A 57,025-nucleotide genomic window follows, 5' to 3' on the forward strand; every position below is an offset into this window, starting at 1 on the left:
GGTCCGCCGAGCGCCAGCTAACCCTCGATCTTGGCGTGCCGGAAGTGGATGAGTTTCACCGGCGCTGGGATCGCTCTGTCGAACAGGAGCGGCGCAACCGCACCCGTTTTGCCCAGCGGGCCCTCAAGCCTGAGGCAGTGCAGCGGGAGCTGGAGGCCACCGATGCCGTGCTAGGGGATCCCGAAGCTGTGCGCGAATTCTTCCTGGCTGCCGCCCAGCGCCTCAACCTAGCCATAACCCCAGGGAAGCGGTCGGGGGTCTACCAGGTTAGCGTCGGCTCCGAAGCCACTGCCACCTTGCCGGAAGCCATTCGCCTGGCCCTGCCCTCTCCCAAAGGCGGGCGTTGGCTAATCAGCTTCGACTCGCCCACGCCCGAAGGTGCCGAATACATTGGCCGCAACCACCGCGTCGTGGTTGCCCTGGCCCAGTTTTTGCTGGAGGAAGCCCTCGACAACCCAGAGAAAGGGGATGCTGTCGTCTCCCGCTGCGGCGCTCTACGCACCCGAGCGGTAGTTGATCTTACAACTCTACTGCTGCTGCGGGTGCGCTACCTGGTGGAGCAACCCCAGGGGCAGCCTCTCTTGGCGGAAGAGGTGCTGGTGCTAGGCGGTGTTGGCCTGGAGAGCGGCGAGGCCCGCTGGCTGGAGACGGGCGCAGCTCTCCAACTGCTGGCCACGGCCAAGCCGGATGAGAACCTACCGCTAGCGGAAAAGCGGGAGCTGGTTCAGCATCTCCTGGCCTGTCTCGGCCCGTGGCAGGAGACAGAGGAAAACTGGGGAAGGGATCACCGGCTGCAGCAGGCGGCGCGGGAGCGGATTTTGCAGCGTGCTGCTGAGCTGGAGGCTGCCCATAGGCGCATCCGCCAAGCCGTGTCCCTACAGGGGCGGGGGCTGAAGGTGAAGCCGCAGCTTCCCCCCGATCTTTTAGGACTCCTTGTTCTCCAACCGGTGGTTTGCCGATGAGCGAGTTTTCTGGGGTACGCATCGAAGGAGGCCTGTTGGGGCCCGATATTCTCGAAAAGCTGCTGGCAGGGGATCTGCCAGGACAGAAGCCAGAAGACTTCGGCTTTAACAGCAAGCGCAGCCCAGTCGAAGAGATTGCCGCGGTCTTTGCCGATTGTCGAAAGTACTGGGAGGCCTTCCAGAGCCGCCTGCAGCGCCTGCCCGAAAGCGATCTCGCCACCAGCATCACCCGCGATGCCTGGGCGATCCCCTTCTTCAGTTTGCTGGGGATCGAGGTGCGCTATCAACCGCGCGCCTGCGAGGTGGACGGAATGAACTTCCCCATCTCGCATCGCATGGGCGAGGCGGAAGACGCGCCACCGGTGCACATCGTCGGCGCACGCCAGGAGCTGGGCCGCGTGCCGGCTTCTGGCCGGCCTCGCCTGGCACCCCACTCGCTGCTGCAGGAGTATCTCAACCGCAGCGAGCACCTCTGGGGCATTGTTACCAACGGATTGACCCTGCGCCTCCTGCGGGACTCCACCTATGTGCGTCGGCAGGCCTATGTGGAGTTTGACCTGAAGCAGATCCTAGAGGAGCAGCGGTTTAACGACTTTGCCATCCTCTTTCGGCTGCTGCACCGCAGCCGCTTGCCCCAAACGGCAGAGCTAGCAGGGGATTGTCTGCTGGAAAAGTACTACCAACAGGCCCTGGAGCAGGGTGGCCGGGTACGGGAACGGCTGCGGGAGGGGGTTGAGGAGTGCATCAGGTTGCTGGCAAATGGGTTCCTGGCCCATCCCAAGAACCAGAGGCTGAGAGCGCGGCTCTTGTCGGATCCCAGGGAGCTCTACCGCCAACTGCTGCGCTTGGTCTACCGGTTCCTGTTCCTCTTGGTTTCCGAAGAGCGGGGGTTGATGAGCAGCGCGGCGCTCTATCGCGAGCACTACAGCGTGACGCGGCTGCGGCGGTTTTTGGATCGGCAAAGTGCCCAAGACGAACACGAGGATCTCTGGTGCAGCTTGCGGGTGCTCTGGAGGGTGCTTTCCCAAGAGGAGCTGGCGGAGCTGCTGGGGGCTGCTCCTCTCAACGGAGAGCTGTTTGCCCCTCTGGAGCTGGATGAGTGCAGCCTGAGCAACCGGGATCTGCTGCAAGCCTTTTCGCACCTAGCCTACTACCGAGAAAACCCCACCTCTCCCCTTCGGCGGGTCAACTACGCGGCACTGGATGTAGAAGAACTGGGATCCGTCTACGAAAGCTTGCTCGACTACCAGCCTCAGATTGTAACTGGGCAAGGGGCGCCTCGCTTTGAGTTGAGCTACGGCTCAGAGCGCAAGAGCACAGGCTCCTACTACACCCCGCCGGAGCTAGTGGCCGAACTCATCCGCTCGGCGCTGGAGCCAGTGATCGAAGAACGGCTGAAAGCCGCTCGCCCACCTGAGGAAAAAGAGCAAGCGATTTTGTCCATCCGTGTGTGTGATCCCGCCTGCGGATCCGGTCACTTCCTGCTTGCTGCCGCCCGCAGGTTGGGCAAGGAACTGGCAAAGATCCGCACCGGCGAAGAGGAACCCGCCCCCGAGCGTGTCCGCGAGGCCATCCGCGATGTGGTGGCGCACTGCATCTACGGCGTGGACAAAAACCCGCTGGCGGTGGAACTCTGCCGCGTGGCCCTGTGGCTGGAGGCCCACTGCGCCGGCAAGCCTCTAACCTTTTTGGATCACCACATCAAGTGCGGCGACTCGCTGGTGGGGGTGGTGGATCTCAAGGTTTTGGAAAGGGGCATCCCCCATGAAGCCTTCGATCCTGCAAGCGCCGACTCTAGGGAGGCTGCCCGCTCTCTGAAGAGGCGAAATCGCACAGAGTGCCAAAATTTGCAGACGGGGCAGCTTTCCCTTCCTCTTGGCACTGAGCAGGTGGTGGCCGAGCTTAGCCAAGAGCGACAGAAGCTAGAGGCCATTCAAGACGATTCCCCGGCAGATGTGCGCCGCAAACAGGAGCTCTATGGCCGCTACTGCCAAAACCAGGAACATCAAAGGCTGGTGGAAGCTTGCAACCTGTGGACGGCAGCCTTTTTCCAGCTCCTGACCTCTGACTTCTCCAGAGCCATTACCACCAAGGTGGTGGTTGATCGGCTGGAGAATAGAACCCACCCCCAGGCCCTCGCCACCGCCGCAGCCCTAGCCTTAGAGCATCGCTTTTTCCACTGGCCGCTGGAGTTGCCCGAAATCTTTGAGCGGGGCGGTTTCGACGTTATCCTGGGCAACCCGCCCTGGGAGCGCATCAAATTGCAGGAAGAAGAGTTCTTCGCCGTCCGCGACCCGCAAATTGCCCGCGCTGCCAACGCCGCTGCCCGCAAACGGCTGATCGCTGCCCTGCCGCAGACCAACCCCGCCCTCTGGCACGACTACCAGCGTGCCCTGCACGGCGCCGAAAGCACCAGCCGCTTTTTACGGGGCAGTGGTCAATATCCCCTCACCGGCCGCGGCGACATCAACACCTATTCCGTCTTTGCCGAGCGCGTGCGTAGCCTGCTCAATATCCGGGGGCGGGCGGGCATCATCGTCCCCACCGGCATCGCCACCGACGCGACCAACCAGTTCTTCTTCGCCGATCTGGCAGGCAAGGGACAACTGGCCAGTCTGTTCGATTTTGAGAACCGCCAGCGACTCTTTCCGGCAGTGGATAGCCGCATGAAGTTCTGCCTCCTCACCCTGGCAGGATCGTGGCAACCGACGCCAGCCGGCGTGCGCGAAGCAGCGCCGATGGTCTTCGCCTTCTTTGCCACCCATGCCGATCACCTGCGCGACCCGCGTCGCGTTTTCACCCTCACAGCGGACGACATTGCCCGCATCAACCCCAACACCCGCACCCTGCCGGTCTTCCGTACCCGGCAAGATGCCGACCTGACCCGCGCCATCTATCAGCGCGTGCCGGTACTGGTGAACGAACGCACGGGTGAAAACCCTTGGGACGTGCGCTTCATGGCGATGTTCCACATGTCCAACGACTCGCACCTCTTCCGCACCCGTGCAGAGCTGGAAAAGCAAGGTTACTGGCTGGTGGGGAATGTGTTTGTGCCCTCACCCCCTAGCCCCCTCTCCCACGCTGCGGGAGAGGGGGGAAGGATCGCAGCCCCCGACCTCTCTTCTCGCGCTGCGGGAGAAGGAGGGTACGAATTACCCAAGGCCAGCCAGGAACTGATTGCCAGGGCGCGGCAGTTGCGTCGCGAGGCGACGACCGCCGAAAGCCTGCTCTGGGAATTGTTGCGTGACCGTCGGCTGCTAGGCCGAAAATTCCGACGTCAACATCCGATTGGACAATTCATCGCCGACTTCTTCTGTGACGATGCCCGCCTGATCATTGAGATAGATGGCGCCGTGCACCGCGAACCCACTCAGCAGGAACGCGACCGTTTGCGGGAGGAAATCCTGCGCGAACATGGCTTTGCCATTCTGCGCTTTACCAATGACCAGATACTCGACCGCACAGAACAAGTCCTCCAAGAAATTGCTGCCTATGTCACTGCCCATTCCTACGAGCATCCTTCTCCCCTCTCCCAAAGCCTTGGGAGAGGGGCCGGGGGTGAGGGCTACCTCCCCCTCTACGAAGCCAAAATGATCTGGCACTATGACCACCGCTACGGCACCTATGAGGGCGTGCGCGACCGCTCCAGCACCCAACTGCCCACGCCTGATGAGCACCAGCACGCCGACCCGCACTTCGTCGTTCTGCCCTGGTACTGGGTGCCCGCTGAAGAAGTAACGAAGCGCCTGGGCGACTGGCAGCGTGGGTGGTTGGTGGGCTTCCGGGATGTGGCACGTTCTACGGATGAGCGCACCGCCATCTTCAGCCTGCTGCCCAGAGTTGGGGTAGGACATACGATGCCCATAGTCCTTACGGGTGAGATTTCGGCTATTCATCTCTCGTGTTTTCTAGCCAATCTAAATGTCCTGATTTTTGATTGGGCATTGCGCCAGAAAATTGGTGGGACGCATCTTACTTTCTTCATCCTCCGCCAACTCCCTATTTTTCCCCCCACTGCCTACACCCCCGCCGATCTCGCCTTCATTGTGCCGCGCGCACTGGAACTGACCTATACTGCCTGGGATCTCAAGCCCTTCGCCGACGATGTGTGGAACGAAGCTGATGACGGGCTGCGGGCAGCCATCCATGCTGCGTGGGATGCAAACCGTATTGCTGTCGGCAGGCATGAATGGCGCCTGCCATCCTGGATCAGCGCTTACCCGGAGATCGAAACCAACCCGCAGAAGGGCATCCCCTTTCCGCCCTTTCGCTGGGACGAAGACCGCCGCGCGGTGCTGCGTGCCGAACTCGATGCCTACTATGCCCGGCTCTACGGCCTGACGCGCAAGCAACTGCGCTACATCCTCGACCCGGCGGATTTGACCGAACGCGAACTTGCCGACATCCTCGACCCGCGGGAAGAGGTGGCAGACCCGCTCGACCCGGCTGGCTACGCTACCCGCGCTGCTGCTAGCACCTTCCCCGGCGAAACCTTTCGCGTGCTGAAGGAGAAGGAGATACGTCAATACGGCGAATACCGCACGCGGCGGCTGGTGCTGGAGGCGTGGGAGAAGCTGGCGCAGCACTCAATAAAAGCTTAGAATACACATAGATCTGCATTTCTATACACACAAGTGGCTCCTCATGCGCACCAACATCGTCCTGGATGACGACCTGATCGAGCGTGCCCGCCAGGTAACCGGCCTCAAGACCAAGCGCGAGGTGATTCACGAAGCGCTGCGTGTCCTGATTCGCCTACACGAGCAAGCTGAGATCCGCAACTTACGCGGCAAGTTGAAATGGGAGGGCAATTTGCAGCAGCAACGCCTGTCGTGCCTGCAGGACTGAGGATGATCCTGGTGGACAGCACCATCTGGATTGATTACTTCAACGGCATTTCATCGCTTCACACCGACTATCTGGATTGGGCCCTGGATCAAACTCTTATCCTGGTGGGCGACCTGATTTTGGCAGAAGTCTTGCAGGGCTTTCGCAAAGATGCCGATTTCGAGCAGGCTCGCTGTGCTCTGGTGAAATTGCATCAGGTGCAAATGGTTAACCCCTCCCTGGCGGTGAAAAGTGCGCAGAACTTTCGCTTGTTGCGTCGCAAAGGCGTGACGGTGCGCAAAACAATAGACAGTTTGATTGCCACTTGGTGCATTGAGAACAATGTTCCGCTCCTCCACCACGACAGTGACTTCGATGGCTACGAGGCGCATCTAGGATTGCGGGTTATTCGTCCATGAGGCAGAGGTGGCCTTCTGCAGACCAGTTTTCTCTTGACATACCCCCTGCCTAAAGGCAAGGGATTCTGGTTCCTGCGTTCGGAGAACGCTGCAGCCGTCGGCGGGTACTGGAGGTGTGGGGGAAGCCGGCGCATTGCCGATCCCACTTCGGAGATATCTTTTTGCCGTTCAGCGGGCCGTAGATCTTGGTGGGTGCGGTTTCAAACACCACTTGCGGCATCTTCAAGCTAGGCTTGAGCTAACCAAGCGGGCCTTAAGGGCAGATTCGATGTCCACCATCTTTGATCTCCACGCCACTGTTCTGGACGACTATCGCGATTTTGTCCGCTCCTTTTTTCTCATTGCCGATCCCCAAGCCCAGGCGTTTGTAGAGCAAGCTCTAGAGGAAGGGATCCACCTCTGGCCAGAACCCCTCCTCCAGCTCAGCCCTAGTTATGTATCTGGTCCAACCGTTGACGAGTTGGCCGAGGCGGGGCGCATTGCCCAAGAAACAGCCCGCATTTTCCGCTTTGAGGATGGCAGACCCTTCCGCCTCTACCGCCACCAGGAGGAAGCTGTTGCCAAGGCCCTAGCAGGCAAGAGTTTTGTCGTTACCAGCGGCACCGGCTCTGGCAAAAGCCTTTGCTACTTCTTGCCCATCATTGACAACTGGATCCGCCAGGGGGGATCCCGTCATCAGGTGGTGGCCATTGTGGTCTACCCCATGAATGCCTTGGTGAACTCTCAATACCAGTCTTTGCAAGCCCTGTGCGAGCGGTACGAGCGCAACTACCATCGCCCTTTTCCGCTGCGCTTTGCCAAGTACACCGGGGAAACTTCGGAAAACGAACGAGACCAGCTACGGCGGGATCCACCTCAAATTCTGCTCACCAACTATGTGATGGCAGAACTCCTCCTGGTTCGTCCTGAAGATCAGCGGTTTTTGAATCCCGAGATGGGAGGGCTGCGCTTTCTGGTCTTTGACGAGCTGCACACCTACCGGGGTCGGCAAGGGGCGGATGTGGCCATGCTGGTTCGCCGCCTAAAAGGACGCTGTGGGGCCAAGAACTTGGTGCATATTGGCACCAGCGCCACCATGATCTCCCGACCAGAAGCCGACGCCCAGGAGCGCCGCCAGACTGTAGCCGCCTTTGCCAGCCGCTTTTTCGGCCATCCCTTTGGGCCGGAGCACGTCATTGAGGAAACCCTGGCCCCCCTCACCGAGGGCGGCCCACCCACGGTGGCAGAGCTGAAGAGCGCCCTGGACTTGCCTTGGCCTACAAACCAGGCCGATCTGCGCCGCCATCCCCTAATGCGCTGGCTAGAGTATGAGCTGGGCCTGGAGCAAAGTCCCGATGGCAGCTTCAGGCGCCGCGTGCCCAGGGAGCTTTCCAAGGTAGCCGCCCAACTGGCAGAGCTGACCAGCACTACCCCTGAGAGCTGCACCGAGTCCCTACGCCAGTTTCTGGCCCACGCCAGCAGCCTGCGGGAGGGCTCTAGCCGCGGCCCGGCCTTGAAGTTACACCAGTTTATCTCCCAGGGCCGCACCCTCTATGCCACCCTGGAAAGTCGGGACAAGCGGCAGTTTTCCCTGGAAGGACAAGTGCAAGCAGGGGAAGGAAAGCTGTTTTTCCCCGTCAAGTTCTGCCGCCACTGTGGCCAGGACTACTACCACGTCCTCAGGTCAAAGACTCACTTCCTGCCCTATCCTCTGGGGGAAGAGGTTGAGGAAGGCGAAGACCAGCAGGCCGGTTACCTGAGCTTGGATCCTCTTGACAACGAGTGGTCGCTGGAGCAGATCCCCGAAGACTGGTACACCCCTGAGGGCAGACTCAGGCCCAACTGGGGAAAGCGCGTCCCCCAAGCCGTCTGGGTGCGCCCGGATGGCTCCTTTTCCGAGTACTCCCAGGCGGAGGCGCAGAAGATGTGGTGGCAGCCCCAGCCCTTTTCTCTTTGCCTAGCTTGCGGCGAGTACTACAGTGGGCGGGAGCGGGAGTTCGCCAAGCTGGCTTCCCTCTCCAGCGAAGGCCGCTCCAGCGCCACCACCATTCTGGCCACTTCTCTGCTGCGCCATGCCGCTCAGACGGGTGCAGCCCGCGGCAAGCTGCTCACCTTTACCGACAACCGCCAGGATGCCTCCTTGCAGGCCGGCCACTTCAACGACTTTGTCCACGTGGCCCTTTTGCGGGCCGCGCTCTATGCTGCCCTGCAGGAGAAAAAAGAGCTGGACTTCTCAGAGGTAGCCCCGGCAGTGGTGCAGGCCTCAGGCTTGAGCCTTGCCGACATTACCCAAAACCCCGATTTGGATCCCCAGTCGCCGGCTGCCCAAGAGGTCTGGCAGGCTTTTACGGAGCTAACCGAATACCGGCTCTACGAGGATCTGCGGCGCGGCTGGCGGGTCACCCACCCCAACCTGGAACAGGTGGGCTTGTTGAAAATCGAATACCGCAGCCTCAGGGAGCTTTGCCAAGGCTCGGCCCTGGCCCCTCTCCACCCCTGGTTTGTCCAGGCCGAGGTTGAGGAGCGGGAACGCCTGCTGCGGGCTGTTTTGGATCAGTTTCGGCGCAAATTGGCCATCGATGTGCGCCTGCTCAAAGCCGAGTCCCAGAGAACGCTGCGCCGACGGGCCGAGCAACACCTCAACGAGTTTTGGGGCCTAGAAGAGTACGACGAGCTGCGGACGGCCACCTGCTTTGTCCGCCAAAGCTGCGACGGAAAGGACATAACAACTTTCAGCCTGGGCCCCCGCAGCGCCCTCGGACGCTTTCTTGCCAAGCGCCTTGGGCTAACCCGGGAAACCTACGATGAGCTTTTGGGATCCCTGCTTTCTCTCCTAGTTAGCTACGACCTGCTGCGGCACCACTCGGAGAATGGCCAGGAAGCCTACCAGCTCAACGCTGGCTGTCTGCGCTGGTGCCTGGGCGATGGCTCGCCGCCGCCAGATCCTCTGTATTCCCGCCGGGCCGAGCAGAGCGCCTACTCCTCTGCCCGCCGCCCCGTTAATCTCTTTTTCCAGCGCCTCTACCAGGCCGGGGCAGCAGGGCTGGGATCCCTGGAGGCCAGAGAGCACACGGCTCAGGTGGTTCGCCTAGGGGAGCGGGAGCGGCGAGAAAAGCGCTTTCGCGGCGAGGAGAGGGATCGCCGCCTTCCCTACCTAATCTGCTCGCCCACCCTGGAGCTGGGGGTCGATATTGCCGATTTGGATCTGGTGCATCTGCGCAACGTGCCCCCCACACCCGCCAACTACGCCCAGCGCAGCGGTCGGGCAGGCCGCCAGGGGCAGCCGGGACTCATCATCACCTATTGCGGGGCTTTCAATAGCCACGACCAGTACTACTTCCGCCGCCGCCCCGAGATGGTGGCCGGTCGCGTGCGCCCTCCCCGCCTGGATCTAGCCAACGAATCGCTGCTGCGCGCTCACATCCACGCCGTTTGGTTGGCTCAGGTGCGCCTGCCCCTAGGCAATTCCATTGAAACCGTCATCGACGCGGATCGGGAAGAGCTGCCCCTCAGGGAGACAGTGGCCCAGCAAATCCAACTTGAGGAGTCTGCCCGCCAACAAGTGAAGGAGCAGGTGCAGAAGCTGCTGGCCGCCGATCGCCAACTCCTAGATAAAAGCGGCTGGTTTAGCGAGCGCTGGCTTCAGCAGGTCATTGAAGAGGCACCCCAGGCTTTTGACCGAGCTTTCGATCGCTGGCGAGAGCTCTATCGGGCTGCCACGCAGCAGTTGGAAGCCGCTAACCGCCAGCTCCAGACGACTCGCCAAAAGAAAGACCAACAGGAAGCCGAGCGCCGCCAGCAAGAAGCCCTGCGCCAGCGCAACTTGCTGCTGCAGATTGGAACCCAGCGGGAGGAAAGCGACTTCTATCCCTACCGCTATTTGGCTAGCGAAGGCTTCTTGCCCGGCTACAACTTCCCTGCCTTGCCGGTGCGGGCCTGGGTGCCCCGCGGCAGCGAGGGCGAGTTCATCGCCCGGCCTCGCTTTTTGGCTATCCGCGAGTTTGCTCCCCACAACTTCCTCTACCATGAGGGCTGCCAGTGGGAAGCAGTGGCGTTTCAGGCTCCGCCCGGCGGCCTGGAGGAGCGCAAAAGTAGCCACAAGCTCTGTTTTAGCTGTGGGGCCTTTGCCGATCCCCACCTGGATTGCTGCCCCGTCTGCGGCACCCAGTTCGATGGGCAAAACAGCCTCTTTACCCAGCTTCTGGAAATGCCCAATGTGCGCATGCGGCGGCGGGATCGCATCACAGCTGACGAAGAGGAGCGGCGGCGGCAAGGCTACGAGCTGCAGACCTTCTTCCAGTTTGCTCCCGAAAGCTCTGGCTACCGCGTCCAAGAAGCTGATGTGCTGAGCGGACAAACTCCCCTGCTGCAGTTGCGCTATGCCCCGGCGGCCACCCTGCTACGCATCAACCACGGCTGGCGGGGAAGTGGAGGGCGCGGCTTTTTGGTCAACTTTGAAAATGGGGAAGTTCCCTCGCGAGATCAGCTTGAGCGGAACAGGGCAGGCTCGTCCAACCCAGTCCCCCTGCAGTCCATTCGCCTGGCGGTGCGCAGTACCCAAAACCTGTTGCTGGTGCGCCTGGTTCAGCCAGGGGTGGAGAATCCGCAGGCCCTGGAGACCACCCTGCGCTATGCCCTCAAGCGAGGGATCGAAGAGACCTTTGAGCTAGAAGAGACAGAGCTGGCCGCCGAGTGCATCGGCCAGGGATCCCATCAGGCCATGCTCTTCTACGAAACAGCAGAAGGGGGCGCTGGCGTCCTGCGGCGCCTGGTGGAAGAGCCCCAGGCTCTAGCGGAAGTGGCCCAAGTGGCGCTGGAGATCTGTCACTTCCAGCTTTCAGAGGCCGGGATCCAAGACCTGTGGCCCGAATGCCGAGCAGCCTGCTACGAATGCCTGCTCAGCTATGCCAACCAACGGGAAGCGCTGCAGCTTGACCGCTATCAGATCCGGGATCTTTTGGGCCTGCTGGCCAACAGCCGCACCGAGCTGCGCTCCCTGGGTCGCTCCCGCCAAGAGCACCTGGAGTGGCTGCGCCAGCTCCTGGACCCTCGCTCTGAACTGGAGCGCCGCTTTCTCGAAACGCTGGCAGCAGGAGGGTATCGGCTGCCTGAGGATGCCCAGAAAGCCATTGCCGATCCCGACTGCGTCGTTGACTTCTTCTACAGCCCCAACATCTGCATCTTCTGCGATGGCCCAGTCCACGACCAGCCTGCCCAAGCGGAACGGGATCGCCAACTGCGCTCGCAGCTGCAGGGACGGGGCTACCGCGTGCTTGTTCTGCGCTACAACCAAGATTTGCAAGAGCAGCTGGCTCGCTACCCAGAAGTATTTGGCAAGGGCAGCTAGTCCTGCTGGTGGGAAAACAGATAAGCTCCCACAAAAGCCAGGATTACCGCCAAGCCGCCCAAAACTCCCACCGTGTACCAGGGAAACTCCGCAAGCGGCTGGTAGGCGGCTGCCCGCATGCCAATGCTGGCGTAGGAAAGGGGCAGGCAATAGACCAGCACCTGCAGGTAGGTCGGCAACTGGGCGGGATCGAAAAAGGTGGCCCCTAGGAAAGACATGGGCGTAATCAAAAAGTTGGTTAGCACGCCCACACTCTCCAGGCTGGGCACCTTCAAGCCAGCAATTACCCCAATGCCGGCAAAGACGGCGCAATCCAAAAGTAGAACCAACAGCGACAAGGGGTGAAGCAGGCCCCAGGCCCCCGTACCCAGCACCCCCACCGCCAACACCCCCAAGGCCGTCAGCAGGCCGCGGGCAATGCCCGCCAGCACCTTGCCCAGATGCAAAGACAAGGGGTGCACCGGCAACAGCAGCAGCTCTTCAAAGCTCTTGGTAAATAGCCGCGATCCACAAATGGAGAAGGTGGTGCCGGCAAAGCTGATGGTCATGGCTGAAAGAGCCACCATCCCCGGCAAGATAAAGCGCAAATAAGAACCTGCCGCCGTGGATCCGGCCACCTCGGCCAAAGCTTCGGCCCGCAGGGATCCCCCTAGGCCCACCCCAAAGGCAACAATGTAGATGAGGGGAGCCACCAGCCCCGAGGCCACCACCTGCCAAACTCGCCCCCGCAGATCCAGCCAGTCGCGCCAGAAGATGGTTAAACTGTCTTCCCAGATTCGCTGATAGGGTAGGGTCAGGGCACGGCTTACCATAGGTTTTCTTCGCTGTATTAGAGGTCTTCTTGTTTTCTGCTGCCGCGGCCGTGGGGAACTGCTTGCTGCTCCCTACTAGTAACCGTAGTAGTTGGAGCGCCGCGACCGCCACCAGGCCACCGGCAGCGCCAATGCCTTGCTGAGAGTGGACACGTAAGCGCGGGTGCGAAAAACCTGGTAGTGGTTGCGCTCGATGGCGTTGAGAATCTGCCGGTAGAGCATCAAGGAAGCGGCTACCGGCCAGCGGGAGTCCGGCTGCAGGGTAGGGATCCCCCGTTCCGCTTGGGCATAGAGCTCTCTAGCCCGCCGGATCTCATAGTCCATCAAAGCCATCCAGCGCTCGTCAATAACATAGTTAAACAGGTCCCGCTCGGAGTAGTTGAAGCGGCGCAGATCTTCCAGGGGGATGTAGATCCGCCCGCGGCGGGCGTCCTCTCCCACATCCCGCAAGATGTTGGTTAGTTGCATGGCGATCCCCAGCGCCACCGCCTCCTCGCGGCCATCCCGGCCCGGCACAAACCCCATGATCTCCGAGCACATCAGCCCCACCACCCCAGCCACGCGGTAGCAGTAGACCCGCAGATCCTCCCAGGTGGCGTAGCGCTGGGTATCCAAGTCCATGCTCTGCCCCCGCAGCATCTCGCGAAACGGCTCGATGGAAAGGCGGTAGGTGCGGATGGTGTGGATCAAAGCGAGGTCCGTGGGGACTTGCGGCTCGCCTCCCTGGAAGAGCGACTCCAGATGGGATCCCCACTGCTCCAGCTTGCTGCGGGTGACCTCCACCTCTGCCTGGCTGGCTTCCAGTCCATCCAGCAACTCATCGGTTTGCCGCAGCCAAGCGTAGATGGCCCAGATGGCCCGCCGTTTGGACTGGGGCAAGAGCAGGGATCCCAGGTAGAAAGTCTTAGCGTGCTTGGCCGTAATCTGGCGACAGAGGGCAAAAGATTGCTCAAGCGGACTCATCTGGCTATCTCCAGGAGCACAGGGCCAGGATAGAGAAGGAAGAGGAACGGCGAGGGCACATATCAACACTACGGGAAAGCGGACGCCGCGGATAGCCTAGAAGAGGTTGTGGGGAAAAGAAAGATTCAAAAGGCATAGGAGGCGGACGGCGGAGAGCTAGACCCCCGCAGCTGCCAGAGTTGAGGCCGAGACAGAAGCGCGTTGAAATGGGATCCCCTTGTTGATGGCCTCCGCCGCCCACTTGCCGGAGAGGATGGCCCCCTCCATGCTGCCCAGGAAGGGCTGTAGGGTGTAGCTGCCCGCCAAGAAGAAGTTGGGAATGGGGGTAACTTGAGTGGGGCGATACTGCTGTCTGCCAGGGGTAGCCTTGTAAACCGAGCGCGGCGTTTTCACCACCACCCACTTGCGCACGCGGGCGGGGTTGGGGCCGGTAAGGTGCTGGGGAAAGAGTTTTTTCAGTTCCTCCAGCGTGGCGGCAAAGATCTCCTCATCGCCGCGATCAATCCACTCGGCAGCCGGAGCCAGCACCAGCTCCAACATGGACCGCTCCGGATCGGCATAGGCCCGGCAGGTGTTGCTCATGTCGGCATACACGCTCAATAGCGGCGAGCGGGAAAACAGGGAGTGATCGATGTGAGTAATCTTGCGGTCAAACCAGATCTGCAGGCTAATTACTGGCACCCCCTCCAGTTCACGCAGCTTTTGGAAAAAGGGGATCCCCCACCACTGCGCCGGCAGCAGCTCCTTGAGCGCGTCCACCGAAAGGGCCGAGACATAGGCATCGGCAGTCACCTCCACCGGCCCAGAGGGGGTGGCTAAGCAAAACCCGGCCACGCTGCCGTCAGGGTTGAGACGAATGTCCTGCAACGCCGCCTTCAAATGCACTTCCCCCCCACGGGCGACAATGTAGTCCACCATCGGCTGGCAGAGCCGCTCTGGGGGAGCGCCGTCTAGGTAGGCAATCCTAGAGCCATCTTTTTGCTGCAAAAAGCGGTTCAAGGCCGTCAGGGGCACCATGGCCGAGATCTCCTCCGGGTTGATGAAGGCCAGGGCCTTGGAGACGGCAATGAAAATATCGGTGTTGACCCGCTCGTCAATACCCTGCCGCCGCAGCCATTCCAAGAGGCTGTAACGATCCATCTGCTCTACATAGCGCTGGCCGCGAATCATGGCCGGCACCAGCCCCAGGGCAAACTTCACCTTTTCCCCCCAGGTGAGCATGTCGTTGTTGCGCAAGATGCCGACAATGGCATTGAAGGGGGCGGGAATATCCGGCAGGTCGAAGCGGGAATAGGTGCCCGGCTTGTCCGGCTGGTTGAAAATCAAGCTGTGTTCCTTCCACTGCAGGCGATCGGAGATGCCCAGCTCCCGGAACAGCTGCAACGTGTTGGGGTAGGCGCCAAAAAAGTTGTGCAGCCCCGTCTCGATCCAGTCGCCGTCGGCATCTTTCCAGGCAGCCACCAGGCCACCCAAAACATCTCGCCGCTCGAAGAGGAGCGGTTGATGCCCGGCATCGCAGAGATACTTGGCACAGGCCAGCCCGGCCAGCCCGCCACCAGCAATGGCAACACGCATGAGGGTAACGACAAAGCAACACTTTCATTCTATTTGCAAACCGTTACAATTGCCGGGGCCAAGGGGCAGACGGAAGGCCAACCCGGCACCAGCAGCAGGACAAGGGGATCCCTGAGCCCATCGGTCTCGCTGCCGGGATCCCAATCGCTGGTAGGATACATACGGAAGAAAAAATAAAGATTTTCTGCAGTCCGGGGGAAAACAACGATGGCCAAACAAACACTGGGATCCCTGCTGTCATCCGGCTTTGATCTGGCCGGCAAGCGTGTGCTGGTGCGAGCCGATTTCAATGTCCCCTTGGACGCCCAGGGCAACATTACCGATGACACCCGCATTCGGGCTGCTCTGCCCACCGTCCAGGCCCTCATCCAAGCGGGCGCCAAAGTGATCCTCGCCAGCCACCTGGGCCGCCCCGTCAAAAAAGACAAAGAGACAGGCGCGGTTAAGATCGCTCGCGAGGGCAATAGCCTAGCCCCCGTGGCCACCCGTCTTTCTCAGTTGCTGGGCCAGCCGGTCGCCTTTGCCCCCGATTGCATTGGCCCCGAGGCCGAGGCAGTGGTGAACGGCCTGGAAAACGGCCAGGTGGCCCTGCTGGAAAACGTCCGCTTCTACCCAGAAGAGGAAGACAACGACCCGGAATTTGCCCGCAAGTTGGCCTCACTGGCGGACTTGTTCGTCAACGACGCCTTTGGCAGTGCCCACCGCGCCCACGCCTCTACTGCCGGCGTTACCGCCTATCTCCAGCCTGCTGTGGCTGGCTACCTGGTGGAAAAGGAGCTGCAGTTTCTTTCGGGCGCCATCGAGAATCCGCGGCGCCCCTTGGCAGCCATCATCGGCGGCTCCAAAGTGTCCAGCAAAATCGGCGTCATCGAGAGGCTGCTGGAGAAGGTGGATAAGCTCCTCCTCGGCGGCGGCATGATCTTCACCTTTTACCAAGCCCAGGGCCTCAAGACCGGCAAATCCCTGGTAGAAACCGACAAGCTGGATCTCGCCCGCTCCCTGATGGAGAAAGCCAAAGCGCGAAGGGTGGAGCTGTTGCTGCCGGTGGACGTGGTGGTAGCGGATCGCTTTGACAAAGACGCCAACGCCCAGACGGTTTCCATCCACCAGATCCCCGACGACTGGATGGGTCTGGACATTGGCCCAGAATCGGTAAAAGCTTTTCAGTCCGCCCTGCAGGGGTGCCAAACCGTGGTCTGGAATGGGCCAATGGGCGTGTTCGAATTCGACCGCTTTGCCCTGGGCACAGAAGCCATTGCCCGCACCCTGGCCGATCTCACTCAAGCGGGAGCCACCACCATCATCGGCGGGGGAGACTCGGTGGCTGCCGTGGAAAAAGTGGGCCTGGCCGACAAAATGACCCATATCTCCACCGGTGGCGGAGCCAGCCTGGAGCTATTGGAAGGGAAGGTGCTGCCCGGCATTGCCGCTCTCACAGAAGCGTAGGTTCCTCCTTCGGGTCGCAGCCCCTCCAATCCAAAAACCAAGCCAAAAAGTAGGGGCTGGATTCAGCCCCTCCTAACTTTAGTCGGTGTAGATCGCTGCAGCGATGGCGAGACAGGATCCGGCTTAGTGCATCACCACTTTAACGTTGGCGTTGTTCAAGCCAGGACGCTTCACCTCGGCCAAGGTCTTGTTGACGGCGTACTTCTGGTTGATGGAGTTGATCAACTCGGTCTGGTTGTGCTTCTTGGCCACGCCCCACAAATCGGCAATCAGGTCGTAGGAACCGTCGGGATTCTTCGACCAGCCCAGATCGTAGTCGCCTTCCAACTGAGCCACGATGTCAGCGCGAACACGCTGGCCGTTGTAGCCACGCACGTCGGCGTTCAGCTTAACGGTGTAGCCGAGATCGCGCAGAGAGTTGATCAGGACTTGACCGTCAGTGATTTTGGTACGCAGGGTGCTAAAATGAGACATGGTGTTTCTCTCCTTTGTATAGGGGTTGGAACATCGACACAAACAATGGGCACTGTTCTTTGGGGAAGGTTTGGGCCCTGCCGTCCCTGCTTCTGTCAAGGTAGCTTTGGATCCTCACCTCCTCCTAGAACTCCAGCCGCTGGTACTCGGCTACAGAGGCCGCTGCAGGCCGAGCCCGCTGCTGGGCCCATTCCCTCAACGCTACCACTTGCTCCGTCATGGTGCGAGATAGCGGTTGAGTTGCTTTCGTTGCTGCCAAAATGTCCAGTTGGGTAAATTCGCGGTTCTGGGCAAACGCTTCGTACATGGCAGCAATCAAAACTTGTTCGATCTCCGCGCCGGAGAAGCCTTCACAGGCTGCGGCCAACTGGCGCAGATCAAAGCGGCTGATGTCGCGCCGCCGCTTCTTCAGGTGGATCCGAAAGATCTCGATGCGCTCGTTGATGTTGGGCAAGTCCACGAAGAAGATTTCGTCAAAACGGCCCTTGCGCAAGAATTCGCCTGGCAGACGGTCCACACGGTTGGCGGTGGCCATGACAAAGACCGGCGAGCGCTTCTCCTGCATCCAGGTTAGGAAAGAGCCAAAGATGCGGCTGGAGGTGCCTCCGTCAGAATCGCTGGAGCCTGCTGATCCAGCAAAGGCTTTGTCCAGCTCGTCGATGAAAAGGATGGCAGGGGCGAGAGATTCAGCAGTTCGCAGGGCACTGCGCAGATTCGCTTCCGATTTGCCCACCATGGAGCCATCATAAACGCGGCCCATGTCCAGACGCAGCAGGGGCAGGCCCCAGAGACGGGCAGTGGTCTTGGCGATCAGCGACTTACCGCAGCCAGGCACGCCCAGGATCAGCATACCCTTGGGTTGGGGCAGTCCATAGGCGCGGGCCCGCTCAGTGAAGGCCTCAGAACGTTGCAGCAGCCAGCGCTTCAGCTCTTCCAGACCGCCAACGGCGTCGATGGTCTCGTCCTCTTCGATAAACTCGAGAATGCCGTTGCGCCGGATCAGTTGCTTCTTCTCAGAGAGGATGATGTCTACTTCTGCCTCGGTGAGGCGACCATGCATCACCACAGCCTTGCGGTAGACTTTTTCTGCCTCGTCCTGCGTTAGGCCCAGGGCCGCCTTGAGCAACTTTTCGCGGGTATCAGGAGCCAAAGGCAGGGAGCGCGGGATCTGCTCCAGCTGGCGGTTGAGGGCGCGCTCCAATGTGGCCATGTCCGGCAGGGGGAAGTCCACTACGCAAATGTCTTTCTCCAGCTCGACCGGGATCACCTGCACCGGCGACATGAGCAGGATGGTTTTGTGGGATCCCTTCAGGCTGGCAATAGCATCCCGCAGCCAGCGCTTCACCTCGGTGTTGTCCAAGAAGTCATGTAGGTCTTTGAAGACGCAGATGGCGGGATCCTTTTGCTCCATTACCCACTGGATGGCGGGCTGGGGGGATTGGGTGTTGTGCTGGGTGAGGCTGCGGGGGTTGCCGTATTCGACGATGCCGTGGGTAACTGTCCAAATGAATAGGCGACGCTGAGGCCTAAGGGTGCGGGCAATTGCTGCCAGAGCCGCTTCTGCCCGTTCCTCCTCTGGAGTCAGCAGGTACAGCAGTGGGTATTGAGCTTGAATGAGGATGCTTAGCTCTTGCATGGGAAACACCAACTGCAGAGGGGAAATTTCAGGAGCCGCCAGAACGGTTGAAAAATGGGGTTCGAGTTGCCTAGGTATTGGATTGCACTTGGGAGTACGCCCTTGTTGGATGGATTTTGAGAGGATTTTAGAAGCCTTCTGTGTTGCTGTCTGCTCCTATCAGCTCAAGTTCCTGAAGGGGGCCCGCTTGGGAGCGTTCTAGCAGGGTACCAGAGCATCCTGCCGTTGCTCTTCCGAGCCAGCAGCCGATCCCCAGTATTCTGGCTCCACCTCTTCAAGGATGGCTTCGGCAGCCGATGTCTGGTGCAGGGAAACCACCTCTCCATCGCGGATAACAAATGGGTGACTACACTTGGGACATTGATGGACACGATAGGCGCTACCTTGTACCCCTTCAATGACCTCTGGGTGAAGCAGATAGAAGGTAATGGCCTTCTCTGCCACTGCCGACATCGGCTCCCGCTCCACGGCAGCCCGAATCTTCAGATTCCGGTGCAGCTCAGGTGAGAGATACAGGGTCACCTTCTGCTTGGACTCTGTGCCTTCCACTACCTCTGGCCGATGATTCATGGCTAACCGCTTTCTTTGAATTGCTTGCCAAACTTGGGGCCTATCATAGCCAGTCTGCCGGCTTGACGGCAAGTTTTTAACAATCTGTAACAAACAATTTTCTTGATGGCCCTCTGTGGATACCTGCGGCTGGGGGAGTAGGCTAAGTGGAAGACAAGGAGCGGAATGTCCAATCCCTATGGAACGCTTGATCAACACCCTCAGCAAAAATTTCTCTAGCTGGGGCCGCCGTGCCCTGGTGCAGGCCAGCGATGGTTTGGCCAGCTTGAGAGACACTGCCGTGGATAACGGCAATCTGTTACTCTGCAAGGCTCGCATCGCCTTCGCGGATGCCAGCTTCACCACCCTAAAGGCAATTCGGTCTCGCTTTGGCGCCAGTCGCTGACGGTTGGGCAGAAGCACCCTGCTAGCCGCCCAGATCTTGCAGCCGATAGAGGCTGGCATAGAGCCCGCTGAGGGCCATGAGCTCGGCATGGGATCCCTGCTCTTTGAGTTCCCCCCGCTGCAGAACCAAGATGCGATCCACATCGCGGATGGTGGAAAGGCGGTGGGCGATGATCAGGGCGGTGCGATCCCGCAGCAGGGTGTCTAGAGCGGATTGCAGGAGGGCTTCGGTGCCCACATCCAGGCTGGCGGTGGCTTCGTCCAAAACCAAGATTTTGGGATCCCGCCACATGGCCCGCACAAAGCTGATAAGCTGTTTCTGGCCGCTGGAGAGGTTGCTGCCCCGCTCTCGCACGGGGGTGGCGTAGCCTTGGGGCAAATTGCGGAGGAAGTCATGCAGGTTGAGTTGGCGGGCGACCTGCTCCACTGCCGCTAGATCTGCCTTCTCTCCTAGGGTGATGTTTTGCTGGATATCCCCGGAAAACAAAAATCCATCCTGCAGGATTACCCCTAGGTGGCGGTGCAGCTCAGCCTGGGGGAGATCCCGAATATCAACGCCGTCAATGCGAATAGATCCCTGGGTTACGTCGTAGAGACGGCAGAGCAAGCGAATGATGGAGCTTTTCCCGGCTCCCGTGGGCCCCACCAGGGCCACTTTTTCTCCGGGGCGGATGGTGAAGGTGAGGTCTTTGAGCACCCACTCCCCGGGGTTGTAGGCAAACCAGACGTGCTCGAACTGCACCTCTCCTCTGGCATTGGGGGGCAAGTGGCGGGGCTGAGCGGGATCCCGGATGGCAACCGGCAGGCTGAGGATGGCATCGATGCGCTCGACGGCGGTGAACCCCGCCTGCAGGGCGGTGAACTTTTCCGCCAACTGCCGCAGCGGGTTGAAAAACCGTTGCGAAAAGAGAATAAAGGCGTAGAGGCTGCCAAAGGTGAGGGGTTCCCCGGGCAGGGGCAGGGATCCCGTCCATCCCCCTCCAAGTGAGCCCCTACCGGCTGACATCACCTGCTGCCCGCCCACCCAGAGCAAAGCCGCCACGGCCAGCCAAGACACCCACTCCAAAACGGCAGAAAGGGCAGAATCATAAAGGATGGTTTGATCCACTTCCCGGATGTAGCGGCGGTTCATGGTTTGAAAAATCTCGCTATTGAGCCGCTCCCGGCGAAACAGTTGCACCACGGTAATGCCCAAGATGTTCTCCTGGATCCAGGAGTTCAGTTTGGAGAGTTCTTCGCGCACGCGAAAGTTGGCATCGCGAAAGCGGCGCTGCAACTCGAGGACAACGGCGCTGATGGGCAGGACGATCAAGATCAGCAGCAAGCCCAGATCCCAGCGTTGGCTGAGCATGACCACCGCGATCACCCCCAGGGTAAACAGGTCGCTGACAATGCCGACGGCACCGGTGGAAAAGACATCCCCCAAGGCTTCCACATCGTTGGTGATGCGGGTGATCAACTTACCCACCGGGGTGCGGTCGAAAAACTGAGCCGGCAAGGCCAGAATGTGGGCGAAGAGATCGTCGCGGATGTCGCGAGTCATCAATTGCCCCAGCTTTTGGCTGACATACCCTTCCAGGGCTTGAAAGAGCCAGCGAACCAGCACCGTCAGGATCAACAGACCCACATAGGGCCAAAGGTCGGCGAGGATCCCGGCCTCACCTCGTTCCAGCGCTCGGGCAATGGGGCCATCCAGAGCCCGCTGTAGGATCAGAGGCTGCACCGCATCCGCCAAGGCCAAAGGGGGCAGAAAGGCCAAGGCCGCCAACACCAGCCTGAGGTGCCGACGGGCATAGGGCCAGAGCAGCCGCAGCAGCCGCCAATCGCTTTCTCGCCGAGGGCGGGGATCCCTACTTAAATCGGTATCGGGGGGAGAGGCGGCAAGGCTCACAGGCTTACACCCGAGAACAACAAAGACAACTCATAGAGAGCACTGATCTACTCTAAGCGCTCTCCCTGAGGGAGAGGGAGTTTGGGATCCGCAAGGGTTTCCTCGCCATTGGGAATGGCTATAGCTGCACCCCTAATGGCTCTGGGACGGACGGAAAACTGGCCGCTTCAGGAGCTTCTGGCCGCTCGGTTCGGGCAGGCTGTAGGCAGCTTGATGAGGAGAAACCGGCAATGTCTTACTCAACCTCTTACTCCGTGTCTTACTCGAAAATCTTTTTCCCAGTTTGGGTGGCGGGGCTGCTGTTGTTGATCGGCGGCGGGATCCTGTTTGGCCTGTTGCGGGCTTTTGGGCTACCTATTGGGGAGCTGGCCGATTGGGCCATTGGGATCGCCAGCTTTTGGTGGCTGGTGGTGATCGTCACCCTTCCCTGGAACCTCTACTTTCAGGCCAAGGCCGTTCAGCAGGAGGCGGTTGTGTCTCAGGAACGAGGGATCCCGGTGGAAGATTCAACCTTGGCTTTCCTACAAAAGCTCAGCCGCTGGTCGTTGCGCGTGGCCATTGCCCTGCATGGGCTGTCGGCTCTGGCTTTCTATGGCTTGGCCGTTGGGCAAGTCACCCCCATTGGCTACCCCAGCGCCGTGGCTGCGGTGTTGTTAACGGCTCTGCGCCCGGCCATCCGGGGCTACGAGTATTTGGCCGACCGCTTGGCCCAGTTGCAAGGGCAAATCCAGATCCCTCGCGAAGATGCCATCGAGTTGGCCGAGCGGATAAAGCAGTTGACACGCCAAGTCGAGCAGTTGCAGGAGCAATGGGATCCCGGCAAACCTGGCTCTTGGGCCCAACAGGAGGAAGAAACCCGGCGCTACCTGCGGCAGAAGCTGGCCGCGCTCAAGGCCCAACTGGAACAGTTGCGGGCCAGCAACGAGCTGGAGCACAGGCAATTGCGCCAGGAGACCCACCAAGCTGTGGCTCAGCTCAGTGTGGATAGCCAGTTTCTCGGCCATGTGCGGGAGATTCTTCGCTTTATCAAGGAAGCTTAGCGGGATCCGTTGTTCAGTCCTTCCAACTGAGCGGAAAACTGAGAAGGAACAAGCTTGGTGCCCACCCCGGCATCGGTCAAAATCTCCAGCAGCAGAGAGTGAGGGGATCCCCCATCCAGAATGTGGGCCGCCCGCACCCCTTGTGCCAGGGCGCGAATGCAACACTGCACCTTCGGGATCATGCCGCCCCTGACCACACCTGTTTGGATAAGCTGGCGGGCCATCTCGATGTCCAGCAGGGTAATCAGGGAGCTGGGATCCTGGGGATCCCGGAGAATGCCAGGGGTGTCGGTGAGCAAAATCAGCTTTTCTGCCCCCAGAGAGGCCGCCAGTTCTCCCGCCACCGTATCGGCGTTGATGTTGTAGGCTTGGCCCGTCTCATCGGCAGCCACACTGGAGATCACCGGAATCTGTCCACCTTCCAACAGGGTTTGCAGCAACTGGGGGTTGATGCTGCTCACTTCCCCAACAAAGCCAATCTCCGCCCGGCCCTGGGATCGCGCTTTGATCAAGTTGCCATCCCGCCCGCACAGCCCCACCGCCGATCCGCCGGCCAAGCTGATGAGCTGGACGATCTGCTTATTAACCTTGCCCACCAACACCATCTCCACCACTTCCATGGTGGCGGCATCGGTAACCCGCAAGCCATCCACAAACTTGAAGGGAATGTCCAGTTTTTGTAGCCAACTGTTGATCTCCGGCCCCCCCCCATGCACCAACACCGGGCGGATACCGACGCAGGAGAGAAAGACGATGTCTCGGAGCACCTCGGCCCGTCGCTCTTGGTGCACCATGGCTGCGCCGCCGTATTTGATGACAATAACGCGGCCCTGGTACTGCTGAATGTAGGGTAAAGCCTCGATGAGGATCTGCGCCCGCGTAAGGGGATCACACGCCGACCCGGTCGCCTCAGAAAGGGAAGAGTTGGTTTGCACTGCTGTAAGTCCCTAGAAGTCCAGAAAACCTGACCTAGAGTATCCCATTCTGCAGATCCTCAGGTATGGAACGGGATCGCCAGCAAAGGCAATAGGGACAACCCCAACCAGGCCCAACCCCGAATGGAAGAAGAATGGGGTAGGGGATCGACGGGCCCTGACTCTGCCTGCTGCAGCAGGGCATCGATACGCTCCTGCAGCCGTTGCCCTGAGTCTGAACTCACGGCCATTGCAAAGCCAACCCAGGCCGCCGCCGGTTGCTCCACCACGCCATAGCCCACCACCTGCAGCAGGGCCTCTCCCAACAGCAAGGGATCCACCCGTTGGGCCGCCCAGCGATCCGCCCGCAGTTCCCGCAGAGTGAGCAATTCCTGCCAGAGGGCCTCGGTGTTGGGCAGCCAGCCGGTGAGGCGTCGCAGCCAGCCCACTCCAAACATCCAGAGGGTGTCGCGGTAGTGGCGATGGGCTTCTTCGTGAGCGATTACAGCCCGCAAGTGCTCATCATCCAACTGCTCCAGCAGGCCGCGGCTGACCACCAACTGGGCATTCCACACCCCCACTTGGGCAGCAAAAGGGATCTCCAAATCCAGCACATAGGCCGGAGAGCCATGCAAATCCACATGGGCTAAAGCTTGCAGATGGGCACGTCGATAGGAGCGCCAGTATTCCCAAATCCAGTGCAAGGCCACGCCGCCGGCCACGGCCAGCAACAGCAGAGCACAGCCGTAGCAGAACCAGCCCCCCACCCCGGCCATTTGTCCCCACGGCCCCATCCAGGCCAAGGCCAAAGCAGTGGTCAGCAACAGCAGCGGGGGCAGCAAGAAGTGGATCCAAGCCCACTGCCAACGTCGGCTCCACCCGCCCCCCTTATCCAGGCGCACTTGCACCCGCCACAGCCAACTGAGGCCCAAGCCCAGCAATAACATGCCCAAGTGGCTCATCGCGGATCCCTCCTGGCTTGACGGGCTGCCCGCAGCCGTTCGGCAATCGCCCGCAACTGGGACACACTGGCCTGATCCAGGCTATCGGCAAAGGCTGCCACCGTATCGGGATCCCCTACAGCCAAAAACTGCTGCAGGTGGGTGAAGGCCCTGAGGCTGGCCGCTTCCTGACGCGAAAGACGAGGCCGCCACAGCATGGGCAGATTCCGCCCTTGGGGATCGGTGCGGCGCTCACAGCTCACCCAGCCCTTCTGGCTTAAGCGCTGCAAAACTGTAGTCACAGAGGCATAGGCCAGCTCCCGATCCGGATCGGCCAAGATGCGCTCGTGGATTTGACGGGTGCTGGCACTGCCCAGATCCCAGAGGATGTCCAAGATTTCCGACTCCAGAGGGCCCAGCGATAGTTGCTTGGGGCGATGCTTCGGCAACATAACCTTTTCCGGTGTAGGAACTTCTATCTAGACTAACCGTTGCAGTCTCAAACCCCTCAGCCATTTTTAAGGATCCGCTAAGCTCGAAGATGGTGGTTCTTTGTGCTGTTACTTCCCATGGCTGCTCCCACCTACCACACCATCACCTTCGGCTGCCAAATGAACCGCGCCGATACCGAGCGCATGGCCGGGATCCTGGAGTCCCTGGGGTATGTGGCCACCGAAGATGAGTTGCAGGCGGACTTAGTTCTCTACAACACCTGCACCATCCGCGACAACGCTGAGCAGAAGGTCTATTCCTACCTGGGCATCCAGGCACAGCGCAAGCGCAAGAACCCGGCCATCAAGCTGATCGTGGCCGGCTGTGTGGCCCAGCAAGAGGGGGAGAAATTGTTGCGCCGCGTCCCTGAGCTGGATCTGGTCATGGGCCCCCAGTACGTGAACCGCCTTGGGGATTTGCTGGCGCAGGTGGAAGCCGGAAACCAGGTGGTGGCCACCGATCCGGTTGAGATCCCAGAAGACATCACCAAGCCCCGCCGCGACAGCCAGGTCACTGCTTGGATCAATGTCATCTACGGTTGCAACGAGCGTTGTACCTACTGCATCGTGCCGCGGGTGCGAGGGCAAGAGCAGTCCCGACAGCCCCAGGCCATTCGCGCCGAAATCGAAGACGTGGCCAGAGCGGGCTACCGCGAGGTGACGTTGCTGGGGCAGAACATCGACGCCTACGGACGGGATCTGGATCCGAAAACCAACCTGGCCAGCTTGTTGCGCTTCGTCCATTCGGTGGAAGGTATTGAACGGATTCGCTTTGCCACCAGCCACCCGCGCTACTTTACCGAGGAGCTGATCGCCACCTGCGCCGAGCTGCCCAAAGTCTGCGAGCACTTCCACATTCCCTTCCAGGCGGGCAGCAACGAAGTGCTCAAGCGGATGCGGCGCGGCTACACCCACGAGCGCTATCGCCAGATCATCCAGCTCATCCGCCAATACATGCCCGAAGCGGCCATCAGCGCCGATGCCATTGTCGGCTTTCCGGGAGAAACAGAAGCCCAGTTCCAAGAAACCCTGCAACTGGTGCAGGATATCGGCTTTGACCAAGTGAACACTGCTGCCTACTCCCCCCGTCCCGGCACCCCTGCCGCCGAGTGGCCCGACCAGGTGCCTGAAGAGGAAAAAAGCGACCGCCTGCAACGGCTGAACCGACTGGTGGCCGAGGTGGCTGCCGCTCGCAGCGCCCGACTCTTAGGCCAGGTGCAAGAGGTGCTGGTGGAAGGCCCCAACCCGAAAAACCCCCGCCAGGCGATGGGGCGTACCCGCGGCAATCGCTTGGTGTTCTTCGAAGGGGATCCAGAGCAACTGAAGGGATCCCTGGTGCCGGTGCGCATTACCGCCACGCGAGCTTTTTCGCTGACCGGAGAGGCAGTTACCGTCCGCGCGAGCGGGCCATAGGATGAAGGCTCTCACAAACACAACTTTCCCCAGTTCCCTCTTGTCCGATTGCGGCGGCGGAGCGCCTCTCCAGGGAGCTGTTTTGCTGAGAAAAACCATGCCCTCCTGGGTGAACAGCTTTAAGGCAACCGCCAGGCAGTCACTGCCCTTTCCGCCACGCCGACCAGGGCACAACCACCGCCCTAGCTAGCTTTCTTCCGCGCAGCAGTAGAACGGAGCTTCATACACAACGTTTTGGCAACAGCAACAGGCCGGCGCTGGAACAGGCCCCGAATACCTGCCTTGCCTAGCGCAAGATTTCAAAATCCAAAACGGGCTCTGTCTGGGTGACGCGGTAATATCCGGCCTGGGTACGAACCGAAGCCTGATAGGGGCTGGGCAAATCCAGCGAGCGCAGGGGTGGGATGTTGGTGCGCTGGTTCAGCAGCGTGGTGAAGAAGGCGGTGGTCTGCCGGGCCTGGGAGCGCACCACCTCCTCAGGGAAAATGACCGGATCCACATTCCTGCCTGTATCCAACAGGATCCTGTCTAGGGCATCTCCCACCGGATAGGAAGGATAGGCAATTTGGGCCAAGGCGGATCCAATCGGGATCCCGGCGGACAGACAACCCAGAAGAATGGCCAAAGTCAGACGCATGTGCTGGGATTCCTCCTGCGCTACAGCTTTTCCTCAACACCGGAAAAAAGGGGGGGTTGGACGTTGCCAATCAACCTTGATCCCCGTGCAGCCTACCTTTTGACCGGCGGCTAGAGCGGATTCTACTCGAAGTGCCTCAATTGGCAACCGCCTGCAACCCAATGGAGGGCCAACATGACAAAGGATCTCGCCGCCGACTAGGATCAGGATGCTCTGCTTGGGAGCCTTCAGCCTGTGAGTGTTTGTGTTCGCCTTGCCCCCAGTCCAACTGGAAATCTGCACATCGGCACCGCCCGGACGGCAGTGTTCAACTGGCTGTATGCCCGTCGCCACGGTGGCCGGTTCATTTTGCGCATTGAGGACACCGATCGCGATCGCTCTTTGCCCCGTTACACCCGCAATATTTTGGCAGGCCTGGCCTGGTTGGGTCTGGACTGGGATGAAGGGCCGATCTACCAATCCAAGCGCATCGAGCGCTACCAAGCAGTGGTGCAGCAGCTTCTAGATCAAGGGCTGGCCTACCGCTGCTACGTCAGCGAGGCAGAGCTGGAGGAGATGCGCGCTGCCCAGAAGGCCGCCGGCAAAGCCCCCCGCTACGACAACCGCCACCGCTTTCTCACCGAAGCCCAGCGACGAGCCTACGAAGCCGAGGGGCGGCAGCCAGTGATCCGCTTCAAAATCGAGGAGCCCCTAGAGGTGTCTTGGGTGGATCTCATCCGCGGCCCCATTACCTGGAACACCCAGGACTTGGGAGGAGACATGGTCATTGCCCGAGCGGATGGCTACCCTCTCTACAACTTGGCGGTGGTGGTGGATGACATCGACATGGGCATCACCCATGTGATTCGCGGCGAAGATCACATCGGCAATACCCCCAAGCAGATTTTGCTCTACCGTGCTCTTGGCCACGAACCTCCCCAGTTTGCCCATTCTCCTTTAATCCTGAACCCGGAAGGGAAAAAGCTCTCCAAACGGGATGGGGCAACTTCGGTGACGGAGTTCCAGCAGCTGGGCTTTTTGCCAGAAGCTCTCAAGAACTATTTGGCCTTGCTCAGTTGGTCTCCTCCAGATGGGGAAGAGCTTTTCTCTCTGGAAAAGGCGGCTGCGCTGTTCGACTTTGACCGGGTTAACCGTGCGGCTGCCCGCTTTGACTGGGACAAGCTCAACTGGATCAACAGCCAGTACATCAAGCGGCTTTCCCCGCCAGAACTGGTGGAGCGGCTCACCCCCTTTTGGCAGGCGGCAGGGTTTGACCTTTCCGAGGTGCCGGATCCCACCTGGTTGGAAGATGTGGCCCGCCTGATTGCCGATGGTATCGACCGCCTGGCAGAGGCTCCTCCGCTCAGCCGCTTTTTGTTTCAGGAGCCCCTCAGCTACACGTTGCCAGCTCTGGAACAGTTGCGCCTGCCTGGGGTGGCAGAGGCTATGGCTGCAATGGCCACCACGTTGGCTGCTGCCGAGCTGCCCCAGGTTTCGGCGGACAGCTTAAAACCGCTGGTGGATCAGGTGGCCAAGGGCCAGAACATGAAAAAGGGCCTGCTGATGAAGAGTTTGCGGGCCGCCCTGACAGGGGATCTGCAGGGGCCGGATTTGCTGGAATCTTTTGCCCTTCTCCAGCGGCGGGGCTGGGCTTTGGGGCGGTTAGAGGCTGTGCAGAAGTTGGTTCCTTGTTGATGGAAGCCCATCTCTTGCTGTCATGCCTTCGGTTGCCTCTGTTGAAAGTGCTCCGCACCGCTGCCGCAATCGGGATCCCATGCTGTCACGCCAGCTACAGGCTGCAAACCAAATTGTCCAAGAACTGGTGCTGCTCTCTTCTCAGTTATCTTCCCCATCCTCTTCGGACTCTGTAGAGATGGGGGAGCTGGAGCAGTGTGTGCTCAAGCTGGCCCAGACCTTGGTACAGCAGATGGTAAATCGCCTGGGCGCGGCCTCAGCTCGCCTTTGGATTTTCGACCCGCAGGAAGGATGTTTTCAGTCGGTGGCCCATGCCGGCCTGCTCAGTCCTGCTCATGACCAAATTCAGCGGATCTACCCTGACGACAGCCCTTTGGGACGGGTGGCCCAGGAGGGTCTGCCGCTTTTGAGCAACAATCCCGCCCAAGAAGCCTGGATGCCCGCCCCGGAGTGGGTGAAGGCCAATGGCTTGCGAGGCTTTGTTGCCTACCCGATTAACCGGGGGGAGGAGCGGCTGGGGGCTTTGGCTCTGCTGAGCCGGACACCTCTGGAAGCCAGCTTTCTGATTGTCAAACACGCGGGGGCACGGCGCATCGATCTCATCATTCAGCCCAAGGTTCAACAGGACGCCGGTTCCTCTATCAACCCTCAGCTAGAAATCGCAGGAGCCCCGCACTGTACCCGTAGGGTCAGTGCCGGGAGGAATGCGAGGCTACAATAGAACCATGACCCAAGTCCTGACCGTCTCCTGCAAGCTCAAGGTAGCCCAGTCGCAAGCCGCCAAATTGGACGCGACTTTGGAGGCTTTTGGCCAAGCCTTGAATTGGGTCAACCAGAACACGCCGGAGAAGATCGTCAACGCGGTCAAGCTGCAATCCCTTTGCTACTACGAGATTCGAGCCCGGTTTGGCTTGTCCAGTAACTTGGCTCAACAGGTGTGCAGACGGGTAGCGGGTTCCCGCAAAGTGGCTAAGCAGAAAAAGCGTCCCGTCAAGGAGTTTAAGAGCGGCTTTGTTACCTACGACGCTCGCATCTTTTCGTTCCGTCAAAAAGACTGGACGGTGTCGCTGACCACGGTGGAGGGTCGGGAGCGCTTTGAGCTGGCGATTGGCCGCTACCAGAGAGAACGGCTGGCGGGCTCCAATCCCAAATCTGCCACTCTGGTCAAGCGTAAAGATGGCTCCTACTCCATTCAAATCTGTGTGGAAACGGAGCCATCCCCACCGCAACGCACGGGCAGAGTGCTGGGGGTGGACTTGGGAAGGACGGATATTGCCCATACGTCAGAAGGGGATAACTGGAATGGACAGCAGTTGAACCAAGTCCGCGACCACTACTCCCGGTTGAGGGCGGTACTCCAACGCAAAGCCAGTAAGGGCACACGCAGTTCGCGGCGCAGATGCAGAGAACTGTTGCAACGGCTGTCTGGCAAGGAGAGACGCTTTCAGGCGTGGGTCAATCATCGCATCTCTAAAGCTATTGTCTCCAGGGCAAAAGCTACCAACAGTGCTATCGCTCTGGAAGACCTGACAGGGATCCGGGAAAGAGTCAATCAACAGCCGCGCAACAAGGCCGAACGGCGCAGAACCAACAGTTGGGCGTTCTACCAGCTCAGGATGTTTGTGGCCTACAAGGCTGCCATCGCCGGAGTGTCTGTAGTACTGGTCCCGCCCGCCTACACGTCGCAGACCTGTCACAAGTGTTTACACATCCATCCCGACCCTGCGCAATCCTACCGCAGTGGTAAGTCGTTCAAGTGTGGACACTGTGGATGGGAAGGGGATGCGGATTTGAATGGTGCGAATGTGATTGCGCTCTTGGGGGCTGTCGTAAACCAGCCTAGAGGTTCGGGCCTGTTTTGTTCTCTGGTAGAGCAGAGCAGGCTCAGGGCTACTGAAAGCCCGCTCCGTACCGCTTTAGCGGTCGGAGTCGGGTAGTTTACGCTCCCTACACCCACTTGGAGCTGAAGATCATCGACGGTGGCTGCGGTATGCCGGCGTCCAAGAGTGGGGTGGATCCCGCCCAGCCGCCCGGCCATGGCCACGGGTTGCTCAACATGCGCTACCGAGCCGAGTTGATCGGGGCAAGCATTGCTTGGCGTAATCGCCGCTTTGGCAGTGGCACAGTTGTAGAGCTGCGAGTCCCTCTGCCGCCGAGTCCCCGATCTTGCGGCTAGCCCCCCCTTTTCTGAGGTAGCAGACGCAGCATTTTCAGTCTCAACCTGTTCTATAGTCGTTTAAGCTCAAGGGTTCCCGGTTCTCTAACCTGTCTGGTGGAGGGATCCTCTCACGCTGGCAAGGCGGAGTTTTTGCGCTGTCGTTAACACTGCGAGGAGAAGCATCTGTGGCCTATCGTGTGACTTTGATCCCTGGGGATGGCATTGGCCCGGAAGTGGCCAAGGCGATGACCACGGTCTTGGAGGCTACCGGGGTTGGGTTGGAATGGATCCCGGTAGAAGCAGGAGTGGAGGTGATTGAAAAATACGGCACCCCCTTGCCACCCCAGGTGTTGGAGTCCATTCGGGAAACCAAAGTGGCGATCAAAGGGCCGATTGGCACTCCCGTAGGTACTGGCTTTCGTTCGGTCAACGTAGCCATTCGCAAGGAGCTGGATCTCTACGCCAATCTGCGCCCGGCCAAATCCATGCTCGGTGTCAAAAGCCCTTTTCAAGACATTGACCTAGTGGTGGTGCGGGAAAATACCGAAGATCTCTATGCCGGGATCGAGTTTGAACGGGGCACGCCGGAAGCCATCCAAGCGCGGGAGGAAATGATGCGCCTTTCCGGCAAACCCATCCGCGAGGGATCCGCCATCGGCATCAAGCCCATTTCGGACTTCGGCAGCCGCCGCATTGTCAAATTTGCCTTTGAGTACGCCCGCCAGAATGGCCGCAAGAAGGTGACGGCAGTGCACAAAGCCAACATCATGAAGTTCACCGATGGCTTGTTTTTGCAGGTGGCACGGGAGGTGGCCCAGGAGTACCCCGACATCGAGTTTGAAGATCGCATCGTGGACAACATGTGCATGCAACTGATGCAAAAGCCGCAGCTCTACGATGTGCTGGTGCTCACCAACCTCTATGGGGACATCATTTCCGACTTGTGCGCGGGGATGATCGGCGGGCTGGGGGTGGCGCCGGGGGCCAACATCGGCGACGGCATTGCGGTTTTTGAGGCCATTCACGGCTCTGCTCCCAAATATGCCGGCCAAAACAAAGTCAACCCCTGCGCTCTGATCCTCTCCGGGGCGATGATGCTGCGCTACCTAGGAGAGCGGGAGGCTGCCGCAAGGGTGGAGGCGGCGGTGCAGGCGGTGATCGCCGAGGGCAAGCAGGTCACCTATGACCTGGCCACAGGGGATCCCGTCGGCACTCAGGAGATGGCAGAGGCCATTGCTGCCCGCGTGCAGGAGATGGCTCCGCAGTAGGGTTTGGCGCCAAATGTTCTGATCCCAGGCTCCTCAAAAGGGAGGGACTGGGGGCCTCAGTACCCCAAAGCCAGATCCACCACCCCCAGCAAGGGATCCCCGGCCCGGAAGCGCCGCACATTTTCTCGCACCCGCTTAGAGAGGGCTGGGACAATCATGGCATCGGTAAGAGCAGTGTGGGGGGTAATCAGGCAGTTGGGCAAGCTCCAGAGGGGATGCCCATCCGGTAGGGGCTCGGGATCCGTGACATCCAAGGCGGCCCCGCGAATGACCCCCTGCTGCAGGGCGGCCACCAAGTCGGAGGTCACGATGTGCTTGCCTCGCGCCACATTCACCAGCCAGCACTGGGATCCCATCTGCTCCAACTCAGCTTGGGCGATGATCCCCTCAGTTTCCGGCGTGAGAGCCAAGGCCAAGATCACCACGTCTGCCTCTGCCAACACCGTTTGCCGTTCCGCGAGCGTCACCACCCGTGTGGCACCCGGCAAGGGATCCGCCTTGCGACGCACCACGTCGATGGAGCACTGAAAAGGCTGCAACAGCTTGATCAACTCTTGGGCGATGCCCCCGGCCCCGAAAATGACCACACGGCTACCCCAGAGGCTGGTACCGGAGCCCTCCTGCCAAGTTTGGGCCAAGGCGCGGATCTTCAAGTCGCGCAAGCCGGCCAAGGTCAAGGCCAAGGCATGTTCTGCCACCGGTTGAGCATAGACTCCCTTGCCACAAGTCCACACATAGGCAGGATGCAAAACCCCTGCCCGAACAAAGGGTTCCACCCCTGCCCAGGGCAACTGCACCCAGCGGATCCCTTTCCCTTCCGCCAGACAGCACTTCAGGCCGGGCACATCAAAGGCATCGGCCCAGACCAAGGCTTCTGCTTCTGCCAGGGGCACAATTTCGCCACCCCCTGCCAAAACAGCCTCTTTGAGCCAGGGGCGAAGATTGTCGGGTTCGACGGCAATGCGTTTGCCTTGGATGCCCATAGGAACCGTTGGATAAGGCTTTCCCCTTGCCAGGATACTGTCGGCAGAGCGAGAGATGGCATGCACGGGCAGCCGCAAAAACCGGTGATCGAGTGTTAAGGGATCCCAAAGGGATCCTGGGCCACTTCCATAGGATCGCTAGGGTGAAAATTAGGGTTGCTGTATTGGCTCAATCCTTAAGTAGGTAGCATTCCCCAATGACCCTATCCGAACTGCTGATCTTGGTGACGCTGCTCTTTCCCGGGATCCTGTTGTCGCTCATTGTGATGGGAACCTTTGCCGCAGGGGGATAATCATCTCCCAATGACAATGGTGAAGCCCTAAAGACGTGAAGACATGTCCAAAACCAAGCTGAGCGCCTGGGTCATGGGCTGGGGGTTAGCCTGCACTGCTGCTCTCTTTTTGCCCAGCGTGGCTGCTCAAGCTCAGGTGACCCTCGGTGTGCAGCCGGTGCGGGTGGTGCAAGGGATCCCTTTGTACCAGAAGGAGGTTTGGGTTGGAGACAATCGGATCCCAGTTTCTATCGTGGTCATTTCTCTCGCAGCGGGCCAACTGCGGCCTATCTGGGCTGCACCTGCGGGGCTGGTGGGTCTGGGGGAGCTGTCTTCCTTTGGCCCCGAACAGGGAGCAGTAGCCGCCATTAACGGTGGGTTTTTCAACCGCAACACCCGTCAGCCGCTGGGGGCAATTCGTCGGGATGGCCGTTGGATCTCCAGCCCCATTTTGGGTCGTGGGGTCATCGCCTGGTCGGATGGGACGGCAGGGCAAGAAGGGGGATCCGTGCGCTTTGCCCGTTTGCGGATGCAAGCAGAGCTGCGCAATGCCATTGGGGATCAAATCCCAGTGGTGGGCATCAATACAGGCTATATCCTGCCCGGCATCTCCCAGTTCACCCCCGACTGGGGATCCACCTACACCACCCAAACGGACGACGAAATGCTCGTGATGGTGCGGGAGGATCGGGTGCAAGAGATTCTGATGGCGGGCCTGGCCGGCAGTTTGACGGTACAGATTCCCAGTGAGGGGTATGTATTGGCAGGGCGGGGGCTAGAAGGTGCCCTAGAAGCCCGCAAGCTGGTTCCCGGGGATCGCCTCAGCCTTCATCTGCGCTTGGATCCGCCCGAGCTGGAGGCCTATCCCCACATCCTAGGGGCAGGGCCGCTCTTGCTCTTGGATGGGCAGGTGGTTTTGGATGCCCGATTGGAGGCATTTCAACCCCTCTTTCGCAGGCAGCGAGCCGCCCGCAGTGCCATCGGCCAACTGGACAGCGGACATTTGCTGCTGGTGACCGCCGGCAATGCCCAGGAAAATCAAGGGCTCACCCTGCTGGAGATGGCACAGTTGATGCAGCAATTGGGCTGTCGCCATGCCCTGAACTTGGATGGGGGCAATGCTTCCACCTTGGTGCTGGGGGGAGAAGCCGTCAATTGGGAACACCGGCACCCAGAAGCCAGCCCACCCAACAGTGAGACGGATCCCAGTCCCTCCCGGCGGCGCACACCCCGAGTTCACAATGGCCTAGGGTTTTTCCCAAGCCCAAGTCGGTGACAGAAAACTTTTGTGCCGGCGGGATGGAGTCTTTTCCCTTTGATCCAGGGATCGAGGGTGGGATCCCCGGACTTTCTGGCTGATTGGATGAGGGGTCAAGTATTCTCCAGGATTGGATCTACCTTCTCAACAAAAATCTCTCCTCGCCAGAGGAAGGACTCGGCTTTGATTGCGCAATGGGATCCCGGCAATCTCAGCACCCAAAGCCCCAGAGCTTTTTCAGGTCAATTTTAAGTGGGATCCAAACTGAACGCCCAATGCTCATTTCTCATAACAGAAATAGAGATTAAATTAAGTAGAAAACATTGGCCTTGAGACCGGTAAGAAAAATGATTAAAGAGGCGATCTCTTGAAGAAGACGACCTCAGAGTATAAAAGGCACGCAATTCTTTACGCTTCTGCTAAATCAGATGCTGGTTTTCAAAAAAGTATTGTCAATAATCCATTTTTTGACGAAGATGATTGACGAATTTATATTTCTTCACTCTCGAGGTTAGAAATTAACTCCTTGGACTTTTGGTTACAATTCTCTCTACTACGAATGTTCGCTAATGTGTAGGCCTACCCGGCTCCCGACCAAATGTATAGTTATTTTAAAAATGACTATCTCTCCTGGTGGACAAGGCTTTTGGGGTAGGTTGACCCTTGCTCCTCTCTCGTGGGTGGGCTGCTGGTACTGGCATTCCTGTTTGTGAGAGTTAATCTTATTTGGAAGAAATTGATCTTTTTCTCAAATTTTTATAGAGCACCTCTATACTCAAGTGAGATAGCCCCACACACAAGCTTCTGGGCTAGGCCTGAAATTTTATTGAGATCCCCTGTCAAAGCTTTTCAGGTATTGCCTCTTGTGCCAAAAGGCTAGGATGGGCAAGGATTGTATTTTCTATTACTCTATTGGGGATGATTTGTATGCCAGCTAGAAGCAGAACCGACTCATTGACGGATACGCACAGGTGGTGTTTCATGGAATCCATAGCCGACGCTCTCCACCACTTGTAGGCCCTATAACCTAGGGCCGTGTTCTCTAGCCTGCTCGCGAGATAGAACGTGGTTTGCACTGCTTCTCCAAATCCTATGCCTTCCTCCAAGGATGCCGCTCCTGTAGCCCGCGCCAAACAGCCTGCGGCTCAAGCCAGCCCTGCTGCCGGCGAGCTTTTCCTTCAGCAGAATGGATCCCTCTCCGCCCAGTTGGTTCCCCAGGGATCCCTGCAGCTTTACACCCACCCCAGCCGGGGCATGTTTACGCCCGTCATGGCTCAGGCGATGCGCTTGGCAGGCCAGGGAACGCGGGTGCTGATCGTGCAATTTCTCAAGGGTGGGATCAATCAGGGGCCCGCAAATCGTCTCTCCCTGGGCAGATCCTTGGAGTGGGTTCGTTGTCGCCTGCACCGCTGCATCGATACACCTCACCTAGAGCCTGAGGAGCGGGTGGCATTGGATGAGCTGTGGCAATTTACCCAGGAGGCTGTCAGGAGTGGCCGCTATGACTTGGTGGTGTTGGATGAGCTGAGCTTGGCTGTGAAGTTGGGCCTGATCCCAGAAGCGGAAGTGCTGAGCTTAATCGACCAACGCCCCATCTCCATGGACATGGTGATCACCGGGCCGGAGATGCCGGATTCGTTTCTGGAGCGGGCGGACTTGATCACGCAGTTGCGCCTACGTGGCATCCCAGGCCCAGGGCTCCGCACTGCCGATGCGAATGTTGCCTGCTCTCTGGATCCCCCTCAAGTCAGCGGCACAGGTGCTATGCCTACAGCAGCCCATGTTGCTCCGCACCGCTAGCGCAAACAGTTTCCGCTCCGAAAGACCTAGGCAACACGGGTCGCGTCAGGGGGGCGGAGTCCCAATAAGACTGGAGCTTGTCCACCAGATGTGCCCTCACTCTCCAGGAAGCCGGCTGTAGCCATGTTGAAAAACGACCGCTGGATCTGTGAGCAAGCGCGGCGAGGGATGATTGAGCCCTTCTGTCCTGAGCTGGTGCGCGCTGTTGAGTCTCGGCCTGTTTTGAGTTACGGGCTGTCCTCCTATGGCTACGACATCCGCCTGTCGCCGGTGGAGTTCAAGATCTTTCGCCATGTGCCCGGCACGGTGGTGGATCCCAAGCGGTTTAACCCCAAGAATCTGGAAGCGGTGGAGCTGCACCACGACGAGATGGGGGATTACTTTATCATCCCGGCCCACTCCTATGGGTTGGGGGTGTCTTTGGAGCGGCTGCAAGTTCCGGATAACATTACCGTGATCTGCATTGGCAAATCTTCCTATGCCAGGGTGGGCCTGATTGCCAACCTGACGCCCGCTGAGGCGGGATGGCGGGGTTATCTCACCCTGGAGTTTTCCAACGCCTCCAGCGCCGACTGCCGTGTGTACGCCAACGAAGGGGTGGTCCAGCTTCTTTTTCTGGAAGGGGATCCCTGCCAAGTGACCTACGCCGACCGCGCTGGCAAGTATCAGGATCAGCCGCAGCAGGTGGTGGTGGCCAAGGTTTAGCTGCTTCCCTCAAAAGGGAGAGGGTTGGCGGGATCCGGTTGGCTATGCTGGATCCACGTAGAACCCCATCTTGATTCATCTCCATGCCTGACTCTTTTTCGCCTGCTGCCGCTCCCCCCGGTGAGGCCGAGCCTTTGGGCGATAGGGAGTCCAATCCCGATCTGCTCACAGCTTCCTACGACTACACCCTCCCTCCAGATCGGATTGCGCAAACGCCGGTGGAGCTCAGGGATCAGGCGCGGATGCTGGTGGTGTACCCGGATAGGCACGAGCATCGCCGCTTCTGCCATCTGCCTGACTACCTGCAGGAAGGGGATCTGCTGGTTCTCAACGATACCAAGGTGATCCCGGCCCGCCTGTTCGGGGCTAAGGAACCCTCTGGGGCGCGGGTCGAAGTGTTGCTGCTGGAGCCTTGCCTGGAAGGGATCCCTGCCGCCGCCCAACCTCTGCCGGATCAGGCGTGGAACTGGCGGGTTTTGGTCAGGCCGGGCAAACGGGTGAAGGTGGGGGATCGGATTGGTTTTTGGAGCAAGCAGGGATCCCCCTCTGGGCTGAGGGCCACCGTTCTGGCTTTGGATCTGGAAACCGGCGGGCGAGTGGTGCAGTTTGAGTGGGAAGGGGCGCAACCTTTTGAGGAAATCCTGGAACAGGTGGGCCGGATCCCGCTTCCTCCCTACATCAAGGCTTCCGGATCCCCGGGCTCAGGACAAGTTCGCCCTGAAGACTACCAAACCCTCTGGGCCAAACACCCCGGCTCGGTGGCTGCTCCCACGGCAGGGCTGCACTTTACCCAGGAGCTGCTGGAGCGGCTGGCCCAAAAAGGGATCCAAACGGCCTACATCACCCTGAACATCGGCCTGGGTACCTTCCGACCGGTGGAAGCGGAGCGGGTAACCGAGCATCGTCTCCACAGCGAGTGGCTCAAGGTGCCGGCAGAAACGGTGGCAGCCATCCAAAAAGCCCAAGCCCGAGGGGGGCGGGTGATCGCGGTGGGAACGACTGTGGTGCGCTCTTTGGAAACCGCGGCAGCCTCTGGCACCTTGCAGCCTTGGCAGGGGAAAAGCGATCTCTTCATCTACCCCGGCTACTCCTGGCGGGTGGTTCAGGGACTGGTCACCAATTTTCACCTGCCCCGCTCCAGCCTGATGATGCTGGTGGCTGCGCTGATTGGGCGGCAAAGGCTGCTGGATCTCTACCAAGAGGCCATCGAGCAGGGGTATCGCTTCTATTCCTTTGGGGATGGCATGCTCATCTTGCCCTAGGGCTGGGGCTGACCTGATACATTTACGCTGAACACTGCTGAACATCACTGTTCAACTATGCAGCGATAGCACTCTGTTTGTTTCCAAACAGAATGGCGGTATCCCGCAAAGCTTTGAGTAGAATACCCAAAGCGCAGTTTCCGTGTCGTCTTACTACCAATTTTCTGCTTTGCTTTGGCTACCATGTTGGCAGACTCGAAAGTAAACAGAAAGATCAACTGGTAGTAATCCGTACTGAACATATTATACATTATTTTCAGTATAGTTGAGCTTATTATTGACTAGAGTCATGCTCCCTGGGATCCCTTGAAGGAACCGGCCTCCGCTTCTGCTTCAACTGGGGTCGAAGGACGGTCTTGGCCGCCGGCAAACCAATTCTGGATGCGCTCCCATTCCACCTGGTGGTAGCCGTCCACCGCCCAATTGGCCCGCCGCTGCAGCATGTGCAGAGGAAAGAAGGTGGCCAGCGCCAGCACCGGGATCCCTGCCGAACGGGCTGCCTGAATGCCGGGGTAGGTGGCCTCAATGCTCAAGCACTCCTGGGCAGGCAATTCCATCCGCTGCAAAAGCAGGCGGTGCAAGTGTCCTGGGGAAAGCATTGGGCCTGCATCATCCCCCGTCACTCGGTAGGAGCGCACATCGGTCAACTGTATCAGGGCCGGGCAACAGGACTGGAAACGCTCCAGAAAAGCGGTCACCTCGGCTGCCGATTGGCCGCACAGCAGGCCGACCTTCAGTTGCAGCCGCTCCAGCGTCTCCAAAGTTTCCCTCAGGCCGGGAATGAGAGGCAATTCCCTCTGCCCCTGCAAAGCCTGTCGGTAGTATAGGGCCTTGCGTTTCAGCAGCTCTTCCAGTTGTTTGGGGCTGAGCACCCGCCCTTGATCCCCCCACAGAGCCGGCAGGCGCTCTCGATCCGGTCGGCCCAGGTATTGCAGCCGATAGAGCTCCCGCTGCCCAGGGGATCCAGACTTGGGCCAGCACAGGTTCCAGGGGCGCAGGTTCTCTTCCACCAGCAGTTGGTTGATGGCCTGTAGGTGCAGGCTCTCGTCATCGGCCACCACCCCACTCCAGCTCAAGATCACCCCTTGCAGCCCCATATGGGCGACATCACCCTCTGCTAACGACCGCAACCCAACTGCCGGATCCCTGCTTCAGATCACAGCAGATGGCTTGTCTATCCATTTTGAACGCGACGCTCGAACTCTTCGCGGGTGGCGTCCACCAATTGCACCGCCTCTGGATAGAGCTGAGGATGGTTTTGCTTCAGCCAACTGAGCACCCGCGCCAGTTGGGCTGCACACAGATCCAAGTCCGCTTGAAAAATAACCGCCGCTGCCATGTGCTGGGCATATTCGGGCGGGTGGCCTTGCTGCGCCAGCTCCGCCGTCAAAGCGGCCAAGGCTTGTTGACGAACTGAGGGCGACGAACTTTCGGGAGAAGACATAGGCCAAGCCTTTCAAGCGGGAGAGTAGCGGCGCAAAGCCAGCGTGACGTTGTGCCCACCAAATCCAAAGGCATTGACCAAAGCGGCCTCGACAGCCATCTGCCGCCCCTTGTGGGGGACAAAATCCAGCCCTTCGCACTCGGGATCAGGGTTGTCCAAGTTGAGGGTAGGAGGAACCCAGCCGTGGTGGATGGCCAAAGCTGTGGCCACCGTGGCAATGCCGCCCGCTCCCCCCAACAGGTGGCCGGTCATGGACTTGGTGGCGCTGATGGCCAAACGGGGGGCATGTTCGCCGAAGACCGACTTGATGGCCTGTACCTCGGCAATATCCCCTACAGGGGTGCTGGTGGCATGGGCGTTGATGTGTTGCACGTCCCCAGGTTGAAGCCCGGCATCTTTGAGGGCCAGCCGCATCGCCCGAGCTGCTCCCTCACCACCAGGGGCAGGGTTGGTCATGTGGTGGGCATCGCAGGTGAGGCCATAGCCAACCATCTCGGCATAAATTTTTGCCCCACGGGCGCGGGCATGCTCCAAGGCTTCCAGCAGCAGGATCCCGGCTCCTTCCCCCATGACAAAGCCGTCCCGATCCCGATCAAAGGGCCTACAGGCTTGCTCCGGGGCGTCGTTGCGGGTGGAAAGGGCCTTCATGGCACTGAACCCCGCCATGGACAAAGGGGTGACCGCCGCTTCCGTGCCACCGGTGATCGCCACTTGCACCTCTCCCCTCTGGATGAGCCGAAAGGCATCGCCAATGGCGTTGGAGCCAGAGGCACAGGCCGTAACTGTGCAGGAATTGGGGCCTTTGGCGCCAAAATGAATGGCCAGGTGACCCGCAGCCATGTTGGCAATCATCATGGGCACCATGAAGGGGCTACAGCGATCCGGCCCTTTCTGCAGATAGATGGTCTGCTGCTCTTCCAAGACGCGGATGCCGCCGATGCCGGTGCCCAAGATCACCCCCACTTGCTCAGCGTTGAGAGCGGTGATGCGAAAGTCAGCGTCCTCCAAGGCTTGCCGGGTGGCCGCCATCGCCAGATGCACAAAGCGGTCGGTGCGCTTGACATCCTTGCGATCCAAATAGTCGAGGGGATCAAATCCCTTCACCTCTCCGGCAATACGGCAGTCGTGGCGGGAGGCATCGAAATGGGTAATCGGCCCAATGCCGGAGCGCCCTGCCAGCAAGCTCTGCCAAAACTCGGCAGGAGAGTTGCCGATAGGGGTGACCGCACCCAGGCCCGTAATCACAACGCGGCGGGTTGGTCTGTAAGCAGTGGCGGGATCTGTGGTAGCCATCGTCCGGTGTTAGCCCGGGGGTATAGAGTCAGAACTGGGGGCAGACTAGGCAGCTTTCTTCGAGAGGATGTAGTTAACAGCGTCTTGCACGGTGGCGATCCCCTCTGCATCTTCATCGGGGATCTCCAGATCGAATTCCTCTTCAAAAGCCATGACCAGCTCCACCGTATCGAGGCTATCGGCCCCCAGGTCGTTCTGGAAATTGGCTTCCGGGGTCACTTTGTCGTCTTCCACGCCCAGTTGATCGGACACGATCTTGCGAACACGGCTGTAAACTTCGTCTGCGCTCATGCTTGGAATCCCAACTCTCGATTCAGCGTGTCTTGGCCGGGCCAACCAGCGGCCAATGAAGCAATCCCTATTGTATCGGACAATGGATCCCCTCTTGTGAGCAGCCTCACCTGCATTGGCTGCTGCGGCCAGGGTATGGGAATTGGGCGGCAGCCTTTTCGGTTGTGGGAAAGAAAAGCTAGTATAGTCCACTGCGTCTCTACCACTGGATTCTAAGGAGAACTTGCTTCCATGCCCCGCGCTTACGAAACGATGCTGATTGTGCGTCCTGATCTGTCAGATGAACCCCTCGAACAACTGCTCAGCAGTCAGGAGGCAATCCTGCGAGAGAACGGAGTAACCCACGTGGAGATTACCAATAGGGGCAAGCGCCGCTTTGCCGGGTTTGAGATGAAAAAGTTCAAGGAGGGTCTGTACATCCAGTTCAACTACGAAGCCGAACCCAATGCGGTGGCTGCCTGGGAGAAAAACCTTCGCATCAACGAGAGTGTGCTGCGCCACATGACTCTCCGCGTCGGCTAGGTTTGACGGCATCCTGGCCTGCGGGCATGATGGAAGTGCGCTGAGCTGCCCCTTATCCCTGGATGGCTCCGTTATGAACTCGATTGTGTTGATGGGCGAGGTTCTGTCTGAGCCAGAGCTGCGCTACACCCCCGATAACTTAGCTGTTGCGTCCTTGGTGATTGGCTTTCCCAGCTTGCGCCCGGATGAGCCGCCCTACCGGGTGCGCGTTTCCTCTTTTGGAGAACTGGCCAAAAGGGTGGTGGACACCTGCCATGTGGGCGACCAGATCACGGTGGAGGGCCAACTGCACATGAATGTGGTGGAGCGAGATGGGCGCAAGGAAAAGCTGGCCGAGATCACCGCGCGCCGTGTCCATCAGCTGGGATCCGCTCGCGTCCTCTCTCTGACGGGGATGGGTGAACCGGCGATTGTGGAATCCTCTGAGGGGGATGTGGTTTCCCCACCGGAGCCGGACGATCTCCCGTTCTAACGGTTGCGAGACTTGCCGGGATCCCCCATGTCTCAGGAACTTGCTGCGGGTGAACCCTTGGGATCCCTGCAGGTCATCGGCTACTCGGTGCAGGGACGTCCTATTCACCTTTGGCAGCTCACCCAAGGGAGACGCTCCTTGCTGCTGATCGGCGGAGTACACGGGGACGAGGTGGAAGGATACACTCTGATCGAGCGCTATGTGGCCTCGGGGAGATGGGGATCCTTGGCCGGGAAGGCGACCTTGTGGGCGATCCCACGCCTGAACCCGGATGGCTGTGCCTTGGGGCAACGGCTCAATGCCAACGGCGTCGATCTCAACCGCAATCTGCCCACCCAAGATTGGATCCCGGCCTCTTTGGAAGCTCGCTATCCGCCCGGAGCAGCCCCAGGCTCCGAGCCCGAAACGCAAGTGTTGTTGACGAGTTTGGCCCGGATTCAGCCCCAGTTTATCCTTTCTGCCCACTCCTGCCAGGCGCACCCCTGCGTGAACTACAACGGCCCTGCCCTTGAGCTGGCCCAGGTGATGGCTGCTCGCAACGGCTTGCCCGTCGCCGCCGACATTGGCTACCCTACCCCTGGTTCTCTGGGCACTTGGGCAGGGCAGGAACGGCGGATCCCAACCCTAACGCTGGAAATCCTGCGGGGCACTCCCCTCGATCAAGTCTGGCAAGAGCAGGCCGAGGCGCTGCAGGCGGTGTTGGAGTGGGCAGCCCAGGGCGATGCCTTCTGACCGGTGTCAAGATCTCTGAACTTTCGTTGCCAATCTGCCTAGTTCGTTCAAGATATCTGGGGTTTTCTCGCCCAAATCTTCTACAACACAGATAGGTGGGGCAGAGCAGAGGGGAGCTTGGAGTCGAGGGAAAAGGGGTCAGAGGTCAACCCCGAAGTCACGCTGCTTCTGCCTTGTGCCCCGCTGTTAGCCATCTGGAGGAAGCCAATATGTTCAGCAGGATTTTGGTGGCAGTGGATCGGTCGGAGCTGAGCCAGGGAGTATTTCAAAAGGCCGTCCAAGTGGCCAAGGCCATGCAGGCCCAGATGATGATTCTCCATGTTCTGTCTCAGGAAGAGCCGGGCGCCCCAGAGCCGCCGATGATCCTGGGGGTAGATTACAGCTCCACCATCAGCGCCGAGCTGTGGCAGTCCTACCGGGAGCAATGTGCCATCTTCGAGCAAAACCAGATGGACTACCTGCGCTCGCTGGTGGAGAAAGCGGCTGAGCACGGGATCCGCGCTGAGTACACCCTCAACTACGGCAACCCCGGTCGGGTCATCTGCGATCTGGCCCGCTCTTGGGATGCGGACTTGGTGGTGGTGGGCCGCCGCGGCCACTCCGGCCTGAGCGAGCTGTTTCTGGGCAGCGTCAGCAACTACGTGCTGCACCGCGCCCCCTGCTCGGTGTTGACGATACAAGGGGAAGCCCTGAAAAAAGCAACCCAAACCGCGGAGGAGAAGACAGCTACCTCTGCTGGCTAAGGCTCTAGGAACTCGGGGGCGAGGGGGTGGAAGGCGGTTGCGTGAGTGGGGCGGAGTCCTTGCTCTCCGGCTGGCCTTCCAAGAGGCGATTCACTTCGGTTTCCAGGCTGTTGAAGGTGCTCAGCTCGATCACGGCAATGTCCGGCTGGCGGCTGCTTTGCACATAGGCCCGCAAGCCAGAGGAGGCCAAGCTCAGGGCCAAGGGATCCTGCTCGGCGTCGGGTTTGGGCTCAAAGGTCAGCCGTAGGTCCGGATCAGACAACACCCTCTGGGCTTCCGCGTCGGCCTGTTCCACAAACTCTTTGGCGCGGGCAGCATTTAGGCTGGAGAACAGAGAGCTGAGATCCACAGGCTGGCCCGGTTGCTCCGGGTTTTCCCAGCGCAGCTCCAGGGATCCCTTCTCTGAAGGCCGAGGGGTGAGGGTGACCTTTTCCCCTTGGGATTCTAAGGTGACTTGGCCCACTTGGTTGGCGTTGAGGCGGGCAATGCGGTGATCCCGCAGCTCTTCCAAGTCAGAGCGGAGAATATCGGCGGTGCTGGTGAGCAGGGTGGCCACTGCCGGGTGCTCAGAGGTGATGACGTACACCTGGCCATCTTTCTCCGATCCCAAAGCGACGTTCAGGGTTTTGCCGCCCTCCAGCTCCACCGTCAGGCGGGCGGAAGGCTGCTCCAGGCCATAGGGGGCGAGCTCGTCTTTGGTCTCGGCGGGGAACTCCACGGCTTGCAGGCGAGACAAAGTATTGAGCAGACGATCGACGTTGAGGTCATCGGCAGGCAGCTCGCGGGGCTGGACAATCTGCCAAGTAAAGTGCTCCGCACCGCTGGCGCGAACGTCTTGCCGCTGCAGGCGAACAACTTCCGGCTCCGCCTCTGCCAACTGCACTTGCAGGGCTTTCACCTCGGCTGTATCAAACTGAAGCAAAGTCTTGTCCCGCAAAGCCAAGAGAGAGGGCAACAGGGATCCCTTCTGGACGCTGGGCAAGAGCACCACCTCCTTTCCTGCCGGTTGGGCGTAGAAGCCGGAGCCGTCGAAGTTGTCGTTGCCGATGGCTAGGCGGTAGGGATCCCCTTCTTTGGGGAAAAGGGCAATTTGGTGTCGCGGCTGATCCAGGCCAAAAGCGGCTAGGTCGGTGGCCCCCTCTAGGGTGATTTGGGGAGTGAGGCGGGAGAAGGTGTTGAGCAACTGCTCAATGGGGAAGTCCAGCGCCGCTGACTGAATGGGACTGACAATCCGCCAGCGGGATCCCTCTTCTTCCGGAGTGCGCTCCAAAAGGATTTCCAAGTGCTCCGCACCGCTGCCGCGAACGGGTTCCCCCTCTTTCTGTTGGCGGATTTCAATGCGGGCAATGGTATCGGTGGCAAAATGGAACAGCCGCGCTCGCTCCGCCTGTTGCTCCTGACGCAGTTGCCGGATGTTGTCCAAGAGGAAGTAGCCCAGCAAACAGGCCACCGCCAAACCCAGGAGAATCCAGGTGGTTCGCTTGAACATGCCTGCTTTCCTCCAGCTCTACCGTCTTTGCCACCACAGGGCAGCTCCGGAACCCAGGGCCGCCAAGGGCAAAAGGACCGTCGATCCCAGCACCAGCCAGCGGAAGTTTTGACCGGTCAGGGTGAGACGGCGATCCGTGATGGATTTGGGGCGGATGGAGATCTGCTCCGTTTGCTCAGTCAGCCAGTTGAGGGTGTTCAAGAAGAGATCCCGGTTGCCCTGCTGCCGCAAGTTGCCGTTGAGGGCAAAGTTGACATTGCCGATCACCACCAGGCGGGCCTCCTGCGGGGATCCTGTGTCGGCCTGGTCGGCGTCCAAACGGCGGGTTAAAGCAACACCCAAGGTGAGGGGGCCGGGCTTGTCCTGATCCGGATCGAACTGCAGGGGGCCACTTTCCAGGTCAGGACTGGTCTCCCCCCAGCTTTGCGGGCTGGTGCGCAGTAGGGGCGTGGCTTGGATCCCTTCGCGGGCTTCGGTTTCCACAGAGCGGGCCAGGGGGAACAGGGTCATTAGCCGCTGGGCCGCCAAGGGGGCGGTGATGGGGTGATCCCCGTAGGTAGTAACCAGGGCAACCGCCGGCCCTGTCCCCAACAGTTGGCTGACGCTGCTCACCTCAATGAGGATGTCATCCCCCAAGACCACGCCCCACTCTTCCAGCAAGGGATCCAGGCCAGCCTCCACCCGCGGCCCGATCAGCAACAGCAGCCGTCCGCCTTTCGCCAGATAATCCTGCAGTTTCTCCACCTCGCCGGGGAACAAAGCCCGCTGTGGCCCCGCCAGCACCAGGACATCCGCCTCTTCTGGGATCCCCGATTGCACCAAGTTGAGGGGCTCTACCCGATAGCCTTCCTGACCCAGGGCTGCCGCCGCCTGGGCCAGAGTTGGAGTACCTTCCCTCGCTTCCAGCCCCACTTCCCCGTGCCCTTGCACGAAATAGGCCAGCAACTCCCCTCGGTTGACCACTTTGGACAGGACGGGGGTCAGTTTGCTCTCCAGATCAGGAGCAGGGGGCTGAGGCAGTTGTTGCCGGCTTTCTCCGGCCTCCACCACCAGGGTGTTGTTCTGGGTCACCTGCAGCCGCTGAATGGTCAAGGGATCCCGATTGGGATCCACAAACTCAAACTGAAAGCGGTTGGGGTTAAGGCGGCGATAGCGCTCCAGTTGTTCCCGCAGATTGGGATCCGGCGCAGTGGTGACCACCCAAACTTTGACCGGTTGCGCCAATCCCTGCACCAATTGCCGGGTTTGGGGCGAGAGGGTAAACAGGCCCTCCTCGGTGAGATCCAGCCGCAGGTCGTAGCGCACCGCCACCACATTCACCAGCACCAGAATGACGGCCATCGCCGCCACCGCCACCAGGATGTTGGCGTTGGTCTGGGTGGAACGCAAACCGAGGAAGACCCCCACCTCCTGCCGGTGGGTGATGCCCCAAGCCACCAGCAGGGCCAAACCTGTTTCCAGCATGCTCAGGGGCACAGCCGTCCAACCGGTAAAGGCGGATCCCACCACCAGGCCAATGGCGATGACGCCAATGCCCAGGATCCCTGTCCAGTCCGATAACGCGCGCCAGTCCTTCATAATGCTCCGCACCGCTGCCGCGAACACCACACTCCTCCCATCTCTGACCTTAGCTCTGCTGCCAGCGCAGGCTTTCCACCGATTGCACCGTGGCAAACAGCCCCAGGACGATGATGCTCAAGAAAAGAATGAGGCTGCTGCTGCTGAGGATCCCTTGCACCCAGTTGCTGTATTGCTGCAGCAAAGATACGTGCCGCAGCGTCGCGGCAATCCAGTTCTCCTCCTGGCCGGCTGCCGCGTCGATCACCCAGAGCAGCAGGATCAGGCCAAAGGTGGCCACCGCCGCGATGAGGGTGCTGTCTGTCAGAGAAGAGATAAACAACCCCAAGGCCATAACGCTACCCGCCAGCAGGGTTAGGCCCACATAACCCATCAGGGTCAGGCGGTAGTCCACTGCCGGGTTGGCGCTGCTCAGCACCAGCACATGGTAGACCAGCGGCGGCAGCAGCAGCGTGATGAAAAACACCCAGACCGCCAACCATTTGCCCAGGGCCACCTCCAAGTTGGTGATGGGAGAAGTAGCCAGCAGCTCCATCGTGCCTCGCCGCCGCTCCTCGGCATAGGAACTCATGGTGAAGATGGGCAATAGAAATAAGGAGAGGGTGCCCAAGAGGTTGAGAAACTGCTGCGACAGGATGGTGGCGGCGTCGAAATTGTTCTCCTGGCCGAACTGGGCGAAAAGATCCACCTGCTGAGAAAAGCTGATCACCCGCACCAGAATATTAAAGAAGAAAAACCCCGCCAGTCCCCAAAACACCGCGGCCACCACATAGGCAATGGGGGAGGTGAAGTAGCCGCGCAGCTCTTTGCGAAAAATGGCAACCACTCCGTTCATGCCGCTTCCTGATACATTCACGCTGAACTCTCCTGAACATGGTTCAGGAAAGAAGCGATCGCATCCTGCCTATCTCTGAGCAGGAAGGCGGTATCCCGCAAAGCCCTGAGGAATACCCCCCGAGCGCTTTCCCCCTTCACTTCCCGGCAACCGTTGCGGTGGACTCAAGGATCAGGGGGAAACTTGGTCTACTATATCCCTCTCAATGACTTTTGCCAAACCGCCTAAAGCTCAGTAAATTCAGCAAAGTTCAGGGTTTTGGGGGTTAGAGGCATGCTCCAATGCGCCCTCAGATCCCTCTTGCGTAGTGAGCTGCAGGAAAATCTCTTCCAAAGAAGCCTGCGGGCGGCCTATCTCGTAGAGGTCGATCCCTGCCTGCACCAGCACCCTGGCCACCTCCGGGATCCAGCCGTCCGCGGCAGCGTTGCTCTTGAGCTGCACCTGCCAGCGGGAGGGATCCGCCGCCAAGGGCTGTAGGCTCACCACCTCCACTTGGGGCAAAGGCTGCAGGGCCGTCCGGATGGCCATTGCCTCGGTTGCCCCCACCACCAGCTTTGCCTGCTGCCGATCCTGGAGCTGGGCTGTCAGCTCGGCAGGCGTGCCAATGGCCGCCACCTGGCCGCGGTTGATGATCACCACTCGGTCGCAGGTCATGCTCACCTCGGGCAGGATGTGGGTGGAGAGGATGATGGTGTGCTCCCCCGCCAGGCTCTTGATGAGCTTGCGCACCTCGATAATCTGCTTGGGATCCAGCCCAATGGTGGGCTCATCCAGGATGATCACCGGCGGGTCGTGAACCAGAGCTTGGGCGATGCCCACCCGCTGCTTAAACCCCTTGGAGAGCTTGCGGATGAGGGTGTGGCGCTTTTCTTCCAGGCTGCACCGCCGGATCGCCTCGTCCACCCGCCTGGGCCGATCGCCAGCGCTGACCCGCTTGATCTGGGCCACAAAGTGCAGGTACGCCTCCACCGTCATGTCGGGGTAGAGGGGTGGGTTTTCCGGCAGATAGCCAATGCGCTGCCGCACCGCCATCGAGTTTTCGTGAACATCAAACCCGGCCACCCGCGCCGTCCCCTCGCTGGCAGGCAGATACCCCGCCAAAATGCGCATGGAAGTGGTCTTGCCAGCCCCATTCGGCCCCAAAAAACCCATGATCTCGCCGGCGTTCACCTGGAAGGAAACATCGCGGATGGCAGTGAAGCTGCCGTAGGTTTTGCTCAGATGCTCAACTTCGATGGCACCCGCGGTTGCACGAGCAGTGGGTAAACCTGTCATCAGCAACTCCTAACCTAGAGGGTCAGCGGTGGTTGGCAAACGGCCCAAGTCTGTGCAGGCTAAGGCTGAGTTGCCCATATTCCAAGTAAAGACGAATGCTAGGAAGAGATTACAGGCTCGGGCAAGAACACGGGCAACCGTGCTGAGGCCACATGCCAACTTAGCATAGCGACGGCGAGGATGAGTCGAGGGAACTGGGATCCCTTTCCCCCTTTTGGTGGGGATCCATCGGTTGGCTAGTCGGCAGGGCTTGTGAGGGATCCCCACTGTTCCAGCCCCAGAACCCGGCTCTCCCCTGGATTGGCTGCCACCACCTCCCCAATGGGGAAGGCTTCGGGGAGCAGGGATCTCACCTGATTTTCCGCCTCAGGGGGGATCACCAGCACATAGCCCACCCCTAGGTTGAAGGTGCGGAACATCTCCAAGGTCTCCACCTGGCCCTGCTCTTGGAGCCAGAGAAACTCCTGTGGGATGGGCCAGCTATGGGGCTGCAGCCGCGCCGCCTGGTTGGGGGCCAAACAGCGGGGCAAGTTTTCCGGGATCCCGCCGCCAGTGATGTGGGCCATGCCGTGGATGGCGATCCCTGCTGCCTGCAGCCGCTGCACCGCCTGCACGTAGATGCGGGTGGGGGTGAGGAATACTTCCGCCAAAGGCCGATCCCAGCCGGGAGGCCGGTGATCCCAGCGCCAACCCCGGTCGGCCACAATCCGCCGCACCAAGCTGTAGCCGTTGCTGTGTAGGCCGCTGCTGGGCAAAGCCAACAACCGATCCCCAAGCTGTACCCGCGACCCATCCAGAATGGCCGCCTTCTCCACAATTCCCACACAAAACCCGGCCAGGTCGTACTTCCCAGGGGGATAAAACCCCGGCATCTCCGCCGTTTCCCCGCCCAGCAGTTGGCAGCCCGCTTCCTGGCAGCCCGCCAAGATGCCGTCGATCACCTGCCACAGGGCTTCTGGCTCCAGCTTGCCAGTGGCCACATAGTCCAAGAAAAACAGCGGCCGGGCCCCCACCGTCAGCACATCGTTGGCACACATCGCCACCAGATCGACGCCCACCCCCCGGTGCTGACCCCACTGCTGGGCAATGTCCAGCTTTGTCCCCACCCCATCGGTGCCCGCCACCAACACCGGCGCTTGATACCCTGTCGGCAGCTCAAACAGTCCGGCAAAGCCGCCGATGCCACCCAAGGTTTCTGAAGAACCTGAAGACGGAACTTGAATCCGTTCAACGCGCTCGCGGATCCCCCTGACAAAGGCGTGGCCCAGATCGATGTCAACCCCTGCTGAGCGGTAGTCCAAAATGCCGAAACCCCTTATGCTATCAAGACTTGAGCTCCTGTGTCCGACCGTACAAACTGGTCAACTCAGAAACCTATGGTACATTAACTTCTGTTTTAACCGTCGCCTTGGAAGTTGTACAGGATTGGAGAGGAGCGCGGCCTCATGCGAAATTGGAAACAGCTTGGACAGGGACTGGATCCCGCCCGCAAAATGGGCTTGGTCAGTTGTCTCTGTGTCACGGCTTTGGGCTTGCCGGCAGGCATGTTGGGCGGCTTGACTTCGCGAGCACAAGCCTCGACGCGAACCGGATCCCCCAACACCCGAGCAGCGGAGCTGTCATCTGACTCCCAATTGCCCTCCCCGGCCACCGACCTCGTTCCCCCTTCCCAACCCGCCACTGCTGCCGCAGCCCCAGTCAGAACGCTGCCGAGAACCCCCCAAACCCCTATCTCCGGCCACGAGGGTCTTGCCCCTGCCAAACTGGGTACCCTGAACTTGGATCATCCCTTGAACCGATCTCGCCAGGCGATCCTGCCCCGTCGAGCAGAAGAACCCATTCTCAAGATCGGCGAACAACAGCAGCACACCAACCAGCCCATCTCCACCCTCTACGACTATCAGATGGACGGGCAACAGGTGGTTACTGTCTATGTGCGGGATCTGCCCATTGTCAGTTTTGTCGAGCACCCTGGGCTAGAACCACCGCTGATGCGGGCCAGCGCCCTTGTGGCCCAGCTCAACCAAATGGCCCAGGGATCCCTGAAAGACACCACCATCACCTTAGGTTGGGCAGATCTGGAATTGGCCGAACAAGGCCTGGGTGTTCCTCTCTACACCATTCAGGTCAACAACAAGGAATTGCTGCGCATCGACGATGGAGTGCTGTTGATCGACAACCAGCGCCCGGTGGATGTGGCTGTTTTGGCCGCCAACCGTCTCCGCCGTCTGCTGCTCGATGCCCCGCCCATTGCAGCTCCGGCCCTGCCTCAACCGGCTGCTCTGACCGCCAAAGCCACCATGGCAGGCCCCAAGCCGAAAACAGCCCCTCAGCAGGAACCCACCCCCGTCCGTGTGGTTGGGCCTGTGCAAGAGGGCATTGCTTCTTGGTATGACCTGCACCCAACCCGCCATGAGATGACGGCTGCCCACCCCACCCTGCCCTTTGGCACCGAGGTACGGGTGACCAACCTGAAAAATGGCCGCCAGGCCGTGGTGCGCATCAACGATCGCGGCCCTTTTATTCCCGGTCGGATCATCGACCTTTCCCTGCGGGCGGCAGAGGTGTTGGGGATGGTGCGCTCAGGGCTGGCGCCTGTGCGGGTGGAAGTGGTGCAACGCTAGCTAGGGCACGGGTGAAAAGCGCTTGGAATCGGGGGAATAGCGCCAAGAAATGCCCTCGGGATCCCGGCTGCGGCTCCACTCCGGAAACCCGGTTTTGAATTTCCAATAGGTAATGGCGGAAACCACCACCCCCAACCGTTCCGCCAACTGAGTCTGGTTGAGGGGGCGCAGCGGTGCCCGTGGCGCCGTAACGGCGGTGGGGCTGGGTGTGGGGGCAGAGCCTGCCGACCCTTGGGGGGCCGTGGCTGCAGGGGTGGGCGCTTCCTCCTCCAACCGGTGACTACGGCTGGGCTCCTGGGGACGCAGCAGGCTGAACTGGCTCAACAGGCCAACATTTTCCAGGTTTAAAAGATTTTCCAGGTTAGAGGTTTGGTGGATCAGCTCCAGCTCACGGCGAAGCTCATCCTCCAGCACCTGCAGATAGTGCTCCCGCTTCTGCTCCGACTCGGCATCCTTGAGCAGACCCAAGGCAAAGCTGAGGTTCGAGAGGGGCTCGCTCAGATCCTGCAAGAATTTCTTGAACAGAGTGCCCTTCACCTCCGAGAACTGCTGCAGCTGCTGCAGTTTTTGCCGCAGCTCTTCGATTCTTTTTTCTTCCAGCTTGCGGTTCTCGAGGCTCTGGCGGTGGTTGTGCAGGGCAATTTCAATGGTGGTGTAGAGTTCCCGCTCTTTGAAAGGCTTGATGATGTAGCCGAAGGGCCGGGTCTCCTTGACGCGGGAGAGGGTGTCTTCGTCGGCGTAGGCCGTCAGATGCACCACCGGAATGTTGAAGCGCTCGGTAATCCGCTTGGCGGCTTCTATACCATCGATATCGCCTTTTAAGACGATATCCATCAAGACTAAGTCCACCGGCATCTCTTCCAGCCTTCGGATCGCTTCTTCCCCGGAAGAAGCAATGGCGGGCACAGCGTAGCCGAATTTTTTCAGAACGTTGGCAATGTCCTTGGCGATGATCTTCTCGTCTTCGACGACCAGGATACTGCCTTTGACAAGGGGTGGAACTCTCTTCAAGGCTCGCTCCTCGGAAAGGTAATGATGAAGGTGGTACCCGGTTTGCTCCTCAATTGTATCTTGCCCTGTAGCTGATCGGTGAGGGTTGCAACCAGTTGTAAACCCAGAGATTGAGTTTCCTTGAAGTCAAAGTTCGGGGGCAAGCCAACGCCATTGTCGGAGACTCGCAACTGAGTATATTTGCGGGTTTGGCTGAAACAAACCTCTATCTCTCCACTGCGGCCCTTCGGGAAAGCATACTTGAGGCTGTTGGTCACCAACTCGTTGATGATCAGGCCACACAAGACCGCATCGTCCAGGTTGAGGCGGATCCCTTCGGCGCGGATGTTGGCGCGAATGCTCTCGGGGTTTACCCCGTAAGAGTGAAAGAGGTTGGAGATCAAATTGTGTAGGTACTGCTTGAGATCCACAGCGGCCAGATTGTTGGATTGGTACAAACCTTCGTGGATCAAAGACATGGCTTGAATACGGCTGCCGGCATCCTTAAAAACGCGGGCGTACTTGCGGCTTTTGATTTGGTCAGCTTGGAGCCGCAGCAGGCTGGAGATGATTTGCAGGTTGTTTTTGACGCGGTGGTGAATCTCCCGCAGCAGGACTTCTTTTTCCTGAAGGGCAGCTTGGATCTGCAGCTTTGCCCGTTTTTCTTCGGTAATGTCTTCGCAAATGCCGATGATGAAGAGGTTTTTGCCCTCGGGATCCCGGACTGCAGAGACCGCCAGGCGGCACCAAACCACCTTTCCGCTGCGGTGGATGTAGCGTTTTTCCAGGTGGTAGCGATCCCGTTGGCCGTTCAAAACCTCCTGGAAGAGTTGCCAATCTTCCTGAATGTCCTCGGGATGGGTGAGGTCGCAGAAGCTCATGTGGGTCAGTTCGGCAGCGCTATAGCCCAAGATCTCTTCCAGAGCGGGGTTCACTTTTAGGTAATGGCCCCGATGATCGACGATGGAAATGCCCAGGGCTGACTGCTGGAAGATGCCCCGTAAACTCAGCTCACTTTGGCGAAGGGCTGCCTCGGCTTGCTTGCGCTCGGTAATGTCCAAAATCTGGCTTAGAAAGTAGCTGGGATCCCCTTGGGCCGTGCGCACCAGGGTGATGCGAAGAATGGCATAGACTATTTGGCCGTTCTTGTGGATGTAGCGTTGTTCCTGTTCGCACTGATGCACCTGGCCGGCCAGCAGGCGGTTGCTGTTTTCCAGAGTGGTGGCGATGTCGTCGGGATGGGTGATGTCGAGGACGGTTTTCCCTTTGAGATCCTCCAGGGTGTAGCCCAGGGTTTCGGTAAAAGCGGCGTTGATTTGCAAATAGGTGCCATCCACGTGGGTCATGGCCTTGGCAATGGGGGCCCATTCAAAGGATTGGCGGAAGCGTTCTTCACTTTCTTTGAGGGCAATTTCTGCCTCCACGCGGGCGCTGATGTCGATCACCTGGTTGAGAAACTGGGTGGGCTGTCCTTCCTCGTCGGTGAGCAGGGTGGCCTGAAACAGCACATGAACAACCTGGCCGGAACGGTGGGTGTAGCGAATCTGGCGCTGGCTGACAGAGACCTTCCCTGCCAGCAAAGCCTCATTGGCCCCCAGCAGTGGGTTGACATCTTCGGGGTGGAGAATGTCCAGTTGTTGCCGATGTTTCAATTCTTCGGGGGTGTAGCCGACAATCTGGGCAAAGGCATCGTTGACCTGGATAAATCGCCCCTGCAAGTCCACAAGGGCAATTCCATTGGGGGCCAGCTCAAAAATCTGCCGAAAATGGTTGGCGCTTTGTTGCCAGGCTTGCTCTATCCGACGCCGTTCGGCTTCCAGTTGCTTGGACTCAGTGATGTCTTCGACGATCCCTGCCACCCGATAGATTTTGCCCTCTTTGTCGGCGATGGGAAAAGTGCGTTCCCGCAGCCAAATCAGGCGGCCATCAGTGTGATAAATGCGGAAGACAACATCGGTGGATTTGCCCTCCGATTGGGCTTTGAGGATGGTGGGGAACAACCAGCGGTCGTCGGGGTGGATCTGGCGCATCCAGGCTTGGGGGTTGGCGTAGGCCTCTTCGGCGGAGCGGCCCCAAATGGCTTCACAGGCTGGGCTGACGTAGATCAGCTCTTTGCTGTAGAGTGTTGTGATCCAAAACAGTTGTTGCGTATTCTCTACCAGTTGCAGAAAACGATGCTCGCTCTCTCGGCGGGCTTCTTCCAATTGTTGTTGTCGTTCTTTCAGTTGACGGGATGCTGTGATGTCGGTAACAAATCCTTCAAAATAGAGGGGATCCCCTTGGTCGTTGTAGATGGTACGGGCATTTAAAGAAATCCAAATTAGCCTGCCATCTTTGCAGCAGACTTGGTGTTCAAAATTCACAACTTGACCTTCTCTCAGCATGCGCTGGATGAATTCGGCTCGTTGCTCCGGATCGCTATAGATTTGGGTGCCAATATCGGAGACGTTGTGCATCAAATCCTCAGGGGATTCGTAGCCGAAAATATGGGCCAAGGCCGGGTTGGCAACCAGATATTTGCCCTCTAGGGTGGTTTGAAAAATGCCTTCGACGGCGTTCTCGAAGATCTGCTGGTAGCGGGCAGCAGTGCTGCGGCTGTCCTGCAGTTGGGATTGGAGCTGCTCGAGGGTTTGCCGATGCTCCTGGGCTTGGAGAAGAATGTGCTTCAGGCTGAGGGCAACGAGGTCAATCTGTTCCCGTTCAAAGGAACTCAGTTGGCGAGGATGGCAGTCAAGCAGGTGCAGATCGGCCAACCGGATCCCCTGCTCAGTCTGCAAGAGGAAGGATTCATGAAAAGGCCATTGCTCAGCCCCAGGACTGGCATTGAGGTTGAAGGGTTCGCCGGCTGGGATCCTTTGCGGATCCCGGTAGAGGATCCCTTTTGAAGACGAGTGGGGATCCGATCCCGGCTGGGCCAGTTCTAGATAGACCAAGGGCACTTTCAGCAGTTGACCCAGTAATTGCAACAGCGGGTACAGCGCTGTACCCAGTTCGGTTTGAAGGGACTGCCCTTCCCTGGGAGCAGTCCGCGGGAAAGCAAAACCGTGCACAACGGATCTTGGCGAGCGAGAAATGGGAGGTGACATGGGAAAACCTGGCCGAGGAGCTGGCTCAACCCAGTCCATCACGACAGATCGGGGGTGCCTGGTTGGGCTGATCTCCACAGGGAAAAGGAGCAGGCGCACCCATTCTGCACCCACTCTACTCTAGCGATACTCTGGAGAAACTTACTTTGAAACTTACTTTAGTGAAACATGCTGCTGACGGAGCTATCTTCATGAATGCGCCAGATCGCTTCCCCCAGCACATTGGCTACCGAGAGAACGGTTAATTCGGGAAAGTGCTGCTCTGGAGGGATGGGGATGGTGTTGGTGACGATCACCTCTTCAAACAGGCCACCCCGCAGGCGTTGAATGGCCGGCTCAGAAAAAACAGGGTGAATGGCGCAGGCATAAACCGCTTTGGCTCCCAGCTTGCGCAGCAATTTTGCCCCTTCCGAGATGGTGCCTGCGGTATCGATCATGTCATCCACAAGGATGGCAGTTTTCCCCCGCACATCCCCAATCAGATTCATGACTTCCACATCGTTGTGGGCTTGGCGGCGCTTGTCAATGATTGCCAGAGGGGCTTCCTTGAGTTTTTTGGCAAAGGCACGGGCACGAGCCACACCCCCCACATCGGGAGAGACGACCACAATGTCTTCGTCGAGCAAGCCCTTTTCCTTGAGGTAAGCCTGTAATACCGGCTGGGCGTAGACATGGTCGAGGGGAATGTCGAAGTAGCCTTGAATCTGAGCCGAGTGCAGATCCATGGCCAGCACGCGATGGGCCCCTGCCTGGGTGATCATGTTGGCCACCAGCTTGGCGGTGATCGCTTCTCGGCCTGCCGTTTTGCGGTCGGCACGAGCGTAGCCGTAGTAAGGCAAGACGGCGGTGATCTGCCGGGCAGAGGCGCGGCGACAGGCATCGATGATCACCAGCAGTTCCATTAGGTGGTCGTTGACGGGGCGGCAGGTGGGCTGCACCAAGTAGACATCGGCACCCCGAATCGACTCCTGAATTTGGATGTACAGCTCGCCATCGGCAAAGCGCTTGCGCAACATCGGGCCCAGATCCATGCCCAGGTAACGCGCCACCTCCTGAGCCAGAGCCGGGTTAGCGCTGCCTGAGAAGATTTTGAGGCGGTTGCTATCCGAGATGGGTGGCAGGGGGGAAGGGCGGAGAAGAGGGGCAGGGCGAACCACAGATCGATGCTGAACTCGTCCGCAGCCAACGCCTAACGGCGAGCTGTCGCTATCGTAGCACCAGCACTTGCAACCTCAGCAACTGTATTCTTGGGGATTTTCTGGGGAGGCAGGTTACTATGAGCAGAATGAAGGTCGAGCTGCTGCACATCCACAAGCGTTTTGGGGCGGTACAGGCGAACCGCGATGTGTCCTTACGGGTGGAGGCGGGCACGATCCACGGCCTGCTTGGGGAAAACGGGGCCGGCAAAAGTACCTTGGTCAAAATCCTGAGCGGCTTTCTGCGCTGCGATCAGGGGGAGATTTGGATCGATGGGCAACCGGTTCGCATCGACAGCCCTGCAGCAGCCATTCGCCTGGGCATTGGCATGTTGCACCAGGATCCCTTGGATT

At 59.5% G+C, this 57,025-nt stretch carries 49 protein-coding genes and 1 pseudogene (2 of these 50 running past the window's edge); 24 read left to right on the forward strand and 26 right to left on the reverse strand.

Annotation, left to right across the window (positions count from 1 at the left end):
* The 5 genes from ACVW0B_RS00820 to ACVW0B_RS00840 form a co-directional block, all read left to right on the forward strand.
* Positions 1-962: the 3' end of a helicase-related protein gene (locus ACVW0B_RS00820; protein WP_457490709.1), read on the forward strand. The gene continues 1,933 nt to the left of window position 1, outside the view; the window shows 962 of its 2,895 coding nt (coding positions 1,934-2,895); its start codon lies off the left edge, out of view; the stop codon is at positions 960-962.
* On the forward strand, positions 959-5,563 hold the full coding sequence (locus tag ACVW0B_RS00825) for a DUF559 domain-containing protein (RefSeq protein ID WP_457490710.1): 4,605 nt from the start codon (positions 959-961) through the stop codon (positions 5,561-5,563). The genes ACVW0B_RS00820 and ACVW0B_RS00825 overlap by 4 nt, the downstream gene beginning before the upstream one ends.
* Before the next feature lie 43 nt (positions 5,564-5,606).
* Positions 5,607-5,810 (forward strand): type II toxin-antitoxin system VapB family antitoxin, encoded by a 204-nt coding sequence (locus ACVW0B_RS00830; protein WP_011433302.1) that lies wholly within the window; start codon positions 5,607-5,609, stop codon positions 5,808-5,810.
* 2 nt (positions 5,811-5,812) lie between these two features.
* Positions 5,813-6,208, forward strand: a complete 396-nt coding sequence (gene vapC, locus ACVW0B_RS00835; protein ID WP_011433301.1) for a type II toxin-antitoxin system VapC family toxin — start codon at positions 5,813-5,815, stop codon at positions 6,206-6,208.
* 268 nt (positions 6,209-6,476) lie between these two features.
* Entirely contained in the window at positions 6,477-11,534 is a 5,058-nt protein-coding gene (locus ACVW0B_RS00840; RefSeq protein ID WP_457490711.1) for a DEAD/DEAH box helicase, read from the forward strand.
* Here the strand turns inward: ACVW0B_RS00840 and ACVW0B_RS00845 are convergent.
* The 4 genes from ACVW0B_RS00845 to ACVW0B_RS00860 all read right to left on the reverse strand — a co-directional run bounded on the left by ACVW0B_RS00845 (position 11,531) and on the right by ACVW0B_RS00860 (position 15,045).
* Positions 11,531-12,346 (reverse strand): ABC transporter permease, encoded by an 816-nt coding sequence (locus tag ACVW0B_RS00845; protein ID WP_414342371.1) that lies wholly within the window; start codon positions 12,344-12,346, stop codon positions 11,531-11,533. The two genes, ACVW0B_RS00840 and ACVW0B_RS00845, sit on opposite strands and share 4 nt — an antisense overlap.
* 75 nt (positions 12,347-12,421) lie before the next feature.
* On the reverse strand, positions 12,422-13,309 hold the full coding sequence (locus ACVW0B_RS00850) for a phytoene synthase (RefSeq protein ID WP_414350814.1): 888 nt from the start codon (positions 13,307-13,309) through the stop codon (positions 12,422-12,424).
* A 156-nt stretch (positions 13,310-13,465) separates the two neighbouring features.
* The gene (pds, locus tag ACVW0B_RS00855; RefSeq protein WP_414355714.1) at positions 13,466-14,884 is read right to left on the reverse strand and encodes a 15-cis-phytoene desaturase; all 1,419 of its coding nucleotides are present in this window, start codon (positions 14,882-14,884) and stop codon (positions 13,466-13,468) included.
* A 29-nt stretch (positions 14,885-14,913) separates the two neighbouring features.
* Positions 14,914-15,045 (reverse strand): hypothetical protein, encoded by a 132-nt coding sequence (locus ACVW0B_RS00860; RefSeq protein WP_414355713.1) that lies wholly within the window; start codon positions 15,043-15,045, stop codon positions 14,914-14,916.
* Positions 15,046-15,091: 46 nt separating this feature from the next.
* Here ACVW0B_RS00860 and ACVW0B_RS00865 point away from each other — a divergent pair, with 46 nt between their 5' ends.
* The gene (locus ACVW0B_RS00865) at positions 15,092-16,330 is read left to right on the forward strand and encodes a phosphoglycerate kinase (RefSeq protein ID WP_414355712.1); all 1,239 of its coding nucleotides are present in this window, start codon (positions 15,092-15,094) and stop codon (positions 16,328-16,330) included.
* 123 nt (positions 16,331-16,453) lie between these two features.
* On the opposite strand, the gene ACVW0B_RS00870 is transcribed toward ACVW0B_RS00865, so the two are convergent.
* From ACVW0B_RS00870 to ACVW0B_RS00880, 3 genes are all read right to left on the reverse strand, one after another.
* Positions 16,454-16,804, reverse strand: a complete 351-nt coding sequence (locus ACVW0B_RS00870) for a DUF1257 domain-containing protein (protein ID WP_457490712.1) — start codon at positions 16,802-16,804, stop codon at positions 16,454-16,456.
* Positions 16,805-16,928: 124 nt separating this feature from the next.
* Positions 16,929-18,440: a stress-responsive protein Ycf46 gene (ycf46, locus tag ACVW0B_RS00875; protein WP_457490713.1), complete on the reverse strand. Its 1,512-nt coding sequence runs from the start codon at positions 18,438-18,440 to the stop codon at positions 16,929-16,931.
* Between the two features lie 198 nt (positions 18,441-18,638).
* On the reverse strand, positions 18,639-19,010 hold the full coding sequence (locus ACVW0B_RS00880; protein WP_041436554.1) for a hypothetical protein: 372 nt from the start codon (positions 19,008-19,010) through the stop codon (positions 18,639-18,641).
* A gap of 178 nt (positions 19,011-19,188) precedes the next feature.
* Here ACVW0B_RS00880 and ACVW0B_RS00885 point away from each other — a divergent pair, with 178 nt between their 5' ends.
* On the forward strand, positions 19,189-19,395 hold the full coding sequence (locus ACVW0B_RS00885) for a hypothetical protein (RefSeq protein WP_041436551.1): 207 nt from the start codon (positions 19,189-19,191) through the stop codon (positions 19,393-19,395).
* 21 nt (positions 19,396-19,416) lie between these two features.
* Here ACVW0B_RS00885 and ACVW0B_RS00890 read toward each other — a convergent pair whose 3' ends face one another.
* Positions 19,417-21,285: an ABC transporter ATP-binding protein gene (locus tag ACVW0B_RS00890; RefSeq protein ID WP_457490714.1), complete on the reverse strand. Its 1,869-nt coding sequence runs from the start codon at positions 21,283-21,285 to the stop codon at positions 19,417-19,419.
* Between the two features lie 230 nt (positions 21,286-21,515).
* On the opposite strand from ACVW0B_RS00890, the gene ACVW0B_RS00895 reads away from it, so the two are divergent.
* A complete protein-coding gene (locus tag ACVW0B_RS00895; protein WP_457490715.1) occupies positions 21,516-22,325 on the forward strand; it encodes a hypothetical protein in 810 nt (269 codons plus the stop codon).
* Here ACVW0B_RS00895 and argB read toward each other — a convergent pair.
* From argB to ACVW0B_RS00910, 3 genes are read right to left on the reverse strand one after another with little or no spacing between them, the layout of a single operon-like run.
* A complete protein-coding gene (gene argB, locus ACVW0B_RS00900) occupies positions 22,322-23,260 on the reverse strand; it encodes an acetylglutamate kinase (protein ID WP_457490716.1) in 939 nt (312 codons plus the stop codon). The genes ACVW0B_RS00895 and argB overlap by 4 nt on opposite strands.
* A gap of 59 nt (positions 23,261-23,319) precedes the next feature.
* Positions 23,320-24,201: a M56 family metallopeptidase gene (locus ACVW0B_RS00905; RefSeq protein WP_457490717.1), complete on the reverse strand. Its 882-nt coding sequence runs from the start codon at positions 24,199-24,201 to the stop codon at positions 23,320-23,322.
* On the reverse strand, positions 24,198-24,632 hold the full coding sequence (locus tag ACVW0B_RS00910) for a BlaI/MecI/CopY family transcriptional regulator (RefSeq protein ID WP_457490718.1): 435 nt from the start codon (positions 24,630-24,632) through the stop codon (positions 24,198-24,200). The genes ACVW0B_RS00905 and ACVW0B_RS00910 overlap by 4 nt, the downstream gene beginning before the upstream one ends.
* A 117-nt stretch (positions 24,633-24,749) precedes the next feature.
* Here ACVW0B_RS00910 and miaB point away from each other — a divergent pair, with 117 nt between their 5' ends.
* A complete protein-coding gene (gene miaB, locus ACVW0B_RS00915; RefSeq protein WP_414332191.1) occupies positions 24,750-26,084 on the forward strand; it encodes a tRNA (N6-isopentenyl adenosine(37)-C2)-methylthiotransferase MiaB in 1,335 nt (444 codons plus the stop codon).
* 286 nt (positions 26,085-26,370) lie between these two features.
* Here the strand turns inward: miaB and ACVW0B_RS00920 are convergent, their stop codons facing one another.
* Entirely contained in the window at positions 26,371-26,721 is a 351-nt protein-coding gene (locus tag ACVW0B_RS00920; RefSeq protein ID WP_011433285.1) for a hypothetical protein, read from the reverse strand.
* Between the two features lie 234 nt (positions 26,722-26,955).
* Here ACVW0B_RS00920 and gltX point away from each other — a divergent pair, with 234 nt between their 5' ends.
* The 5 genes from gltX to ACVW0B_RS00945 all read left to right on the forward strand — a co-directional run bounded on the left by gltX (position 26,956) and on the right by ACVW0B_RS00945 (position 31,821).
* Positions 26,956-28,395 carry a glutamate--tRNA ligase gene (gene gltX, locus ACVW0B_RS00925; protein ID WP_457490719.1) on the forward strand — a complete coding sequence of 480 codons (1,440 nt, stop codon included), beginning with the start codon at positions 26,956-26,958 and terminating at the stop codon, positions 28,393-28,395.
* Positions 28,396-28,474: 79 nt separating this feature from the next.
* Positions 28,475-29,116 (forward strand): GAF domain-containing protein, encoded by a 642-nt coding sequence (locus ACVW0B_RS00930; protein WP_457490720.1) that lies wholly within the window; start codon positions 28,475-28,477, stop codon positions 29,114-29,116.
* 4 nt (positions 29,117-29,120) lie between these two features.
* Positions 29,121-30,332, forward strand: coding sequence for an RNA-guided endonuclease InsQ/TnpB family protein (locus ACVW0B_RS00935; RefSeq protein WP_457490721.1), 1,212 nt, complete (start codon positions 29,121-29,123; stop codon positions 30,330-30,332).
* A gap of 20 nt (positions 30,333-30,352) precedes the next feature.
* Complete coding sequence (locus ACVW0B_RS00940; RefSeq protein ID WP_457490722.1) at positions 30,353-30,571, forward strand: hypothetical protein; 219 nt, start codon at positions 30,353-30,355, stop codon at positions 30,569-30,571.
* Between the two features lie 167 nt (positions 30,572-30,738).
* Positions 30,739-31,821, forward strand: a complete 1,083-nt coding sequence (locus ACVW0B_RS00945; protein WP_457402509.1) for an isocitrate/isopropylmalate dehydrogenase family protein — start codon at positions 30,739-30,741, stop codon at positions 31,819-31,821.
* 56 nt (positions 31,822-31,877) lie between these two features.
* Here ACVW0B_RS00945 and ACVW0B_RS00950 read toward each other — a convergent pair whose 3' ends face one another.
* Positions 31,878-32,804 carry a D-isomer specific 2-hydroxyacid dehydrogenase family protein gene (locus ACVW0B_RS00950; protein ID WP_457490723.1) on the reverse strand — a complete coding sequence of 309 codons (927 nt, stop codon included), beginning with the start codon at positions 32,802-32,804 and terminating at the stop codon, positions 31,878-31,880.
* A gap of 336 nt (positions 32,805-33,140) precedes the next feature.
* On the opposite strand from ACVW0B_RS00950, the gene ACVW0B_RS00955 reads away from it, so the two are divergent.
* The 4 genes from ACVW0B_RS00955 to queA all read left to right on the forward strand — a co-directional run bounded on the left by ACVW0B_RS00955 (position 33,141) and on the right by queA (position 38,101).
* The gene (locus ACVW0B_RS00955) at positions 33,141-34,352 is read left to right on the forward strand and encodes a phosphodiester glycosidase family protein (protein ID WP_414350631.1); all 1,212 of its coding nucleotides are present in this window, start codon (positions 33,141-33,143) and stop codon (positions 34,350-34,352) included.
* Between the two features lie 1,074 nt (positions 34,353-35,426).
* Positions 35,427-36,134, forward strand: coding sequence for a cob(I)yrinic acid a,c-diamide adenosyltransferase (locus ACVW0B_RS00960; protein ID WP_457474271.1), 708 nt, complete (start codon positions 35,427-35,429; stop codon positions 36,132-36,134).
* Between the two features lie 123 nt (positions 36,135-36,257).
* Complete coding sequence (gene dcd / locus ACVW0B_RS00965) at positions 36,258-36,839, forward strand: dCTP deaminase (RefSeq protein ID WP_011433274.1); 582 nt, start codon at positions 36,258-36,260, stop codon at positions 36,837-36,839.
* Between the two features lie 83 nt (positions 36,840-36,922).
* Positions 36,923-38,101 carry a tRNA preQ1(34) S-adenosylmethionine ribosyltransferase-isomerase QueA gene (gene queA, locus ACVW0B_RS00970; protein WP_457490724.1) on the forward strand — a complete coding sequence of 393 codons (1,179 nt, stop codon included), beginning with the start codon at positions 36,923-36,925 and terminating at the stop codon, positions 38,099-38,101.
* Positions 38,102-38,156: 55 nt separating this feature from the next.
* Here the strand turns inward: queA and ACVW0B_RS00975 are convergent.
* The 5 genes and pseudogenes from ACVW0B_RS00975 to ACVW0B_RS00995 form a co-directional block, all read right to left on the reverse strand.
* Positions 38,157-38,340: pseudogene (locus ACVW0B_RS00975) on the reverse strand (hypothetical protein); the annotation flags it as partial.
* Positions 38,341-38,388: 48 nt separating this feature from the next.
* A complete protein-coding gene (locus ACVW0B_RS00980) occupies positions 38,389-39,198 on the reverse strand; it encodes an HAD family hydrolase (RefSeq protein ID WP_457490725.1) in 810 nt (269 codons plus the stop codon).
* Positions 39,199-39,275: 77 nt separating this feature from the next.
* A complete protein-coding gene (locus tag ACVW0B_RS00985; RefSeq protein WP_414330100.1) occupies positions 39,276-39,545 on the reverse strand; it encodes a hypothetical protein in 270 nt (89 codons plus the stop codon).
* Between the two features lie 12 nt (positions 39,546-39,557).
* On the reverse strand, positions 39,558-40,838 hold the full coding sequence (gene fabF, locus ACVW0B_RS00990) for a beta-ketoacyl-ACP synthase II (protein WP_457490726.1): 1,281 nt from the start codon (positions 40,836-40,838) through the stop codon (positions 39,558-39,560).
* Between the two features lie 45 nt (positions 40,839-40,883).
* Positions 40,884-41,129, reverse strand: coding sequence for an acyl carrier protein (locus ACVW0B_RS00995; protein WP_041436540.1), 246 nt, complete (start codon positions 41,127-41,129; stop codon positions 40,884-40,886).
* A 231-nt stretch (positions 41,130-41,360) separates the two neighbouring features.
* Here ACVW0B_RS00995 and rpsF point away from each other — a divergent pair, with 231 nt between their 5' ends.
* The 4 genes from rpsF (at position 41,361) to ACVW0B_RS01015 (ending at position 43,598) form a co-directional block, all read left to right on the forward strand.
* The gene (gene rpsF, locus ACVW0B_RS01000; RefSeq protein WP_011433268.1) at positions 41,361-41,651 is read left to right on the forward strand and encodes a 30S ribosomal protein S6; all 291 of its coding nucleotides are present in this window, start codon (positions 41,361-41,363) and stop codon (positions 41,649-41,651) included.
* Positions 41,652-41,724: 73 nt separating this feature from the next.
* Positions 41,725-42,123 (forward strand): single-stranded DNA-binding protein, encoded by a 399-nt coding sequence (locus ACVW0B_RS01005; RefSeq protein WP_414332102.1) that lies wholly within the window; start codon positions 41,725-41,727, stop codon positions 42,121-42,123.
* Positions 42,124-42,150: 27 nt separating this feature from the next.
* Complete coding sequence (locus ACVW0B_RS01010) at positions 42,151-42,855, forward strand: M14 family zinc carboxypeptidase (RefSeq protein WP_457490727.1); 705 nt, start codon at positions 42,151-42,153, stop codon at positions 42,853-42,855.
* Between the two features lie 209 nt (positions 42,856-43,064).
* On the forward strand, positions 43,065-43,598 hold the full coding sequence (locus tag ACVW0B_RS01015) for a universal stress protein (protein ID WP_414343284.1): 534 nt from the start codon (positions 43,065-43,067) through the stop codon (positions 43,596-43,598).
* Positions 43,599-43,602: 4 nt separating this feature from the next.
* Here the strand turns inward: ACVW0B_RS01015 and ACVW0B_RS01020 are convergent, their stop codons facing one another.
* From ACVW0B_RS01020 to purM, 5 genes are all read right to left on the reverse strand, one after another.
* On the reverse strand, positions 43,603-45,087 hold the full coding sequence (locus ACVW0B_RS01020; protein ID WP_457490728.1) for a DUF4340 domain-containing protein: 1,485 nt from the start codon (positions 45,085-45,087) through the stop codon (positions 43,603-43,605).
* Between the two features lie 18 nt (positions 45,088-45,105).
* Positions 45,106-46,665, reverse strand: coding sequence for a GldG family protein (locus tag ACVW0B_RS01025; RefSeq protein WP_457490729.1), 1,560 nt, complete (start codon positions 46,663-46,665; stop codon positions 45,106-45,108).
* 49 nt (positions 46,666-46,714) lie between these two features.
* Entirely contained in the window at positions 46,715-47,500 is a 786-nt protein-coding gene (locus ACVW0B_RS01030; protein WP_011433262.1) for an ABC transporter permease, read from the reverse strand.
* 240 nt (positions 47,501-47,740) lie between these two features.
* Positions 47,741-48,775, reverse strand: coding sequence for an ABC transporter ATP-binding protein (locus tag ACVW0B_RS01035; protein ID WP_457402528.1), 1,035 nt, complete (start codon positions 48,773-48,775; stop codon positions 47,741-47,743).
* A 236-nt stretch (positions 48,776-49,011) separates the two neighbouring features.
* Positions 49,012-50,076, reverse strand: a complete 1,065-nt coding sequence (gene purM, locus ACVW0B_RS01040) for a phosphoribosylformylglycinamidine cyclo-ligase (protein WP_457490730.1) — start codon at positions 50,074-50,076, stop codon at positions 49,012-49,014.
* A gap of 144 nt (positions 50,077-50,220) precedes the next feature.
* On the opposite strand from purM, the gene ACVW0B_RS01045 reads away from it, so the two are divergent.
* Positions 50,221-51,399 carry a septal ring lytic transglycosylase RlpA family protein gene (locus tag ACVW0B_RS01045; protein ID WP_457490731.1) on the forward strand — a complete coding sequence of 393 codons (1,179 nt, stop codon included), beginning with the start codon at positions 50,221-50,223 and terminating at the stop codon, positions 51,397-51,399.
* On the opposite strand, the gene ACVW0B_RS01050 is transcribed toward ACVW0B_RS01045, so the two are convergent.
* From ACVW0B_RS01050 to ACVW0B_RS01060, 3 genes are all read right to left on the reverse strand, one after another.
* Positions 51,400-52,410, reverse strand: coding sequence for a response regulator (locus ACVW0B_RS01050; RefSeq protein ID WP_457490732.1), 1,011 nt, complete (start codon positions 52,408-52,410; stop codon positions 51,400-51,402).
* Entirely contained in the window at positions 52,407-55,475 is a 3,069-nt protein-coding gene (locus ACVW0B_RS01055) for a PAS domain S-box protein (RefSeq protein WP_457490733.1), read from the reverse strand. The genes ACVW0B_RS01050 and ACVW0B_RS01055 overlap by 4 nt, the downstream gene beginning before the upstream one ends.
* A 158-nt stretch (positions 55,476-55,633) precedes the next feature.
* Entirely contained in the window at positions 55,634-56,632 is a 999-nt protein-coding gene (locus ACVW0B_RS01060) for a ribose-phosphate pyrophosphokinase (RefSeq protein ID WP_011433256.1), read from the reverse strand.
* A 119-nt stretch (positions 56,633-56,751) separates the two neighbouring features.
* Here ACVW0B_RS01060 and ACVW0B_RS01065 point away from each other — a divergent pair, with 119 nt between their 5' ends.
* Positions 56,752-57,025, forward strand: partial view of an ABC transporter ATP-binding protein gene (locus tag ACVW0B_RS01065; protein ID WP_457490734.1) — the beginning only. 1,259 nt of this gene lie beyond the right edge of the window; the window shows 274 of its 1,533 coding nt (coding positions 1-274); it begins with the start codon at positions 56,752-56,754; its stop codon lies beyond the right edge, outside the window.

The organism is Thermostichus sp. MS-CIW-23 (assembly GCF_054059455.1).

Bases quoted from the DNA above. Each gene is read 5' to 3' on its own strand.
- ACVW0B_RS00825 (WP_457490710.1), top strand. From the start codon at position 959: ATGAGCGAGTTTTCTGGGGTACGCATCGAAGGAGGCCTGTTGGGGCCC.
- ACVW0B_RS00830 (WP_011433302.1), top strand. From the start codon at position 5,607: ATGCGCACCAACATCGTCCTGGATGACGACCTGATCGAGCGTGCCCGC.
- vapC (WP_011433301.1), top strand. From the start codon at position 5,813: ATGATCCTGGTGGACAGCACCATCTGGATTGATTACTTCAACGGCATT.
- ACVW0B_RS00840 (WP_457490711.1), top strand. From the start codon at position 6,477: ATGTCCACCATCTTTGATCTCCACGCCACTGTTCTGGACGACTATCGC.
- ACVW0B_RS00845 (WP_414342371.1), bottom strand. From the start codon at position 12,346: ATGGTAAGCCGTGCCCTGACCCTACCCTATCAGCGAATCTGGGAAGAC.
- ACVW0B_RS00850 (WP_414350814.1), bottom strand. From the start codon at position 13,309: ATGAGTCCGCTTGAGCAATCTTTTGCCCTCTGTCGCCAGATTACGGCC.
- pds (WP_414355714.1), bottom strand. From the start codon at position 14,884: ATGCGTGTTGCCATTGCTGGTGGCGGGCTGGCCGGGCTGGCCTGTGCC.
- ACVW0B_RS00860 (WP_414355713.1), bottom strand. From the start codon at position 15,045: ATGTATCCTACCAGCGATTGGGATCCCGGCAGCGAGACCGATGGGCTC.
- ACVW0B_RS00865 (WP_414355712.1), top strand. From the start codon at position 15,092: ATGGCCAAACAAACACTGGGATCCCTGCTGTCATCCGGCTTTGATCTG.
- ACVW0B_RS00870 (WP_457490712.1), bottom strand. From the start codon at position 16,804: ATGTCTCATTTTAGCACCCTGCGTACCAAAATCACTGACGGTCAAGTC.
- ycf46 (WP_457490713.1), bottom strand. From the start codon at position 18,440: ATGCAAGAGCTAAGCATCCTCATTCAAGCTCAATACCCACTGCTGTAC.
- ACVW0B_RS00880 (WP_041436554.1), bottom strand. From the start codon at position 19,010: ATGAATCATCGGCCAGAGGTAGTGGAAGGCACAGAGTCCAAGCAGAAG.
- ACVW0B_RS00885 (WP_041436551.1), top strand. From the start codon at position 19,189: ATGGAACGCTTGATCAACACCCTCAGCAAAAATTTCTCTAGCTGGGGC.
- ACVW0B_RS00895 (WP_457490715.1), top strand. From the start codon at position 21,516: ATGTCTTACTCAACCTCTTACTCCGTGTCTTACTCGAAAATCTTTTTC.
- ACVW0B_RS00905 (WP_457490717.1), bottom strand. From the start codon at position 24,201: ATGAGCCACTTGGGCATGTTATTGCTGGGCTTGGGCCTCAGTTGGCTG.
- ACVW0B_RS00910 (WP_457490718.1), bottom strand. From the start codon at position 24,632: ATGTTGCCGAAGCATCGCCCCAAGCAACTATCGCTGGGCCCTCTGGAG.
- miaB (WP_414332191.1), top strand. From the start codon at position 24,750: ATGGCTGCTCCCACCTACCACACCATCACCTTCGGCTGCCAAATGAAC.
- ACVW0B_RS00920 (WP_011433285.1), bottom strand. From the start codon at position 26,721: ATGCGTCTGACTTTGGCCATTCTTCTGGGTTGTCTGTCCGCCGGGATC.
- ACVW0B_RS00930 (WP_457490720.1), top strand. From the start codon at position 28,475: ATGCTGTCACGCCAGCTACAGGCTGCAAACCAAATTGTCCAAGAACTG.
- ACVW0B_RS00935 (WP_457490721.1), top strand. From the start codon at position 29,121: ATGACCCAAGTCCTGACCGTCTCCTGCAAGCTCAAGGTAGCCCAGTCG.
- ACVW0B_RS00950 (WP_457490723.1), bottom strand. From the start codon at position 32,804: ATGGGCATCCAAGGCAAACGCATTGCCGTCGAACCCGACAATCTTCGC.
- ACVW0B_RS00955 (WP_414350631.1), top strand. From the start codon at position 33,141: ATGTCCAAAACCAAGCTGAGCGCCTGGGTCATGGGCTGGGGGTTAGCC.
- ACVW0B_RS00960 (WP_457474271.1), top strand. From the start codon at position 35,427: ATGCCTTCCTCCAAGGATGCCGCTCCTGTAGCCCGCGCCAAACAGCCT.
- dcd (WP_011433274.1), top strand. From the start codon at position 36,258: ATGTTGAAAAACGACCGCTGGATCTGTGAGCAAGCGCGGCGAGGGATG.
- queA (WP_457490724.1), top strand. From the start codon at position 36,923: ATGCCTGACTCTTTTTCGCCTGCTGCCGCTCCCCCCGGTGAGGCCGAG.
- ACVW0B_RS00980 (WP_457490725.1), bottom strand. From the start codon at position 39,198: ATGGGGCTGCAAGGGGTGATCTTGAGCTGGAGTGGGGTGGTGGCCGAT.
- ACVW0B_RS00985 (WP_414330100.1), bottom strand. From the start codon at position 39,545: ATGTCTTCTCCCGAAAGTTCGTCGCCCTCAGTTCGTCAACAAGCCTTG.
- fabF (WP_457490726.1), bottom strand. From the start codon at position 40,838: ATGGCTACCACAGATCCCGCCACTGCTTACAGACCAACCCGCCGCGTT.
- ACVW0B_RS00995 (WP_041436540.1), bottom strand. From the start codon at position 41,129: ATGAGCGCAGACGAAGTTTACAGCCGTGTTCGCAAGATCGTGTCCGAT.
- rpsF (WP_011433268.1), top strand. From the start codon at position 41,361: ATGCCCCGCGCTTACGAAACGATGCTGATTGTGCGTCCTGATCTGTCA.
- ACVW0B_RS01005 (WP_414332102.1), top strand. From the start codon at position 41,725: ATGAACTCGATTGTGTTGATGGGCGAGGTTCTGTCTGAGCCAGAGCTG.
- ACVW0B_RS01010 (WP_457490727.1), top strand. From the start codon at position 42,151: ATGTCTCAGGAACTTGCTGCGGGTGAACCCTTGGGATCCCTGCAGGTC.
- ACVW0B_RS01015 (WP_414343284.1), top strand. From the start codon at position 43,065: ATGTTCAGCAGGATTTTGGTGGCAGTGGATCGGTCGGAGCTGAGCCAG.
- ACVW0B_RS01020 (WP_457490728.1), bottom strand. From the start codon at position 45,087: ATGTTCAAGCGAACCACCTGGATTCTCCTGGGTTTGGCGGTGGCCTGT.
- ACVW0B_RS01025 (WP_457490729.1), bottom strand. From the start codon at position 46,665: ATGAAGGACTGGCGCGCGTTATCGGACTGGACAGGGATCCTGGGCATT.
- ACVW0B_RS01030 (WP_011433262.1), bottom strand. From the start codon at position 47,500: ATGAACGGAGTGGTTGCCATTTTTCGCAAAGAGCTGCGCGGCTACTTC.
- ACVW0B_RS01035 (WP_457402528.1), bottom strand. From the start codon at position 48,775: ATGACAGGTTTACCCACTGCTCGTGCAACCGCGGGTGCCATCGAAGTT.
- ACVW0B_RS01045 (WP_457490731.1), top strand. From the start codon at position 50,221: ATGCGAAATTGGAAACAGCTTGGACAGGGACTGGATCCCGCCCGCAAA.
- ACVW0B_RS01055 (WP_457490733.1), bottom strand. From the start codon at position 55,475: ATGTCACCTCCCATTTCTCGCTCGCCAAGATCCGTTGTGCACGGTTTT.